51 protein-coding genes and 4 tRNA genes (1 of these 55 only partly in view) are annotated in these 52557 nt (G+C 67.9%); 30 read left to right on the top strand and 25 right to left on the bottom strand.

The window, feature by feature from the left end:
• Positions 1–31: 31 nt before the first annotated feature.
• A tRNA-Val gene (locus RU01_RS01450) sits at positions 32–103 on the bottom strand.
• Between the two features lie 210 nt (positions 104–313).
• Here RU01_RS01450 and RU01_RS01445 point away from each other — a divergent pair.
• The 3 genes from RU01_RS01445 to RU01_RS01435 all read left to right on the top strand — a co-directional run bounded on the left by RU01_RS01445 (position 314) and on the right by RU01_RS01435 (position 595).
• Positions 314–386, top strand: a tRNA-Gly gene (locus RU01_RS01445).
• 42 nt (positions 387–428) lie between these two features.
• Positions 429–499: transfer RNA gene (locus RU01_RS01440), tRNA-Cys, on the top strand.
• A 21-nt stretch (positions 500–520) separates the two neighbouring features.
• A tRNA-Val gene (locus RU01_RS01435) sits at positions 521–595 on the top strand.
• 43 nt (positions 596–638) lie between these two features.
• On the opposite strand, the gene RU01_RS01430 is transcribed toward RU01_RS01435, so the two are convergent.
• Positions 639–881: a hypothetical protein gene (locus RU01_RS01430; protein ID WP_042572683.1), complete on the bottom strand. Its 243-nt coding sequence runs from the start codon at positions 879–881 to the stop codon at positions 639–641.
• A 185-nt stretch (positions 882–1066) separates the two neighbouring features.
• Here RU01_RS01430 and RU01_RS01425 point away from each other — a divergent pair, with 185 nt between their 5' ends.
• Together RU01_RS01425 and RU01_RS01420 are read left to right on the top strand one after the other, a co-directional pair.
• Positions 1067–1345, top strand: coding sequence for a hypothetical protein (locus RU01_RS01425; RefSeq protein ID WP_156148734.1), 279 nt, complete (start codon positions 1067–1069; stop codon positions 1343–1345).
• Between the two features lie 2 nt (positions 1346–1347).
• Positions 1348–1881 (top strand): GNAT family N-acetyltransferase, encoded by a 534-nt coding sequence (locus RU01_RS01420; RefSeq protein WP_052493064.1) that lies wholly within the window; start codon positions 1348–1350, stop codon positions 1879–1881.
• Here RU01_RS01420 and zapE read toward each other — a convergent pair whose 3' ends face one another.
• Entirely contained in the window at positions 1882–2892 is a 1011-nt protein-coding gene (gene zapE, locus RU01_RS01415; RefSeq protein WP_042572680.1) for a cell division protein ZapE, read from the bottom strand. It abuts the gene before it with no gap.
• 34 nt (positions 2893–2926) lie between these two features.
• On the opposite strand from zapE, the gene RU01_RS01410 reads away from it, so the two are divergent.
• The 4 genes from RU01_RS01410 to msrB are packed head-to-tail and all read left to right on the top strand — an operon-like array spanning position 2927 to position 7029.
• Positions 2927–3676, top strand: coding sequence for a pyrimidine reductase family protein (locus RU01_RS01410; protein ID WP_082042792.1), 750 nt, complete (start codon positions 2927–2929; stop codon positions 3674–3676).
• 44 nt (positions 3677–3720) lie between these two features.
• Positions 3721–5298 carry an alpha/beta hydrolase gene (locus RU01_RS01405; RefSeq protein ID WP_042572742.1) on the top strand — a complete coding sequence of 526 codons (1578 nt, stop codon included), beginning with the start codon at positions 3721–3723 and terminating at the stop codon, positions 5296–5298.
• 21 nt (positions 5299–5319) lie between these two features.
• Positions 5320–6597 (top strand): glycosyltransferase family 87 protein, encoded by a 1278-nt coding sequence (locus RU01_RS01400; RefSeq protein WP_042572678.1) that lies wholly within the window; start codon positions 5320–5322, stop codon positions 6595–6597.
• Between the two features lie 9 nt (positions 6598–6606).
• Entirely contained in the window at positions 6607–7029 is a 423-nt protein-coding gene (gene msrB / locus RU01_RS01395; protein ID WP_042572677.1) for a peptide-methionine (R)-S-oxide reductase MsrB, read from the top strand.
• A gap of 4 nt (positions 7030–7033) precedes the next feature.
• Here msrB and RU01_RS01390 read toward each other — a convergent pair whose 3' ends face one another.
• Complete coding sequence (locus tag RU01_RS01390) at positions 7034–7516, bottom strand: SRPBCC family protein (protein WP_042572676.1); 483 nt, start codon at positions 7514–7516, stop codon at positions 7034–7036.
• Positions 7517–7627: 111 nt separating this feature from the next.
• Between RU01_RS01390 and RU01_RS01385 the strand changes: the two genes are divergently transcribed.
• On the top strand, positions 7628–8086 hold the full coding sequence (locus RU01_RS01385) for a MaoC family dehydratase (protein WP_042572675.1): 459 nt from the start codon (positions 7628–7630) through the stop codon (positions 8084–8086).
• Here the strand turns inward: RU01_RS01385 and RU01_RS01380 are convergent.
• Genes RU01_RS01380 through hemE form a run of 5 tightly spaced genes read right to left on the bottom strand, consistent with a single transcriptional unit; the run spans position 8077 to position 14280 of the window.
• Complete coding sequence (locus RU01_RS01380; RefSeq protein WP_042572674.1) at positions 8077–10395, bottom strand: molybdopterin-dependent oxidoreductase; 2319 nt, start codon at positions 10393–10395, stop codon at positions 8077–8079. The two genes, RU01_RS01385 and RU01_RS01380, sit on opposite strands and share 10 nt — an antisense overlap.
• Positions 10396–10401: 6 nt before the next feature.
• Positions 10402–11097: an HAD family hydrolase gene (locus tag RU01_RS01375; protein ID WP_042572673.1), complete on the bottom strand. Its 696-nt coding sequence runs from the start codon at positions 11095–11097 to the stop codon at positions 10402–10404.
• Positions 11094–11789, bottom strand: coding sequence for a hydrogen peroxide-dependent heme synthase (gene hemQ / locus RU01_RS01370; RefSeq protein WP_042572672.1), 696 nt, complete (start codon positions 11787–11789; stop codon positions 11094–11096). Before hemQ ends, RU01_RS01375 begins: the two co-directional genes overlap by 4 nt.
• A gap of 41 nt (positions 11790–11830) precedes the next feature.
• Entirely contained in the window at positions 11831–13195 is a 1365-nt protein-coding gene (locus tag RU01_RS01365) for a protoporphyrinogen oxidase (protein WP_042572671.1), read from the bottom strand.
• A complete protein-coding gene (hemE, locus tag RU01_RS01360; RefSeq protein WP_042572670.1) occupies positions 13192–14280 on the bottom strand; it encodes a uroporphyrinogen decarboxylase in 1089 nt (362 codons plus the stop codon). Before hemE ends, RU01_RS01365 begins: the two co-directional genes overlap by 4 nt.
• 86 nt (positions 14281–14366) lie before the next feature.
• On the opposite strand from hemE, the gene RU01_RS01355 reads away from it, so the two are divergent.
• From RU01_RS01355 to RU01_RS01335, 5 genes are all read left to right on the top strand, one after another.
• Positions 14367–14975, top strand: a complete 609-nt coding sequence (locus RU01_RS01355) for a DUF3000 domain-containing protein (RefSeq protein WP_042572669.1) — start codon at positions 14367–14369, stop codon at positions 14973–14975.
• Between the two features lie 10 nt (positions 14976–14985).
• Positions 14986–16320 (top strand): HRDC domain-containing protein, encoded by a 1335-nt coding sequence (locus RU01_RS01350; RefSeq protein WP_042572668.1) that lies wholly within the window; start codon positions 14986–14988, stop codon positions 16318–16320.
• 65 nt (positions 16321–16385) lie between these two features.
• The gene (locus RU01_RS01345; protein ID WP_042572667.1) at positions 16386–17612 is read left to right on the top strand and encodes a thiolase family protein; all 1227 of its coding nucleotides are present in this window, start codon (positions 16386–16388) and stop codon (positions 17610–17612) included.
• A 5-nt stretch (positions 17613–17617) separates the two neighbouring features.
• Positions 17618–19717 (top strand): 3-hydroxyacyl-CoA dehydrogenase NAD-binding domain-containing protein, encoded by a 2100-nt coding sequence (locus tag RU01_RS01340; RefSeq protein WP_042572666.1) that lies wholly within the window; start codon positions 17618–17620, stop codon positions 19715–19717.
• A gap of 92 nt (positions 19718–19809) precedes the next feature.
• Positions 19810–20820: an iron-siderophore ABC transporter substrate-binding protein gene (locus RU01_RS01335; RefSeq protein WP_042572665.1), complete on the top strand. Its 1011-nt coding sequence runs from the start codon at positions 19810–19812 to the stop codon at positions 20818–20820.
• A gap of 2 nt (positions 20821–20822) precedes the next feature.
• On the opposite strand, the gene dxs is transcribed toward RU01_RS01335, so the two are convergent.
• Positions 20823–22712 carry a 1-deoxy-D-xylulose-5-phosphate synthase gene (gene dxs, locus RU01_RS01330; RefSeq protein WP_042572664.1) on the bottom strand — a complete coding sequence of 630 codons (1890 nt, stop codon included), beginning with the start codon at positions 22710–22712 and terminating at the stop codon, positions 20823–20825.
• 147 nt (positions 22713–22859) lie between these two features.
• Here dxs and glsA point away from each other — a divergent pair, with 147 nt between their 5' ends.
• Entirely contained in the window at positions 22860–24704 is a 1845-nt protein-coding gene (gene glsA / locus RU01_RS01325; protein ID WP_042572741.1) for a glutaminase A, read from the top strand.
• A 4-nt stretch (positions 24705–24708) separates the two neighbouring features.
• Here glsA and RU01_RS01320 read toward each other — a convergent pair whose 3' ends face one another.
• Both RU01_RS01320 and RU01_RS01315 read right to left on the bottom strand, forming a co-directional pair.
• Positions 24709–25506, bottom strand: a complete 798-nt coding sequence (locus RU01_RS01320) for an anti-sigma factor (protein ID WP_052493059.1) — start codon at positions 25504–25506, stop codon at positions 24709–24711.
• Complete coding sequence (locus tag RU01_RS01315; RefSeq protein ID WP_327212907.1) at positions 25499–26224, bottom strand: sigma-70 family RNA polymerase sigma factor; 726 nt, start codon at positions 26222–26224, stop codon at positions 25499–25501. The genes RU01_RS01320 and RU01_RS01315 overlap by 8 nt, the downstream gene beginning before the upstream one ends.
• A gap of 261 nt (positions 26225–26485) precedes the next feature.
• Between RU01_RS01315 and RU01_RS01310 the strand changes: the two genes are divergently transcribed.
• Together RU01_RS01310 and RU01_RS01305 are read left to right on the top strand one after the other, a co-directional pair.
• Entirely contained in the window at positions 26486–27448 is a 963-nt protein-coding gene (locus tag RU01_RS01310) for a daunorubicin resistance protein DrrA family ABC transporter ATP-binding protein (protein ID WP_042572663.1), read from the top strand.
• Between the two features lies 1 nt (position 27449).
• Entirely contained in the window at positions 27450–28292 is an 843-nt protein-coding gene (locus RU01_RS01305) for an ABC transporter permease (RefSeq protein ID WP_042572662.1), read from the top strand.
• A gap of 1 nt (position 28293) precedes the next feature.
• Here the strand turns inward: RU01_RS01305 and RU01_RS01300 are convergent, their stop codons facing one another.
• Together RU01_RS01300 and RU01_RS01295 are read right to left on the bottom strand one after the other, a co-directional pair.
• Positions 28294–29550 carry a class I SAM-dependent RNA methyltransferase gene (locus RU01_RS01300; protein ID WP_042572661.1) on the bottom strand — a complete coding sequence of 419 codons (1257 nt, stop codon included), beginning with the start codon at positions 29548–29550 and terminating at the stop codon, positions 28294–28296.
• Positions 29547–31559 (bottom strand): APC family permease, encoded by a 2013-nt coding sequence (locus tag RU01_RS01295; RefSeq protein ID WP_042572660.1) that lies wholly within the window; start codon positions 31557–31559, stop codon positions 29547–29549. The genes RU01_RS01300 and RU01_RS01295 overlap by 4 nt, the downstream gene beginning before the upstream one ends.
• 105 nt (positions 31560–31664) lie before the next feature.
• Here RU01_RS01295 and RU01_RS01290 point away from each other — a divergent pair, with 105 nt between their 5' ends.
• Together RU01_RS01290 and RU01_RS01285 are read left to right on the top strand one after the other, a co-directional pair.
• Entirely contained in the window at positions 31665–32327 is a 663-nt protein-coding gene (locus RU01_RS01290) for a potassium channel family protein (protein WP_042572738.1), read from the top strand.
• A gap of 88 nt (positions 32328–32415) precedes the next feature.
• Complete coding sequence (locus tag RU01_RS01285; RefSeq protein ID WP_042572659.1) at positions 32416–33081, top strand: potassium channel family protein; 666 nt, start codon at positions 32416–32418, stop codon at positions 33079–33081.
• A 12-nt stretch (positions 33082–33093) separates the two neighbouring features.
• Here RU01_RS01285 and RU01_RS01280 read toward each other — a convergent pair whose 3' ends face one another.
• The gene (locus tag RU01_RS01280) at positions 33094–33804 is read right to left on the bottom strand and encodes a DUF3159 domain-containing protein (RefSeq protein WP_082042791.1); all 711 of its coding nucleotides are present in this window, start codon (positions 33802–33804) and stop codon (positions 33094–33096) included.
• A gap of 40 nt (positions 33805–33844) precedes the next feature.
• Positions 33845–34222: an OB-fold nucleic acid binding domain-containing protein gene (locus tag RU01_RS01275; protein WP_042572658.1), complete on the bottom strand. Its 378-nt coding sequence runs from the start codon at positions 34220–34222 to the stop codon at positions 33845–33847.
• A 138-nt stretch (positions 34223–34360) separates the two neighbouring features.
• On the opposite strand from RU01_RS01275, the gene RU01_RS01270 reads away from it, so the two are divergent.
• Positions 34361–35065 (top strand): alpha/beta fold hydrolase, encoded by a 705-nt coding sequence (locus RU01_RS01270; protein WP_042572657.1) that lies wholly within the window; start codon positions 34361–34363, stop codon positions 35063–35065.
• A 6-nt stretch (positions 35066–35071) separates the two neighbouring features.
• On the opposite strand, the gene RU01_RS01265 is transcribed toward RU01_RS01270, so the two are convergent.
• A complete protein-coding gene (locus tag RU01_RS01265) occupies positions 35072–35896 on the bottom strand; it encodes a DUF3710 domain-containing protein (protein ID WP_042572656.1) in 825 nt (274 codons plus the stop codon).
• A gap of 2 nt (positions 35897–35898) precedes the next feature.
• Entirely contained in the window at positions 35899–36354 is a 456-nt protein-coding gene (dut, locus tag RU01_RS01260; RefSeq protein WP_042572736.1) for a dUTP diphosphatase, read from the bottom strand.
• A gap of 159 nt (positions 36355–36513) precedes the next feature.
• On the opposite strand from dut, the gene RU01_RS01255 reads away from it, so the two are divergent.
• Positions 36514–37020 (top strand): DUF3093 domain-containing protein, encoded by a 507-nt coding sequence (locus RU01_RS01255; RefSeq protein WP_042572655.1) that lies wholly within the window; start codon positions 36514–36516, stop codon positions 37018–37020.
• Between the two features lie 9 nt (positions 37021–37029).
• Here RU01_RS01255 and RU01_RS01250 read toward each other — a convergent pair whose 3' ends face one another.
• Positions 37030–37332, bottom strand: coding sequence for a DUF4193 domain-containing protein (locus RU01_RS01250; protein ID WP_042572654.1), 303 nt, complete (start codon positions 37330–37332; stop codon positions 37030–37032).
• Positions 37333–37945: 613 nt separating this feature from the next.
• Here RU01_RS01250 and cei point away from each other — a divergent pair.
• Complete coding sequence (gene cei, locus RU01_RS01245) at positions 37946–38626, top strand: envelope integrity protein Cei (RefSeq protein WP_042572653.1); 681 nt, start codon at positions 37946–37948, stop codon at positions 38624–38626.
• A gap of 3 nt (positions 38627–38629) precedes the next feature.
• On the opposite strand, the gene RU01_RS01240 is transcribed toward cei, so the two are convergent.
• Positions 38630–39559, bottom strand: a complete 930-nt coding sequence (locus tag RU01_RS01240; RefSeq protein WP_082042798.1) for an inositol monophosphatase family protein — start codon at positions 39557–39559, stop codon at positions 38630–38632.
• 145 nt (positions 39560–39704) lie between these two features.
• On the opposite strand from RU01_RS01240, the gene ppgK reads away from it, so the two are divergent.
• Both ppgK and RU01_RS01230 read left to right on the top strand, forming a co-directional pair.
• A complete protein-coding gene (gene ppgK, locus RU01_RS01235) occupies positions 39705–40517 on the top strand; it encodes a polyphosphate--glucose phosphotransferase (protein WP_042572652.1) in 813 nt (270 codons plus the stop codon).
• A 266-nt stretch (positions 40518–40783) separates the two neighbouring features.
• Entirely contained in the window at positions 40784–42124 is a 1341-nt protein-coding gene (locus RU01_RS01230; protein ID WP_156148740.1) for an RNA polymerase sigma factor, read from the top strand.
• Positions 42125–42146: 22 nt separating this feature from the next.
• Here RU01_RS01230 and RU01_RS01225 read toward each other — a convergent pair whose 3' ends face one another.
• Together RU01_RS01225 and RU01_RS01220 are read right to left on the bottom strand one after the other, a co-directional pair.
• Positions 42147–42494 (bottom strand): DUF952 domain-containing protein, encoded by a 348-nt coding sequence (locus RU01_RS01225; RefSeq protein WP_042572650.1) that lies wholly within the window; start codon positions 42492–42494, stop codon positions 42147–42149.
• Positions 42491–43426 (bottom strand): EamA family transporter, encoded by a 936-nt coding sequence (locus RU01_RS01220; RefSeq protein ID WP_042572734.1) that lies wholly within the window; start codon positions 43424–43426, stop codon positions 42491–42493. Before RU01_RS01220 ends, RU01_RS01225 begins: the two co-directional genes overlap by 4 nt.
• A gap of 254 nt (positions 43427–43680) precedes the next feature.
• Between RU01_RS01220 and RU01_RS01215 the strand changes: the two genes are divergently transcribed.
• The gene (locus tag RU01_RS01215; RefSeq protein ID WP_042572649.1) at positions 43681–43881 is read left to right on the top strand and encodes a DUF7455 domain-containing protein; all 201 of its coding nucleotides are present in this window, start codon (positions 43681–43683) and stop codon (positions 43879–43881) included.
• Positions 43882–43985: 104 nt separating this feature from the next.
• Here RU01_RS01215 and RU01_RS01210 read toward each other — a convergent pair whose 3' ends face one another.
• Positions 43986–45746, bottom strand: coding sequence for a DEAD/DEAH box helicase (locus RU01_RS01210; protein ID WP_042572648.1), 1761 nt, complete (start codon positions 45744–45746; stop codon positions 43986–43988).
• 207 nt (positions 45747–45953) lie between these two features.
• Between RU01_RS01210 and RU01_RS01205 the strand changes: the two genes are divergently transcribed.
• The gene (locus RU01_RS01205) at positions 45954–47144 is read left to right on the top strand and encodes a YihY/virulence factor BrkB family protein (protein WP_442970424.1); all 1191 of its coding nucleotides are present in this window, start codon (positions 45954–45956) and stop codon (positions 47142–47144) included.
• On the opposite strand, the gene RU01_RS01200 is transcribed toward RU01_RS01205, so the two are convergent.
• Complete coding sequence (locus RU01_RS01200) at positions 47117–47353, bottom strand: DUF3039 domain-containing protein (protein WP_027505173.1); 237 nt, start codon at positions 47351–47353, stop codon at positions 47117–47119. The two genes, RU01_RS01205 and RU01_RS01200, sit on opposite strands and share 28 nt — an antisense overlap.
• 93 nt (positions 47354–47446) lie before the next feature.
• Between RU01_RS01200 and RU01_RS01195 the strand changes: the two genes are divergently transcribed.
• The 3 genes from RU01_RS01195 to RU01_RS01185 all read left to right on the top strand — a co-directional run bounded on the left by RU01_RS01195 (position 47447) and on the right by RU01_RS01185 (position 50568).
• Complete coding sequence (locus RU01_RS01195) at positions 47447–47869, top strand: DUF3099 domain-containing protein (protein ID WP_082042788.1); 423 nt, start codon at positions 47447–47449, stop codon at positions 47867–47869.
• A gap of 34 nt (positions 47870–47903) precedes the next feature.
• On the top strand, positions 47904–49451 hold the full coding sequence (locus RU01_RS01190; protein ID WP_042572647.1) for a N5-glutamine methyltransferase family protein: 1548 nt from the start codon (positions 47904–47906) through the stop codon (positions 49449–49451).
• A 148-nt stretch (positions 49452–49599) separates the two neighbouring features.
• Positions 49600–50568 (top strand): sigma-70 family RNA polymerase sigma factor, encoded by a 969-nt coding sequence (locus tag RU01_RS01185; protein ID WP_042572646.1) that lies wholly within the window; start codon positions 49600–49602, stop codon positions 50566–50568.
• Positions 50569–50617: 49 nt separating this feature from the next.
• On the opposite strand, the gene RU01_RS01180 is transcribed toward RU01_RS01185, so the two are convergent.
• Positions 50618–52557 carry the 3' portion of a bifunctional acetate--CoA ligase family protein/GNAT family N-acetyltransferase gene (locus tag RU01_RS01180; RefSeq protein ID WP_042572731.1) on the bottom strand. Its footprint extends 730 nt past the window's final position, so the window shows 1940 of its 2670 coding nt (coding positions 731–2670); the start codon falls outside the window, past its right edge; its stop codon occupies positions 50618–50620.

The raw sequence follows: 52557 nt of genomic DNA, 5'->3' as shown, positions 1-52557 counted from the left end.
CCCCGCCGTGTGGCGGGGGCCTTCCGATGTGTGGTCCCGGCTGGGTTCGAACCAGCGACCTTCCCGGTGTGAACGGGACGCTCTTCCACTGAGCCACGGGACCGTACGGCCTGCGTGAGCGCCGAACGAGGAGAAACGGTAACACGTCGGTGGAAGTGCTCCCAACACGGACCGCAGCCGGCTCGGTGACCGACGGGCGTGACTGGTGTGACGCCAGGGAAACACGGTGTGAACAGCGGATTTGTGACTTCCGGGCGACGTGGGCTAATGTTTCGAACCGCACCACGGAGGCGGAAACGCAGCCGGGGAGTGTGCGGACGTGGCGCAGCTGGTAGCGCACAACCTTGCCAAGGTTGGGGTCGCGGGTTCGAATCCCGTCGTCCGCTCGAGGGTATCGGAATCCCGGTTCACAGGGCTTTCGTCACCACGGTGGAGTGGCCGAGTGGTGAGGCAACGGCCTGCAAAGCCGTGCACACGGGTTCGATTCCCGTCTCCACCTCGTTACCCGTCACCGGGTCCCGCGCGATTAGCTCAGCGGGAGAGCGCTTCCCTGACACGGAAGAGGTCACTGGTTCAATCCCAGTATCGCGCACCACATCGAAAAGCCCCTTTCTTCGGAAGGGGGCTTTTTCGTGCGTTCAGCCCACCCGATATTGCTCGAACAGCTCGTCCACGTGTCGGGTGGCTGCCTGATCGTCGACGTACTCGACGCCGTCCCGTTCGGTCACGTGAACGTGGTCGTGCGCGTACTGGATCCACTCGAAATCGGCCACCAGCTGATCGCTGCCGTAGGCGCCGGCCTCGTCCACGGCCGTCTGGATGGCCGCCTTCACGCGGTCGACACGTCCGGTGAAGTACTGCGCCGTCATCTGCTCGGTCATGTCTGTCCTTCCCTCGGGTCGTGTCCCATCCTGCGCGCCCGGACGGCTCCGGTGTTGCGAACGACACGTCTCGGCGGTGACGGAGGCCGAAGACACAACGGTGCGGACGGTGGCGATCCGCCGAACCGGGTCGGCTCCCCCGTCGTTGGTGATTGACTGTTCCCATGCCTAGTTGGGGATGGTTCGTGGTCGCACTCGTGATCATCGACCTGGCCGTCGTCATCACGTGGTTCGCCCTGCGTCACCGCACTCGTTCCGCTCGACTGGACGTGGCTGCCGACCGCCATCCGGTCGACCCCGACACTCGTACGGCGGCCGCCGCGCTGGTGCAGGCGAGGAAGCCCGCACAGGCGATGGCACTGCTGCAGAAGAGCACCGGGATGCCGCTGCGGCAGGCCAAGGATTATGTCGACGCGATCGGCGTCGAGGATCGGGCCCACGCGCTCCACAACGAATCGGCGTGACGATGCCACCCGTCGCGTCGGCGGCGACCGCAGCGGACCTGACAGACCTCGCAGCGTTGGCGGCGCGCACCTTCCCCCTGGCGTGTCCGCCCGGCACGCTCCCCGAGGACATCGATCACTTCGTCGCGACGGTGTTGTCCGAGGCAGCGTTCGGTACGTACCTCGAGGATCCGGACCGCATCGTCACCGTCGTACGCGGAGACGACGGTCCGGTCGGGTACACGATGCTGGTCTCCGCGGCTCCTACGGACCCGGACGTGGTGTCGTCGCTGACGGTCACACCGTCGGTCGAGGTGAGCAAGCTGTACGTCGACTCGGCCGAACACGGGTCGGGAATCGCGGCAGCACTGATGGACTCGGCCGTGCAGGTGACCCGGGACCTCGGTCGGCGAGCCTTGTGGCTCGGTGTCAACCAGCAGAATCTCCGAGCCCTGAAGTTCTACCGCCGCAACGGGTTCGAGCAGGTCGGCGAGAAGAGATTCGCTCTCGGCGCGGTGCTGCACGAGGATTTCGTCATGCAGCGTGTGCTCGACTGATCAGACGGACGCGAACCTCGACAGGGCGAGGAGTCGGGACGTCGCGCGCAGGTACTTCTTGCGGTAGCCGCCCTGCAGCATCTCCTCGGTGAACAGCTCGTCGAGCTTCGCTCCGGACACGGTGACCGGCGTTCCGGCGTCGTACAGACGGTCGGCGAGGACGACGAGTCGCAGGGCCACCGACTGGTCGGGCGCGGCGTGCACGTTCTCGATGAACACCCCCGTGACACCCTCGATGAGCTTGCCGTAACGGGACGGATGCAGCGTGCTGAGGTGCTTCACCAGCTCGTCGAAGTCGTCGAGCGTGGAGCCCTCGACTGCCGCCGCGGCGGCCTCGATCCGGTCGGCCGCCATCGGATCGGGGGCCGGCGGCAGATCGCGGTGACGGTAGTCGGGACCGTCGACCCGGATGGACTCGAAGATCGAGCCGAGCTTCTTGATCTCCCGGAGGAAGTCCTGGGCGGCGAACCGACCCTCGCCCAGCTGGCCGGGAAGCGTGTTGGAGGTCGCGACGATGGACACGCCCTTCGCCGCCAGCTCGGTGAGCAGACGGGAGACCAGCATGGTGTCGCCCGGATCGTCGAGTTCGAACTCGTCGATGCACAGGACGCTGTGGCCCGACAGTTCGTCCAGCGCCTTGGTGAAGCCGAGGGCGCCGACGACGTGAGTCAGCTCGACGAAGGTTCCGAACGCCTTGGGCTCCGGCGACGCGTGGAAGATCGACGCGAGAAGGTGCGTCTTACCGACGCCGAAGCCGCCGTCGAGGTACAGACCGGCGCCCGAAGCAGGCGTCTTCTTGCCGAACAGGCCGCGCTTGCCACCCGAGCGGATCTTCGCGACCTTGCCGGCGAACTCCTCAGCCTTGGCGACGGCTTCCGCCTGCGTGGGCTCGTTCGGGTCCGGGATGTAGGACGCAAAACTGACGTCGTCGAACATGGCCGGCGGCACCATCTGTGCGATCAACTGATCGGCAGGCACCACGGGATTGCGATCGACGAGACGTTCCGGCATGGAAAGAGGTTAACGACGTGGTGTGATGGCTTTTGTGCAGCGTATCGATAATGGGACCTACCTCACAGTGAACAGTGACGATCTGGTGGAGCTCTACGCCTACCCGACGGATCCGGGCACGCCCTGGATCAGGGTGAACTTCGTGGTCAGCATCGACGGAGCGGTGTCCCAGGACGGCGTGTCCGGCGGTCTGGGTACCGACGCGGACAAGACGGTCTTCGCGGCGCTCCGCGGATTGGCCGACGCGGTACTGGTGGGCTCCGGCACCGTCTCCGCGGAGAACTACGGCGGGGTGGTCGTGAGCGACGAGGTGCGCGCAGCGCGTGTGGCACGTGGCCAGCAACCGGTCCCGCCCGTGGTGGTGGTGACGGGCTCGGCCAACGTCGATCCGACGGCGGCAGTCGTCACCGATGCCGAGGTGCCCCCGATCGTGCTGACCACGTCCGACGCACCCGAGGATCGCGTCCGCGCACTGACCGACGCCGGGGTGACGGTGGTGCGGGGCGGCGAGACACTGTCCGGACACGCGGTGAAGTCCATGCTCGACGAGCTGGGCCTGTACCGGGTGTTGTGCGAGGGCGGGCCGGGGCTGTTCGGCTCACTTCTCGAGGCCGACGTGGTCGACGAGCTCTGCATCACGACGTCGCCCACCATGGCGGCGGGATCGGCAGGACGAGTGTCCACATCGGACAGTGCTGTCGACCGGCCCATGCTTCCCGCGCACATCCTCGTCGACGACGACGGCACGATGCTGGTCCGATGGGTGAGTAACCGCACGTCGTGACCGCGAACGATCAGAATGTCCGCCGGGGATGGCACTCTGGCGTCATGCAGCTGTCGAGTGTCGGGGGGCGACTGGCCGTCGTGGTGATGGTCGGTGTCGTCGCCGCAGCATGTGGCGCCGGCCCCTCGACGCGGCCGGACGTCGCCGTCGAAGGCGGGTCGACCGGTGGCGCCGTGCCGTCCTCGGACTCGGCCCCCGCCGATGCCGAACCGTTGCCGCTCGAGGCACCGATCACGGACCTGAACTGGTCGGACTGCACAGCGAGGACGACTGGGTCCTACGGTGTCGTGGCGGCGGCGGGAGTCGTCGTGGACTGCGCGACGTTCGCAGCGCCCATCGACCGGAACGTCGCGTCCGACGGCACGTTCGAGCTGTCCGCGGTCCGTGTGCGCCTGTCGTCGACACCGGCCGACGCGGTCCCGCTGGTCTACACCTCGGGTACCGATCGACCGTCGGCGGCAGACATCGCGGCCATAGCGGCGCAGCCCGACTCGTCGCTGCTGGCCACGCACCCGATCGTCGGTGTCGACCGCCGCGGGATCGGCAACTCCGCGCCGTTCGACTGCTACTCGGGGTTGTCCTCGACGCGGGACGCGTTGTTCGATCTGGGCCAGTTCTCCCCCGGCACCGATCCCGCCGACCGCGTGGCGACGCTCGCCCGCGACGCAACCATCGCGTGTACTGACTTCCTTCTTCCGGAGGCGCTGATCTTCGCGACTACCAACAGTGCCGACGACCTCGAGGCGCTCCGCGAAGCGTGGGGCGTACGGGCGCTGTCGCTGCTCGGGTCGGGCAACGGTGCGCTGGTCGCACTGGCCTACACGGCCGCCTACGGCGATCATGTCGCCAGACTGGTGCTCGACTCCCCCACCAGCGTGGTCACCGACGCCGTCAGTTCCGCCGAGCAGACGGTGCGCGGCGAGGAGGCTGCACTGACCGCGTTCTCGACACGCTGCGCCGCGATCGGGTGTTCGCTCGGTGCGGATCCCCGCGCGTCGGTGGTCGAACTTTTCCGGCGCGCCGATGCGGGCGAACTCGCCCCGCTGTCGGGAGCGACTGTCCGCGAGGCCGTCGTCCACCTGCTGTCGTATCCGTCGTCCGGGGACTCCGCGGCGCTCATCCGGACGGCGTCCGACACTGTCGCGGGCGCTCTCGCCGGCAACATCGCCGCTCTGGACGACACCGTGAACCTGGTGCGCTCGTTCACCGAGACCGACGGCCACTTCGTCAGCGTCTGCACCGACGGGCAGCAGTGGCCGGCGCCCGATCGCGTCCGTGAGCTCCAGTCGTCCTGGGCCGGGCAGTATCCCGCGTTCGGTGCGACCGCAGCACTGGACCTGCTCACCTGCTCGGCATGGCCGGCCACGACTCCCCCGCCCGTTCCGTCGACGATCGGTGTGCCGGTCCTCGTTCTCAGCGGAACCGCGGACGCGATCACCGGAACCGAACCGCTGCCGGCCGTCACCGGAGCGCTGGGGGCCGCCGGTGCGGCGACGACGACGGTGACGTGGGACGGCATCGGTCACCCCGTCACGGTGGGCTCTGGGTGCGGGCGTTCTGCTGTCGGTTCGTACCTCGCCTCGGGCGACTTGCCGGGAGGCGGGAATGCGTGTCCGGCCTAGCGGCCGGGGTACCGTCTCCGGGTGTCGTTCCGTCATCTCGAGCCGCGAACCGGTGAGACCACCGCCCAGGTGATCCGCTTCGCGTTGTGGCCCCTCGCCATCCTGACGGTCCTCAATCGCGTGATCGTCAAAGCCGTCAACGGCAACATCACCGACGACTTCCGTCCGGTCTACAACGCGGCGTTCGCCTTCCTGAACCGTCGCGAGGTCTACACCGCGAACTTCGACTCGGTGGACCCGCACTACCTCTATCCACCGAGCGGAACGCTGGTCATCGCACCTCTCGCGATTCTGGATCCGGAGCGCTCCCGGTGGATGTTCATCGGCGTCAACGCCCTTGCGGTCGTCGTCGCGCTGTACCTGCTGCTGCGGATGTTCGAGCTGAGCCTGTCGTCCGTCGCCGCGCCTGTCGTCTTGTTGGCGGCGTTCTCGACCGAGACCGTCACCAACACCCTCATCTTCACCAACGTCAACGGGTTGATCCTGCTCGGCGAAGTGCTGTTCATGATGCTGCTGCTCCGGCGTCGCTACTACCTCTCGGGTGCCGCCATCGGGCTCACGATCGCCGTCAAACCCACTCTCGCACCGCTACTGCTCCTGCCGCTCGTGCGCAAGGAGTGGCGCGTGTTCGTCACGGCCCTCGGCATTCCGCTGGTCCTGACACTGCTGGCACTGCCGCTGTCCGTCGACGCGGGCGCCTTCATCACGCACACGCTGCCGTACCTGCTCGAGTCGCGGGACTACTTCAACAGCGCGATCGTCGGGAACGGCCTCTACTACGGCTTGCCGACGGTTCTCGTCCTCGCGCTCCGCGCCGTCTTCGCCGCGATGGTGCTGGTGTCGCTGTGGCTGCTGTGGAAGTACTACCGGCACGACGAGCTGTTCTTCGTCGTCACCGCCAGCGGGGTCTTGCTGGTCGCGTCGTTCCTGCTGACCTCCCTCGGCCAGATGTACTACTCGATGATGCTGTTCCCGCTGATCATGTCGGTGGTGCTGCGCAACTCGGTCATGCGGAACTGGCCCGCGTGGTTGGCCGTGTACGGATTCCTCAGCTACGACAGTTGGTTGGTGGGCAGATTCCCGGAGTTCGGGCGCGCCATCGAGTACCTGCGCTCCACCTGGGGATGGTCGTTGCTGATCATCGTCGTCTTCGCCGTGCTGCTCGGCCGCTACCTGACCGCGCGTCGGGAAGGCCGACTCGATCAGGGCATCGATCCGGCGTTCCTGCTCGACCAGCCGCGGACCACCGCAGCGACGCCGTCACCTGCGGCGACAGCAGAGTCCGCGCCCACGCATTAGCGTGGGGGCATGAGTTCTGCACCGGAGAAGAAGCCCACCTACGAGCTGTCCGACGACGAGTGGCGCACGAAGCTGAGCGCCGCCGAGTACGCCGTGTTGCGCAAGGCCGGAACCGAGCGTCCGTACGTCGGCGAATACACCGACACCACCACCGAGGGTGTCTACAAGTGCCGAGCATGCGACGCCGAGCTGTTCCGCAGCACCGAGAAGTTCGAGTCGCACTGCGGCTGGCCGTCGTTCTTCGACCCCAAGGACACCGACGCCGTCATCCTGAAGGTCGACCGCTCGATGGGTATGAAGCGCACGGAGGTGCTGTGCAGCAACTGTCACAGTCACCTGGGCCACGTCTTCGAGGGCGAGGGCTACCCGACGCCGACCGATCAGCGGTACTGCATCAACTCCATCTCGTTGACTCTGGCACCGTCCGAGTAGGTCGTCAGAGCGACAGGTAGTACGCGCTCTGGGACGGGTAGTAGTCGTCGAACGACGGCAACTGCCCGTCCTGTCGCGCTGCCACCAACATGTCGAGGTAGTACTCCCACCCCGGCCCGATGTCGCCGATTCCCTCGTCCGACTCGAGGTGGTGGACGAACGTCAGCGTCGTCACGTCGTCGGTCTGCGCCAGGGTGATCTCGAAGTGCCACCCGCCGGACTCGACGGCCACGTGGTGCGGCGCCCGGCACCCGACGATCGTCATGTCGGACACCGGCGAGTTCTCCTCGAAGCCCATCGTCACGCGGATCGTGCCACCCTCGCGGCCCTCACCCTCCCAGCTGCCGTACCAGCGAGCGGTCCGGTCGCTCTCGGTGACGCTGGCCCACACGTCGTCGATCGGTGCGCGGAACGTGCGCCGGAGCTCGAGGTCGACACCCGTGTCGGTGCGGTGGATCCTGCCGGTGGGTTCCGGATGTCGCGTCATCGGCGCATCGTACTGCGCCGCCGTTGCTCACAGAACGGGTCCGCAGGGCCGAATGTGCCGCCTCGGTACCGGTTCTGTGCAGAACGGCTCGCCGCCGCTAGTGTCGGCTCCATGCGCACCTTCACCTCTGCAGACGACATCACCTCCGCCATCGGCGAGACGATCGGCACCAGCGACTGGTTGGAGATCACCCAGGAGCGTGTGAACCAGTTCGCCGATGCCACCGGCGATCACCAGTGGATCCACGTCGACCCGGAGCGCGCTGCGAAGGAGAGCCCGTTCGGTGGCCCCATCGCACACGGCTACCTGACCTTGTCGTTGCTGCCGGCGCTGTCGTGGCAGACCTACACGGTGGAGAACTCCACGATGGGCGTCAACTACGGCAGCAACAAGGTGCGCTTCGTCAATCCCGTCGCCGTCGGGTCACGCGTGCGCCTGGTCGCCGTGCTGGCGGCGGCGGACTCGCTCCCGAACAACGCCGTCCAGATGACCGTCGACTCGACCATCGAGATCGAGGGTGTCGACAAGCCTGCGCTGGTCGCCCAGGTGATCAGTCGCGTCTATTTCTGAGGACGCGGCACGAACGTCGGCTGATCGTGCGCGCGGACGGGCGGTAGTTCGCCCGTCCACTTCTCGATCTCCACGAGCACGTGCTGGCCGGTGGAACCTTGTGCGAGGGAGGATGTTCCGCGATCCGCCGTCAACACGTTCGGATTTCCGTGCACGCACATCGACTGCGGGTCCGACGGGTCCAGCGGGTCGTACCAGGCACCGGTGGAGAGTTGGACGACGCGTATCCGCATCGCGTCGTCGACGATCAGTCCGGCCAGGCACGACCCTCGATCGGTGAACACCCGGACCACATCGCCGTCGACGAGTCCCCGCCGATCGGCATCCACGGGATGCATGCGGAGGGGTTCCCTGCCCTGGATCTTGGACGCGATGCTGACCGCGCCGTGGTCGAGTTGACTGTGCAGTCGCGTCCTCGGCTGGTTCGCGATCAGGTGCAACGGGAACTGCGCCGCGCGTGAGCCACCGAGCCACTCGTCGGGTTCGTACCAGGCGGGATGTCCGACGCAATCGTCGTATCCGAAGGCGTCGATGTCGGCGGAGAAGATCTCGATTCTCCCGCTGGGCGTCCGCAGCGGCGCGCGCTCGGGGTCGTCGCGGAAGTCCGACAGCAGAGTCAAGTTCTCCTCGGTGTCCATCCGGAAGGAGCCGTCGGACCAGAAGCAGTCGAATGTCGGCGGCTCGACTCGGCCGGCGTCGCGGACGAAACGCCGCCACGGCTCGTACAGGTGCCGAAGCCAGTCCGCGGACGTCCGACCCTCGGTGAACTCGTACTCGACTCCCAGTTCGCGGGCCAGCAGCGTGAAGGTGTCGTAGTCGTCCTTGCTGTCGGCGAAGGCGGGCACCGCCGCCTGCATCGCCACCAACAGCGGATCGTTGCGCGTGCAGCTGAGGTCGTCGCGCTCGAGAGTGGTGGTCGACGGAACGACGAAGTCCGCGTGACGCGCCATCGGTGTCCAGTACGGCTCGTGCACGATGATCGTGTCGGGTCGGCCGAGCGCGCGGCGGAAACGACCGATGTCCTGGTGATGGTGGAACGGGTTCCCGCCCGCCCAGTGCACCAGTCGGATGTCCGGGTACGTCCCCGTCGTACCGTCGAACTCGAACGATCCTCCCGGGTTCTCCAACATGTCCGAGATCGCCGCGACGGGGATGGATGACGCCACCGCATTGAGGCCCTGCGGAAGCGTCGGCAACGGGTAGGGCACCGGGCCGAGTCCGGGTTCGTTCATCGACCCGTAGCCGTGGCCGAATCCTCCTCCGGGGACTCCGATCCCGCCGAGCATGGCCGCGAGGGTGATGCCCATCCACGGAGCCTGCTCACCGTGCCGGATCCGCTGCAGCGACCACGTGACCGAGACGAGGGTCGTGCTCCGGGCCATCCGCCGGGCGAGGTCGACGATGTCCGACGCGGGCACGCCGGTGATGCTCTCGGCCCACTGCGCCGTCTTCGCGACGCCGTCCGACCGCCCCAGGAGATAGTCCTCGAAACGGTCGTACCCGGTGGTGTAGCGCTGCAGGAAGGCCGTGTCGTGCAAGCTTTCCGACGCCAGGACATGTGCGAGCCCCAGCATCAGCGCGACGTCGGACCCGGGGACGGGCGCGATCCACTCGGCCGCACCGTCGGTGTCGTCGCGGATCGGGGAGATGCTGACGATGCGTCCGCCGCGCGCCCGCAACCGCTGCAGTCCGTCCCGTGCCGGATGGTTGCTGGTGCCTCCGTGATTGACGGAGGTGTTCTTCAACGGCACACCGCCGAAGGCCACCAGCAGATCCGTGTGGTCGGCGATGACGTCCCAGGACGTGGAGCGGGAGAACATCTTCCAGTGCGTTCCCATGACCCGCGGCATGATCGCGCCGGTCGCCCCCAGCGAGTAACTGCCCACCGACCGCGTGTAGCCGCCCAGGGTGTTGAGGAATCGGTGGACCTGGCTCTGGGCGTGATGGAACCGACCAGCGCTGCCCCATCCGTACGAGCCGCCGAAGACGGCCTCGTTGCCGTGCTCACCGATGACGCGCCGCAACTCGCCGGCCAGCAGGGGAACGAACTCGTCCCAGTCGAGTTCGACGAAGGAGTCGTTGCCACGGTCCGTGGACGGACCCGGTCCGTTCTGGAGCCACCCACGCCGCACCGAGGGGCGGCGCACACGTGCTCGGTGAGTCACCGATCCGGGGACGTTGCCCAGGATCGGTGACGGATCGGCGTCGCCCACCGGCGGATGCACCGCGACGACATCGCGGCCGTCCGTGTCGGCCGTGAACATGCCGAAGTGGGCCATCTGCTGAACGCCGGTGCGGCCGAATCCCATCGGACGTCAGTCGATCCGGAGGCCGTGCTCGGTCACCACATCGACCAGCGCGGACGGGCGCTGGTCCGTGGGAAGCGGATCGACGAGGCCGAAGGACATGCCGAGCGCCCTCGCTCCGCCGTCCGCCTCCTCGCTGTCACCGACCATGAGGCACGACTGCGCCGGGACACCGAGCGCGTCGACGGCTGCGCGGAAGATGGCGGGGTCCGGCTTGACGGCGCCCACCTCGAAGGACAGCGAGTAATACGTGATCAGGTGACCGACGCCGAGGTGGTCGAACGCGGGGCGCAGGTCGAAGGCGATGTTGCTGACGACGGCGATCGGGATGTTCTGATCGGCCAGTCCGCGGACGACCCGCGCGGTGTCGGGGTAGGCGGTCCACGAGTCCGGGTCGATCACCTTGTCGTACAACGACTCCGCGTGATCCTTCCGCCGTACGCCCGACGCCTCGAGCACGGCGAGGTAGGCAGCGCGGTGCATGGCCGGGTCCAGATCGCGCGCTTCCCAGGCACGGTGGCCGTCGTCGTCGAGTGTGACCACCGACCCGACGGGTTGAGTCATGCGCCGCATCAGTTCCGCCTGGAAGTGCCCGTCGACCTTCTCGTCGTCGCCGACGCGGAGATCGGTGAACCAACTCTCGTCCTCCTCGAGCCGGAAGAGCGTGCCGGAGAAGTCGAAGAGAACGGCGGCGGGTGTGCTCACGGAAGCGACTCGACGAGGGCCTCGACGCTCACCCGAGGACCGCTGAAGAACGGAACTTCTTCGCGCACATGCCGTCTCGCCTCGGTCGCACGGAGGTCGCGCATGAGGTCGACGATGCGGTCGAGGCTCGGCGCCTCGAACGCCAGGATCCACTCGTAGTCGCCGAGCGCGAACGACGGAACAGTGTTGGCGCGGACATCCTTGTACCCGCGGGCGGCCTTGCCGTGATCGGCCAGCATCGTCCGTCGTTCCTCGTCGGGAAGCAGGTACCAGTCCAGCGACCGGACGAACGGGTAGACGCAGATGTACGCGCCCGGCTCCTCGTTCGCGATGAACGCGGGAACGTGCGACTTGTTGAACTCGGCAGGCCGATGCAGGGCCGCGTTGCTCCAGAAGGCGTCACAGGCGCGCCCCAGTGCCGTCGAGCGGCGGAACCGTGAGTACGCCGCCTGAAGATCCTCGATCCGCTCGGCGTGCCACCAGATCATGAAGTCGGCGTCGGCGCGCAGACCCGCGACGTCGTAGATGCCGCGCACCACGACATCGGTGTTCTCGAGACCGTCGAAGAACGCCTGTGCCTCGGCGAGCACGGCCGCTCGGTCCTCACCGAGTGCGCCGGGTCGGGCCGTGAACACCGAGTGCATGGAGTACCGGAGGGTGGAGTTGAGTGCTGCGAAATCGAGACGTGCCATGAGTCCATCGTGCCACCCGACGCGCCGACGTCACGAACGGGTCAGAGCGCTGCGGCCAACCGCAGTGCCGCGGCGGACGCCGTCGCCACGCAGGCGGGGACCCCGACGCCGTGCAGGTAGGCGCCCGCGAGTTCGAGCCGAGAGATGGCGGCTGCCGCCGCGTCGATGCGGGCGATCCGGGCGACGTGGCCGGGCCGGTACTGCGGCAGGCCCCCGTGCCAGCGCTGCACGAACGCCGTCGTCGGCACGTCCGTGATTCCGAGTACGTCCTGCAGGTCTCGACGTGCGGCGTCGATCAGGACGTCGTCGGGTCGGTCGACTATCGCGGAGTCCCCGAACCGCCCGAAGGACACGCGCACCAGTTCGCCTCCACGCTCGGCAAGGTGCGGCCATTTCCTGCTCGACAGCGTGAACGCCTTCGCGCGCAACGGGACACCGGTGGAGTCGAGTTCTCCGGTGGCCACCAGCACTCCCGAGTTCTCGGGCAGGTCGCACGCGTCGTACCCCAGTGCGACGACGGCCGACGACGCGAGCGGTAGTGCGCCGAGTTCCGTTCCCAGCGCCCGATCGACACCGACGAGCAGTCCCGACGCGACCGGCGCGGGCACCGCCAGGAGGACACCGTCCACGGCGCCGACTCCGGGAATCACCCACTGCCCGCCGGAATCGCGCGTGAGGTCCGCGACGTCGGCATGCACCTGGTCTGCGCGCGACGACGCCAGCAACGCCTCCAGCAGCACGCCGTATCCGCGGCGTAGGCCACCGAAGACGGGCCCGGGCGCAGGAGTCGGCCGAGCACGCTCGACAGCCTCGCCGAGACTGCTCGCGCCGCCGTCGAGGGCTGCCGCAAGCGTCGGCAGCGCCGCCCGCACGCTCGTGGTGTCGGACAGGCCCGAGTACACACCGCCGAGCAGCGGGTCGACGCTGCGGGCGGTGACCAGCGGACCGAACCGTTCGGAGACGAGGGCGCCGACGGCGGCGTCGTCACCCGGTGTCCAGGCCAGGGGCCGCGATCGCTCGTCATCGATACGTCGGCAGGTCTCGTCGTCGACGATCGACCGCACGGATTCGGAGGTGGCCGGGATCCCCATCAGCGTTCCCACGGGCAGGCTGTGCAGCGCTCCCCCGGTGCGCAGCAGCGGCCTCGCGGTGGACGACGGTCGGACCAGTTCGTCCGACAGGCCCAGCTCCGCCAAGAGTTCGGGCACCTCGGGTCGCCGAGCGATGAACGCTTCCGCGCCCACGTCGACCGGGCCGGAACCCATGTCGACGGTGCGCAACTTACCGCCGATCCGCTCGGCGCTGTCGACGATCACGATGCGGGCGTTCTCCCCCAGCAGCCGACGCAGACGATGGGCCGCGACCAGGCCGCTGATCCCGGCTCCGACGATCGCGACCGAGGTCACAGCTGGTGCACCATCTCCACCACCGATGTGACGACGCCGGGATCGGTGGCCGGCAGGACGCCGTGTCCGAGGTTGAAGACGTGTCCGGTCGCGCCGAGGTCGAGGGCCGCGTCGGCTTCGCCCACGATGCGAACCACATGGCGACGCAGTGCGTCCGGGCCGGCGAACAGGACGGCGGGGTCGAGGTTGCCCTGCAGTGCCTTGCCGGGGCCGACCCGTCGTGCTGCCACGTCGAGGGGGATCCGCCAGTCGACACCGACCACGTCGGCGCCTGCCTCACCCATCGCGCCGAGCAGCTCACCCGTGCCGACACCGAAGTGGATCGTGGGGATGCCTGCCGACGACACCGCGTCGAACACGCGCGTCGAGTGCGGGAGGACGAACTCGCGGTACTCGGCCAGCGACAGCGCGCCGGCCCAGGAATCGAAGAGTTGCACGGCGTCGACGCCGGCGCCGATCTGCGCCTGCAGGAAGCCGATGGTGGTGTCGGCGAGGGCGGACAGCAACGCGTGCCACGTGTGCGGATCGGAGTGCATGAGCGCCTTGGTGCGCTCGTGGTTACGACTGGGGCCGCCCTCGACGAGGTAGGACGCCAACGTGAACGGCGCTCCGGCGAACCCGATCAGCGGTACGTCGCCGAGCTCGGTGAGGAGCAAGGACACCGCCTTCGCGACGGGTTCGACCTGCTCCGGCAGCAACGGCGGCAATGCCTCGACGTCGGCGACCGTCCGCACCGGGTTCGCGATCACCGGTCCCGTACCGGCCACGATCTCGAGATCGATGCCCGCCGCCTTCAGCGGTACGACGATGTCGGAGAACAGGATGGCGGCGTCCACGCCGTGGCGGCGCACCGGTTGCATCGTGATCTCGGTGACCATCTCCGGGTCGAAGCACGAGCCGAGCATCGTGGTGCCCTCGCGCAACTTCCGGTACTCGGGCAGCGACCTGCCCGCCTGCCGCATGAACCAGACGGGCCGACGCGTCGGCACCCGCCCGGTCGCCGCCGCGAGAAACGGTGCGTCGGGCAGCGAGCGACGCGGGGTCGTATCGCTACCGGTGAGGGCGTCGTCAGGCGTCGTGTTCATCGCCGACCATGCTGCCACGCCGCCGCCCGTCCCCCTACGGCGCGCCTCTGACCACGGCGTCGGCAACCGGGCTAACGTCCGCTCTCGTGACCACGTCCGAGACCGCCTCGCAGCCTGCGCCCTTCCGCGCCGCCATCGACGCGATGCACCGGGCGACGGTCCACCCCAGCATCGAGGTCGGCCCCATCCGACCGCCGCAGCGTCTCGCACCGTTCAGTTACGCCCTCGGGGCGGAAGTTCGGCACTCGGAGACCGAGTCGGTTCCGGAGCAGAGCGACGGCGACGCGTTCGGTCGATTGATCCTGCTCTACGACCCCGACGGTGACGAGGCGTGGAACGGCACGATGCGTCTGGTGGCGTACATCCAGGCCGACGTCGACGCCTCCCTGGCATCCGATCCGCTGCTGCCAGAGGTCGCGTGGAGCTGGTTGGTCGACGCCTTCGAGTCGCGGTCGGAACCGCTCACAGCTCTCGGTGGCACCGTCACGTCCACCAGTTCCGTCCGCTACGGCGACATCGCCGGGCCGCCGCGCGCCCACCAACTCGAGCTTCGGGCGTCCTGGACTGCGCTGAGCGAGGAGCTGTCGGTGCACGTCGAGGCCTTCGGCGAAGTGCTGGCGTACGCGGCGGGCCTGCCGCCGGCCGGCATCACCGCTTTGGGTACACGCGGCGACTCCGGCTCGTCCGGCGCCTAGAGTTCGGGGAATGTCCGACCCGACCGCTCCCGACTCGATCTCGCCCGACGCGGCGTCACCGGACGTGACCGATCCCGCCGAGCCCGAACCTGCCGAACCACTCCTCGCTCCACGGGACGGGGTGCCGCCGCTGACCGACACCGCCGAGGCCGTGCGTGCGGCGGCCGACCTCCTGGCGTCGGGAACAGGTCCGCTGGCCGTCGACGCCGAACGCGCGTCGGGGTTCCGGTACTCGGCACGGGCGTACCTCCTGCAATTCCGTCGGCGTGGCGCGGGCACCGTGCTGCTGGACCCGATCCCCGTCGTGCAGAGCGGCGGCGTCGAGGCACTCACCGTCTTCGCCGACGCGATCAACGGCTTGGAATGGGTCCTGCACTCGGCCGATCAAGACTTGCCCGGACTCGCCGAGCTGGGCATGACTCCGGCGAAGCTGTACGACACCGAACTGGCCGGTCGACTGGCGGGCTTCGAGCGTGTCGGGCTGGCTGCAATCGTCGAGCGCACCCTCGGGCTGTCCCTGCAGAAGGGCCACGGCGCTGCCGACTGGTCCACCAGGCCGCTTCCCGACACGTGGCTCAACTACGCGGCGCTGGACGTCGAAGTTCTGGTGGAGCTGCGCGACGTGATGGCCGAGGAACTGGCCGCACAGGGCAAGACCGAATGGGCCGCAGAGGAATTCGAGTACATCCGCACCGCCCCGCCGGCGACGCCGAAGCCCGATCGTTGGCGTCGCACGTCCGGTATCCACACCATCAAGAACCCCCGCACGCTCGCCGCGGTCCGCGCTCTGTGGATGGCGCGGGACGACCTGGCACGTCGCCGCGACATCGCCCCGAGCCGCGTTCTCCCCGACTCCGCCATCGTCGCCGCGGCCCAGAAGAACCCCGGGTCCGTCGCCGAACTGTGCTCCCTGCCCGTGTTCGGCGGTCCGCGTCAGCGTCGTCAAGCCAAGGTGTGGCTCGAGGCCCTCGACCGTGCGCGCGCACTGTCCGACGACGCGCTTCCTCCCGTCACGCAGCCGTTCGTCGGGCCGCCGCCCGTCAGCCGGTGGGCACGCCGCGATCCGGACGCCGCGGCGCGGTTGTCCTCGGTGCGGGAGGCGATGGCCGCACTGTCGGCGGAGGTATCGGTGCCGGTGGAGAACCTCCTGACACCCGACGTCGTGCGTCGCCTGTGCTGGGAGTGGCCGACCCTCGTGTCGGGCACACAGGAGCCGGACGACGCGGTGATCGAGTCGTTCCTGCTGTCCCACGGGGCGCGCCCCTGGCAGCGCGCCCTCACGGTCCCCGTTCTGGCCGCAGGCCTCGCGCACATCCCCGCAGAGGCCGAAGTTACCGACGAGTAGGACCGGGTTAGAGTGGGCGCGCGAGCCGGAGGCCCGGCTCGTTCCAGCGCCTGCCGGAAGGAACCATGTCTTCTCCGAAATCCGCACCCGCTCGCTCCGCGTCCAGTCGCGGTGTCGCGTTCGTCGACGGCGTCCGCACACCGTTCGGCAAGGCCGGCCCCAAGGGCATCTACGCGGATACCCGTGCGGACGACCTCGTCGTCAAAGCGATCCGCGAACTCCTGCGCCGTAACCCCGAGCTTCCCCCCGAGCGCGTCGACGAGGTCGGCATCGCCGCCACCACGCAGACCGGAGACCAGGGTCTGACCATCGGCCGCACCTCCGCGCTGCTCGCCGGACTCCCCCGCAGCGTCCCCGGCTTCGCCGTCGACCGCATGTGCGCCGGCGCCATGACCGCCGTCACCACCACCGCGTCGGGAATCGGCTTCGGTCAGTACGACGTCGTCATCGCCGGTGGCGTCGAGCACATGGGCCGCCACCCGATGGGCGAGGGTGTCGACCCGAACCCACGCTTCCTCGCGGACAAGCTCGTCGACCCGAGTGCACTGGTCATGGGCAACACCGCCGAGAACCTGCACGACCGTTACCCGTCGATCACCAAGGACCGCACGGATGCCTACGCCGTCGCGAGCCAGGAGAAGTACGACGCGGCCAAGAAGTCCGGCCTGATCGCCGAGACACTGGTCCCCGTCGCCACGAAGTCCGCAGCGGGCTGGGGTCTGGCCACCGAGGACGAGCCGCCTCGCCCCGGCACCACGCTCGAGGACCTGGCGAAGCTCAAGACGCCGTTCCGCCCCGCCGGACGCGTCACCGCCGGAAATGCCGCCGGCCTGAACGACGGTGCGACCGCCGCGATCCTCGCCGGTGAGGACACCGCCGCCGAGCTCGGCCTGAAGGTCGGCATGCGCATGGTGGGCTTCTCTTTCGCCGGCGTCGATCCCGCCGTGATGGGAATCGGTCCCGTCCCCGCCACCGAGAAGTTGCTGTCCCGCACCGGATTGTCAATCGAGGACATCGGCCTCTTCGAGATCAACGAAGCCTTCGCGATCCAGGTTCTGGCGTTCGCCGAGCACTTCGGCATCGCCGACGACGACGCCCGGATCAACCAGTGGGGCGGCGCCATCGCCTGCGGGCACCCGCTCGCGTCCTCCGGTGTCCGGCTCATGACTCAGCTCAGCCGGCAGTTCGCCACCCGTCCCGATGTCCGCTACGGCCTGACCACCATGTGCATCGGCCTCGGCATGGGCGGCAGCGTCATCTGGGAAAACCCCGCCTACGACGGAAGTAAGTGATTGCCATGACTTCTGCCTTCTCCGATGAAGTGGTGACCCACGCGTTCACCAAGATCGTCACCGTGCCCGGCCTCGACGGCCCGGTCGCCATCGTCACCCTCGACAACGGTTTCGACCACACCAAGCCGTCCACCTTCGGACCTGCCGGACTCACCGAGCTCGATGCCGCCCTGGATGCGGCCTATGCCGCAGATCCGGTGGCCGTCGCGGTGACCGGCAAGCCCTTCATCTTCGCCGTCGGCGCAGACCTGAACGGCGTGCCGAACATCTCCGACCGGTCGGTCGCCCTGGAGATCGGCACGTTGGGACACAAGGTGTTCCGACGTCTTCGCGAGTCGACGGTTCCGACGTTCGCGTTCGTGAACGGCGCCGCTCTGGGTGGTGGACTGGAGATCGCGCTGCACTGCCACTACCGCACCGTCGCGGACAACGCTGCGGCACTGGGGCTCCCGGAGACATTCCTGGGTCTGGTTCCCGGCTGGGGCGGAACTCAGTTGCTGCCCAACCTGATCGGGCCGGCCAATGCCGTCACCGTGGTGATCGAGAACGCGCTCAACCAGAACCGGATGCTCAAGCCCGCGGACGCACTGAAGCTGGGCATCGCGGACGAGGTCTTCGGCGGAGCCGACTTCCTCGAGCAGTCCCTGCTGTGGGCCGCGAAGGTCGTCTCCGGGGACGTCACCCCGACCCGCCCCGAGATCGACCGCGGCCAGGGCTGGGACGACGCGATCGCCCGGGCCAAGGCCATCGTCTCCGGCAAGACCGGCGACCACGCACCGGGCCCGGTGCGCGCCGTGCAGCTTCTGGAGCTGGCGAAGTCGACCGACATCACCGACTCCGCGTCGCTCGACACGGCGTTCGCTGCCGAGGACGAGGCGCTGGCCGACCTCCTCATGGCCGACGAGTTGCGCGCCGGTCTCTACGCCTTCGATCTGGTGCAGAAGCGTGCCAAGCGGCCCGCCGGAGCGCCCGACAAGTCGCTGGCTCGAAAGGTCACCGGCGTCGGCATCGTGGGCGCCGGCCTCATGGCCAGCCAGCTCGCGCTGCTGTTCGTGCGTCAGCTGAAGGTGCCGGTGATCCTCACCGACATCGATCAGGAGCGGATCGACAAGGGCGTCGGTTACGTCCACGCCGAGATCGACAAGCTGCAGGGTAAGAAGCGGCTGTCCCCCGACGCCGCGAACCGCCTCAAGGCACTGGTGTCCGGATCGCTCGACAAGGCCGCGTTCGCGAGGACCGACTGGGTCATCGAGGCGGTCTTCGAGAATCTCGACGTCAAGAAGAAGGTCTTCGCCGAGCTCGAAGAGTTCGTCTCCCCCGAGACGATCCTCGCGACCAACACGTCGTCGCTGTCGATCACCCGCATGGCGGCGGAGCTCAAGCACCCCGAGCGGGTCGTCGGATTCCACTTCTTCAACCCCGTCGCCGTTCTTCCGCTACTGGAGATCGTCCGCGGTGAGAAGACGGACGACGCAACTCTCGCAACAGCATTCGCAACGGCGAAGTCCTTGAAGAAGTCAGCCGTGCTGATCGCCGACAAGCCCGGCTTCGTCTTCAACCGCCTCCTCACCCGCGCCCTCGGCGAGGTCATGAACGCGATCGACGAGGGCACTCCCTTCGACGTCGCCGACAACGCCATCAGCGAGCTCGGCATGCCGATGAGTCCGCTCACGCTGCTCTCGCTCGTCGGCCCCGCCGTCGCACTGCACACCGGTGAGACCATGGCCGAGTACTACCCGGAGCGGTTCCACGACTCCCCCGGCCTGCAGGCGATGGTCGCGAACAAGAAGTCCGCGGTGTGGACCTACGGCGCCGACGGAGCCAAGACCGTCGACCCCGAAATCGCCGATCTGTGGCCGCAGGGCGACTCACCGTCGACGTCCGAGCAGGTGCTCGATCGCACCCGCCGCGCCTTCGCGGAGGAGATCGACATCATGCTGCAGGAGGGCGTCGTCGCAGCCGCCCAGGACATCGACCTCTGCCTGATCCTCGGCGGCGGCTTCGGGTTCTGGAACGGCGGCATCGTGCCGTACCTGGACCGCACCGGAACCTCCGAAGCCGTCACCGGTCACCGGTTCCTCGACAAGGGTGTCGCCAGCCTGTAGTCGTACCCGGCGCCATACCGCCCGTGCGCCCTCCACGTATCCCCGGATACGTGGAGGGCGCACGGGCGTTTGCGTAGGTTAGGCTACCCAATGTGAAACGTTCTCGACTTCTCCCCGCCATCGCGGCCACTGCCGCGCTCGCCCTCGTCGCCGGATGCTCGTCCGACACCGATTCCGACGCGCCCGCAGCCGCGTCCGGGGGCGCGTTCCCCGTCACCGTCGACCACGCCTTCGGCTCGACCGTCGTCGAGGCTCAGCCCCAGCGCATCGTCACGATGGGATGGAACGCGCAGGACATCCTCGGCGCTCTGGACGTCACGCCCGTCGGGCAGCCGAAGTACACCTACGGCGCCGACGAGAACGGTGTGATGCCGTGGGCGCAGCAGTACTACGACGCCGACGCGACGACGTTGTACGACGATCCCGCAGCCGGAGATCCCGACGTGGAGACCATCGCGACACTGACGCCCGATCTGGTGCTAGCCCCCTACGAGGGCTTCCCGAAGTCCTACTACGACACGCTGTCCGCCGTCGCACCCGTCGTGGCCTACCCCGGCGAAGCGTGGCAGACGACGTGGCAGGAGCAGACCACGATGATCGGCGAGGCCGTCGGGAAGCCCACGGAGGCGCAGGCTCTCATCGACGGAATGGGTGAACGACTCGCAGCGGAGGCCGACGCCCATCCCGAGTTCGCCGGGAAGACCGTCGCGGTGGTCAACCTCGACACGGACTCGGGGCAGGCGAACGTCTACATGCCGTCGGATCCTCGGGTGCAGGTGCTCACCGAGATGGGCTTCGTCAACGCTCCGGGTGTCGTCGCGTTGGACGAGTCCGACGGAGCGGACGCCTTCTTCTCGACCATCTCGTTCGAGAACGTGAAGAGCATCGACGCGGACGTCATCGTCGCGTTCACGCCCGAGGGCTTCGACTTCTCCTCGGTTCCCGCGCTGACGACGCTGCCGGCGGTGTCGCGCGGTTCGGCGATCTCCCTGACCGACACGCAGGTGGTCGCCGGACTGAGCAACGTCAACCCCGTCAGCACACCGTGGGTTCTCGACCGCATCCTGCCGCGACTGAAGGACGCGGCCGACAGAGCAGCCTGAGCTCAGATGTCGCCGGGCTGGTGGCCGATCCACCCGCACACCCGCCCGGCGATGTCCGCCGGAGTCAGGCCGATGTCGGCGTGGATCCGGTCACGCGAGCTGTGATCCAGAAACTGTTGCGGCACACCGAGATCCCGGCACGGAACGTCGACGCCACCGGCTCTGAGCGCCGCCGAGACGGACGCGCCGATACCGCCGTGCAGGCCGCTGTCCTCGAGCGTGACGACCAACCGGAAGTCCGCCGCGAGCTTGACCAGCGAGTCCGGCACGGGCAGAACCCATCGGGGATCCACCACTGTCGCCTGCACACCGCTCGCGGCCAGCTCCGCCACCGTGTCCAGAGCCAGGGACGCGAACGGACCGACAGCGACGAGCAACACGTCCGCCTGCCCCTCCGGCTCGTGCAGGACGTCGACGCGATCGTCGAGTCGACGAACTGCCTGGATGTCGGCGGGGATCGCACCCTTGGGGAACCGCAGCGCTGTCGGCCCGTCGGACACGGCCAGAGCCTCGCCCAGCTCCTCGCGCAGCGTGGCGCCGTCGCGCGGAGCTGCGACCCGCATGTTCGGCACGATGCCGAGCAGCGACATGTCCCACATTCCGTTGTGGCTCGCTCCGTCGGACCCCGTGACGCCCGCTCGGTCGAGAACCAGCGTGACGGGGAGTTTCAGCAGCGCGACGTCCATCAACAACTGGTCGAAGGCGCGGTTGAGGAACGTCGAGTAGATCGCGACGACGGGATGCAGTCCGCCCAGGGCGAGCCCGGCCGCGGACGTCAGCGCGTGCTGCTCGGCGATACCCACGTCGAAGAACCGATCGGGGAACTGTTCGCCGAACGCAGCGAGACCTGTCGGGCCCGCCATGGCCGCGGTGATCGCGACGACGTCCGTCCGTTCGGTGCCCAGCGCGATCAGCTCACGCGAGAACTCCGACGTCCAGTCCGGCGCCGAGATGCTGGTCGCCAGACCGGTCAGCGGGTCGATGACACCCGTGGAATGCATCTGATCGGCGACGTCGTTCTCGGCGAACGAGTAGCCCATGCCCTTGCGGGTGACCGCATGCACGATCACCGGACCGCCGAATGCCTTGGCTCGACGCAAGGCCGATTCCAGAGCCGCCTGGTCGTGGCCGTCCACCGGTCCCAGGTACTTGATCCCGAGGTCGGTGAACATGACCTGCGGGCTGATGGCGTCCTTGAGGCCGGCCTTCATCCCGTGCAACATCGCGTAGGCGGCCGAGCCGACCACGGGGAGGTTCTTCACCATGTGCCGACCTGTGTCCAGCGCGCGCTCGTAGTTCGGCTGCAGGCGCAGAGTCGCGAGGTGATCGGCGAGGCCGCCGATGGTCGGAGAGTAGGAGCGGCCGTTGTCGTTCACGACGATCACGACGGAGCGGTCCTTGCCGGCGGCGATGTTGTTGAGCGCTTCCCAACACATACCGCCGGTGAGAGCACCGTCTCCGACGACGGCGACGACATGGCGATCGCCTCGGCCGGTCAGCTGGAAGGCCTTGGCCAGGCCGTCGGCGTAGGACAGGGACGCCGACGCGTGCGAGGACTCGACCCAGTCGTGCTCGCTCTCGCTACGGGACGGGTAGCCCGACAGGCCACCCTCCTTGCGCAACGAATCGAACCGATCAGCTCGACCGGTGACCATCTTGTGGACGTAGGCCTGATGACCGGTGTCGAAGATCACGGGATCACGGGGCGAATCGAAGACGCGGTGGATGGCCAGAGTCAGCTCCACCACACCGAGATTCGGCCCCAGGTGGCCACCTGTCGCGGATACTTTCTCGACCAGGAATCGGCGGATCTCGGCGGACAGCTCCGCGAGCTCCTCGGGGCCGAGAGCGCGCAGGTCGCTGGGCTCGTGCACGCGATCGAAAACACCCAACGAAATCGCTCCCTCTCCAGAAGTGCCTGACGCTCACCGGGCAGGACGCACGGTGAGCAGGCGAGTTCTCACGAGTCTACGTGGAGGCCGAACGGCGGGTTACCGTACGAGCGCCGATTCACGGCGCAACCGGGAAGAGTGGTGACGATGACCGACGTGGTGCAGCAGATCCTGGAGGAGGTCCACGCGATGTGTGTGGCGGATACCTCCGGCGCCGTCGCCGACTACATCCCCGAACTCGCGGCAGCCGACCCGGATCGTTTCGGCATCTGCCTCACGACAGCGGACGGCCACGTCTACGAGGTCGGCGACACGGACGTACCGTTCACGATCCAGTCGGTCTCGAAGCCCTTCACGTACGCGCTGGCGCTCTCCGACAGGGGCGAGGACGACGTGGCGAGTCGCATCGACGTCGAACCGTCCGGTGAGCCGTTCAACGAGATCAGCCTGGACCCGGTGACGGAACGGCCGCGGAACCCGATGATCAACGCCGGGGCGATCACGTCCGCGTCGCTCGTCGCCGGCGACACGCCGAGCCTGCAGTTCGGCCGCATCCGGGAGTCGTTCTCGCGCTACGCCGGTCGGGAGCTGACAATGAACGCGGCCGTCCACGCGTCCGAGTCACGCACCGGACACCGGAACCGAGCCATCGGTCACATGCTGCGCTCGTTCGGCATCATCACCGACGATCCGGACTCGACCGTCGATCTCTACTTCCGGCAGTGCTCGCTGGATGTGACGTGCCGCGACGTCTCGATCATGGCCGCCACGCTCGCCAACAACGGTCTCAACCCGTGCACCGAGGTGCGCGCTCTCGATCCCGTCCTCGTCGAGCGTGTGCTGAGCGTCATGACGACCTGCGGGATGTACGACGGCGCCGGGGACTGGGTGAACCGCGTCGGTCTTCCCGCCAAGAGCGGTGTCGCGGGCGCCGTGATGGCCGTCCTGCCCGGCCAGCTCGGCATCTCCGTCTTCTCCCCCCGGCTGGACGCACACGGCAACAGCGTCCGCGGCGTGATGGCCTGCCGAGAACTGTCGCGGAGGTTGGAGCTGCACTTCCTCCACGTCGGACGCGCCGCGCGCAGCGCGGTGCGAGCCGAGTACTCCGTCGGCGACACACCGTCGCGTCGGCGTCGCACCGCGGCGGAACAGGAAACTCTCGCCGCCCGCGGACGTCGGGTGCGTGTGTTCGAGCTACACGGTGACCTGCTGTTCGCAGCGGCGGAGAGCGTCGTTCGAGCCGTGTCGACGGCTGTCGACCAGGGTCGCGACGCCGGCACGGCGATCGACGGCGTGATCCTGGACATGCGCCGGGTCGACGACGTCAGTGGTGTCGCACGATCGATGCTCGATGCACTCGCGGCCGGGCTGCGACGCGAGAACTGCGCGGCCGTTCTCGTCGATCCGCGGTCGACGATGGCACACACGGTGTCGTCGCTGTCCGAGCACGACGGGACCGGCAGAGTGTTCGACGATCTCGACTCCGCCCTGCGATGGGGTGAGGACACCGTCCTCGATCGATGGTGCGGCGGCGCGCGTCAGCCGACCGAGGTGACGCTCGACGAGCATCCGATCATCGCCGGTCTGGACGAGATCCACCGCCGTGCGGTCACCTCGCGGACCACCGAGGCGCGGTACGACCGAGGTACGGTCATCGCCCGCATCGGAGACCCACCCCTGGGCCTGGCGATGGTGCTGTCGGGCCGGGTGGCGGTGGACTTCGTTCTCCCGGACGGCACCGTGAGGGCCGTGTCGACACTGTCGGCCGGCATGAGCTTCGGCGAGATGCCCCTGGTGCGCCGCTCACCGTTCGGACTGCGGATCACCGCGGCGAAGGACACCGAGGTGGCACTGCTGAGTCCGAAAGACTTCGACGCACTCACCGAGACCGACCCGCACGCCAAGTCCGCACTGCTCGAAATTCTGCTGGACCGTGCCTACGAGCAGGCGGAATCGATCGTGGCAGCGCTCCGGCGCTCGGGAATCGTCTGACGCGTCAGGCGTCGAGCGTGACCGCGGCGATGGGGGTCGTGGTCGGTGCGTCGGACCCGGACTCGGGCTCCACCGTCACCGCCCACGTCGTCATGCCGTCGAGTCCGCTCACGACATGTTCGTCGGCGGCAGTCGCGGACGACTCGGGAACGAGTCCGGCCGGACGAGGTGCGGGATCGCTGCCGATCAGCCACATCTCGAAGACCTTGCCCTCGCCCGGAGACGCCAGCCCGTCCAAGGTGACGACGGCAGCATCCTGCGAACGGGACCATCGCACCGTCGCGGTGCCGCCGCCGGCGACCTCGACCGTGCTGGACCGCACATCGTCCGATGCGAGCACCTGGGACGTCGGGGACGACGACGGTCCGGACAATTGTTGGGTCACGACGGTTCCGCCGACACCGACGACCACCACGGCCGCGGCGGCGGCAGCGAGAACGCGGAAACGCTTCCGTCGGCGATCGTCGAGCGAGACGACGGGCGCGAGCTCCGGGCTCGGATCGCCGGACGGCTCCGACCGGACACGGTCCTGAGGTGTCGACTCGAGGGCGTCCAGAATGCTCGACCGCAAAGTCGAGGGAGGTTCGGCGGCGGACGTCGCCGCGGAGAGCGCCATCGTCTCGTCGACGGAGGCGACGATGCTCTCGAACCAGGCACGGGTCGCGTCGTCGGACCGCGCGAGGCGACTCTCGATCTCCGCACGCTCCGACAGGCTGACAGCGTCCAAGGCATAGGCGTAGGCGTCGTCCACCACGGATGTTTCGTCGTCGTCGCGACGATGGCGACCGATCTCGTCACTCACCGGTGTCCACCCCCAGACAATTCTTCAACTTGATCAGTCCATCTCTGATACGGGACTTCACCGTCGGGACGGCGACGCCGAGACGCTCGGCCACTTCCCGATAGGTCAATCCGCTGTAGTACGCCATGCGGACGGATTCGCGCTGCGTCTCCGTCAAGGTGTCCAGGCACCGGACCACGGACTCCGACTCGAGCGTCTGGGTCACCGACTCCAGAACCTGGTCGTGTGCGGGGCTGTGCGTGGAGGATCCGTAGAGCGCTTCACGGTCCGTTCCGGACTGTTCCGACCGGACCCGGTCGACGGCGCGGCGGTGGGCCAGCGTCATCATCCACGCGAGCGGCGAGCCCTGGGCCGGGTCGTAACGGTCGGCCGTCTTCCAGATCTGCAGGAACACTTCCTGAGCAGTCTCTTCGCTGAAACCGGGATCCCTGAGGACTCGCAGAACCATGCCGAACACACGCGCCGAAGTCGCGTCGTACAGGTCCGCGAACGCGCGTCGATCACCGTCGGCGACGCGCGCGAGCAGTCCCCGGAGCACGTCCGCCTCGGCGAGTCGTCGTCGCTTGAGATCCGGATCGGGCACCGGACACGACGGATCGGAGACGGACTCGCGACGGTGTCGCGCGTCGGACGAGCCGGCGTCGTCTGCGGTCGTTCCCTCGGCACTCACAGTGCGCAGGCCGTCCGCGAAGAGTTTCTGGTCGAGTTCATCGACCATGAGACTAGTGCTCATCGATCGCACATCCTCACTACCTCGATGATCTCGCTCGCCATGTCGCCGCCTCGTACGTCGAAAACGAGCGTCGCGACCTTCCACAACGTGATTCGTCACCGGTGCCGACACGGATCGGTAGACCCGTACGCGGCAGAAAACCCGTTGCGTCGACACGAACCCTGCGTCACGATTCGCGGCGAAGTCGATACCTCCGATTTCCGGACATACCGATGAATTCGGGCTGCCGGGAGAGTCAGGACACTCATGACGACGACACGAGAGACCGCTATCGAGGCGGACGGGTTGATCAAGAAGTTCGGGGACACCGTCGCGGTCGACGGCGTCGACCTCTCGGTACCGCGCGGCGGTGTCTACGGCGTGCTCGGGCCCAACGGGGCCGGGAAGACGACGACGATGCGCATGCTCGCCACCTTGACCGGCATCGACGGTGGTCGGGCACGTGTGCTGGGCCACGACGTCGCCACCGAACCGGACGCCGTGCGCTCGAAAGTGGCGTTGACAGGCCAGTTCGCGTCCCTCGACGAGGACCTGACGGGAGGCGAGAATCTGGTCCTGCTCGGTCGGTTGTTCGGATTCACCCGTCCGGCGGCGCGTGACCGCGCCGAGCTCCTGCTCCACGTCTTCGATCTCGTGGAGGCCGAAAAGAAACAGGTCAAGACGTACTCGGGCGGGATGCGTCGTCGTCTCGACATCGCGGCGAGCCTCCTGGTCACACCCGAACTGATGTTCCTCGACGAGCCGACCACGGGGCTCGACCCTCGCAGCCGTAACCAGGTGTGGGAGATCGTGAGGTCACTCGTCGCGGGTGGCACCACGGTGTTGCTGACCACGCAGTACCTCGATGAGGCCGATCAACTGGCCGATCGGGTCGCGGTCATCGACCGGGGCAAGGTCATCGCCGAGGGCACCACGGCGCAGCTCAAGGCGTCGGTCGGCACGGGGTCCCTGCACGTCCGCGTCGCCGACGCGGTGCAGCGCGACGATGCCGCGCGGATTCTGCGGTCGACGCTGGGGACGGACGTCACGCAGGAGTCGGATCCGTCGACTCTGACGGCCCTCGTCGACGACACCGCACTGGTCGCCCGCGCCCTAAGTGCGCTGACCGAGGCCGGGGTCGACGTGTCCACCTACGCCCTCGGGCAGCCGAGCCTCGACGAAGTGTTCCTGGCTCTGACCGGTCGCACCACCGAACTGGAGGCATCCTGACATGACGACCACGAACGATCCGACCACCGCACGCGTGTCGGCGCCGACCATCGCGGACCTGCTGCGCGATTCGGGTCCGCGACCGCCCCGGCCGTCCTCGACGTCGGCAGCTCTGTCCTTCGGCTGGCGGGCACTGCTGAAGATCAAGCACGTGCCGGAGCAACTGTTCGACGTCACGATGTTCCCGATCATGTTCACGCTGATGTTCACGTTCCTGTTCGGCGGCGCGCTCGCCGGCTCCACCAGCGCCTACATCCAGTTCCTACTACCCGGAATCCTGGTCCAGACGGTGGTGATGATCACCATGTACACCGGTATGACCTTGAACAAGGACATCGAGAAGGGCGTCTTCGACAGATTCCGGTCGCTGCCGGTTTGGCGTCCGGCGCCGCTGGTCGGGGCTCTGCTCGGGGACGTGGTTCGCTACACCCTGGCCTCGACGATCGTTCTCGCGCTCGGCCTGGCACTGGGATTCCGTCCCGCCGGCGGTGTCGTCGGCATGGCGGCGTCGGTGGGGCTCCTGCTGGTGTTCTCGTTCTGCGTCTCGTGGGTCTGGACGATGTTCGCCCTGATGCTGCGCAGCGAGACGGCTGTCATGAGCGTGTCGATGTTGGTGCTGTTCCCGCTGACGTTCGCCAGCAACATCTTCGTCGACCCCACCACCATGCCGGGCTGGCTGCAAGCCTTCGTGTCGGTCAACCCGGTCTCGCACCTGGTGACGACGCTGCGAGGGTTCGCCGACGGGGTGATCGACACCGATGCCCTCATGTGGACGGGGATCTGGTCGCTCGGCCTGCTCGCCGTCTTCGGACCCGTCACGATGCGTCTCTACAACGCGAAGTGAGTCAGCGGACGAACAGTCCTATGCACTCGACGTGGCTGGTCATCGGGAACGCGTCGAATGCCGCGAGGTTCTCGAGGCGGTAGCCGTGCGAGAGATACAGGCCGGCATCCCGTGCGAAGGAGGCCGGGTCGCAGCCGATGTGCACGATGCGACGCGGCTGCGCCCCGGCGACGGCGGCGACGACCTGCTTGCCGGCGCCAGATCGTGGCGGGTCCAGGACGACGACGGACGGACCGGCGGGGAGAGTCGACACCGCGCGCTCCACCGGCGCCGCCTGCATGGCCACCCAGGGAAGGTCGGGCACCGCGGCGCGGCCGTCCACGACGGCCTTGTGCGAGAACTCGACGGCCGCGACAGCACCCGTCGAACCCACCTGCTCACCGAGAGCCGACGCGAACGTCCCGGCTCCCGCGTAGAGGTCCCACGCCGTGTCGCCGCTCTCGGCCCCCGACCACGCGCGGACGACCTCGCCGTAGCGGGTGGCCGCGGCCGTGTGGGCCTGCCAGAACCCCGAGGAATCGACGGTCCACTGCCTGGTTCCGACGCGCTCGACCGCGCGGCCGGTGCCCTCCTTCACGCGGTGCGCTCGGTCCCCGGACGACGCGGCTCGACGTGACGACGCTCCGCGGCGGCCCGTGTCGGCACGCACCCGACGCGCCGGCGCCGGCGCGATCTCGACGACGTGCCGCACCCCGTCGGCGTCGATCGCCACGGCGAGATCCGCATCGGGTGTCCACGTCCGGTCGGCGAGACCGTCGTACATGCCCGGAACGGCCTGCGGGCAGGCGAGGTCGGTGACGATCTGCGAACTACGGAGACGATGGAATCCCGCTCGGCCGTCGTCGTCGACTCCGAGACGTATACGTGTCCGCCATCCGGTCTGCTCCCCCAGCGACTCGACCTCGACGGTGCGCGTGATGCCGGCGACGCGGTCCAGTTGCTCCGCCACGACGGACGCCTTGATGTCCCGGACGGCCTCGGCCGTACCGAACGAGAAGTCGCAGCATCCCGAACCGCCGGGGCCGGCGATCGGACACAGCGGGTCGATCCGGTCCTGCGACGCCTCGATGATCTCGACGGCGTCCGCCCGGCAGAACGACTTGCCCTGGTCCTCGGTGACCTGCGCACGGACCAGCTCACCGGGCAGGCTGTGACGGACGAACATCACCCGTCCGTCGTGGCGTGCGACGCAGAAACCTCCGTGACCCGGCTTGCCGACGCGAACCTCGATCACCCGGCCCACCCACGAATCGATCACGTGTCCGACCGCCGTCGATCGGCCGTGGACTCGTACCCGCGTCGTGACGATCCCGGGGCGTTCTCGAGCGTCTCGCGCTTCGCGCGTTCCGAGGAGTTCAACTGCCACGGCACGCTGGTGACCATCACGCCCGGCTGGAACAGCAGCCGGCTCTTCAGGCGCAGGGCGCTCTGGTTGTGCAGCACCTGCTCCCACCAGTGCCCCACCACGTACTCGGGGATGAACACGGTCACCACGTCACGCGGCGAATCCCGCTTGACCCGGCGCACGTAGTCCAGCACCGGCTTGGTGATCTCGCGGTACGGCGACTCGACCACCTTGAGGGGAACGCTGAGGTCGCTCTTCTCCCACTCACGGACCAGTTCGCGTGTGTCCGTCTCGTCGACGTTGACGGTCACGGCCTCGAGGGTGTCCGGCCGCGTCGCACGGGCGTAGGACAACGCGCGCAGCGTCGGGCTGTGCAGCTTGGACACCAGCACGATGGAGTGGGTGCGGCTCGGGAGGACGCCGTCCCATTCGAAGTCGGCGAGCTCCGTGGCCACCGAGTCGTAATGCTTGCGGATCAGCTTCATCAACCCGAAGATGCCCACCATCGCGACGATGGCGATCCAGGCCCCGGCCAGGAACTTGGTCAGCAGGACGATGATCAGCACCGCACCGGTCATGCCGAGGCCGATGCTGTTGACCACGCGTGAGCGCTGCATCGATCGGCGCTGCACGGGGTCGGTCTCGGACCGCAGCAATCGCGTCCAGTGCCGCACCATGCCGGTCTGGCTGAGGGTGAACGAGACGAACACTCCGACGATGTAGAGCTGGATCAGCTTGGTCACCTCGGCGCCGAACATCACCACGAAGAAGATCGCCGCGGCCGAGAGGAACAGGATGCCGTTGCTGAAGGCCAGGCGGTCGCCGCGCGTGTGGAACTGGCGAGGGAGGAACCTGTCCTGCGCCAGGATCGATCCGAGCACCGGGAAACCGTTGAAGGCCGTGTTGGCAGCCAACACGAGGATCAGGGCAGTGACGATCGTGATGAAGTAGAAGCCCGGAGTGAAGTGTCGGAACACCGCTTCCGCGAGCTGCGCGATCAGCGTCTTCTGCTGGTAGTTCTCCGGCGCACCGATCAGCTGCGTCGCCGGCTCCGCCGCGTACTTCACGCCGATCTTCTCCGCGAGCACGATGATGCCCAGCAGCAGCGTCACACCGATCGAACCGAGCAACAACAGCGTTGTGGCGGCGTTGCGTGACTTGGGCTTCCGGAAGGCCGGGACACCGTTCGAGATGGCCTCGACACCCGTGAGCGCCGCACATCCGGAGGAGAAGGCGCGGGCGAGGAGGAACGCGAACGCGATGCCGTAGAGGTGACTGTCGTCGGCCTTCAGCTCGAAGTCGGACGACTCCGCGGACACGTCGTCGCCGAGAACGAAGACCTGGACCAGACCCCAGATCAGCATGACGAACATGCCGACCATGAACGCGTAGGTCGGAATCGCGAACGCCGTTCCCGACTCGCGGACACCCCGCAGGTTGATAGACGTGATCAGCACGATGGCCGCCACGGCGAAGAGCACCTTGTGCTCCGCGACGAACGGGAGCGCCGACCCGATGTTGGATGCTGCTGCCGAGATGGACACCGCGACGGTCAGCACGTAGTCCACCATCAAGGCGCTGCCGACGGTCAGACCGGCCGTCGGGCCGAGATTGGTGGTCGCCACCTCGTAGTCGCCACCGCCGGACGGGTAGGCGTGCACGTTCTGGCGATAGCTGGCCACGACGACCGCCATCACGACGGCGACCGCGAGCCCTACCCAGATGGAGAACGAGTACGCCGAGATTCCGGCGACGGAGAGAACCAGGAAGATCTCTTCGGGCGCATAGGCGACGGACGACATGGCATCGGACGCGAACACCGGGAGAGCGATTCTTTTGGGCAGGAGCGTATGTCCGAGCGTGTCGCTACGGAACGGCCTACCCAGCAGCAGCCTCTTGGTGGCCGTCGAAAGCTTGGACACATCGCAAAGAGTAAGCCGTACCGGGCTCGACCGGAGGGCAGGGTGACCGATAGCGTTGCCCGCAGTTACCGACACCGTGTTCGAGAACCCCGAATGGAGCGTCTGTTGTACGTAGTCGTCATGGGGTGTGGTCGGGTCGGGTCGTCGCTCGCCGGCGCCCTCACCCGCATCGGCCACGAGGTGGCGGTCATCGACCGCGACCCCACGTCGTTCCACCGTCTCGGCCCCGATTTCACGGGCCGTCAGGTGGTGGGCATGGGATTCGACAGGGACGTGCTCATCGAGGCGGGGATCGAGAAAGCCGACGCGCTGGCCGCAGTGTCCTCGGGTGACAACTCCAACATCATCTCCGCACGCGTCGCCCGGGAGACGTTCGGCGTCGAACGCGTCGTCGCCCGGATCTACGACGCGAAGCGCGCAGCGGTGTACGAGCGCCTGGGAATACCGACCGTGGCGACCGTCCCGTGGACGACGGACCGCTTCCTGCACACGCTGATCCACGACAACGAGCTGACCAAGTGGCGCGACCCGTCCGGCAGCGTCGCCGTCGCCCGGCTCGACATCGGCGAAGGATGGGTGGGCAAAGGCGTCACCGCACTCGAATCAGCCACCAAGGCCCGCGTCGCGTTCATCATCCGCTTCGGGACAGGTCTGCTTCCCGATCGTAAGACTGTCCTCCAAGCGGACGACGAGGTCTGGATCGCCGCCGTCGACGGCATGGTCGCCGAAGCCGTTGCGCTCGCGAGCAACCCGCCGCCGGAGGACTGAGCACAGTGCCGAGCATGTCCCCGGCCGCCCGAAATCGGTGCGGCCACCACCCGTTCAGTAGCCGTCACATCATGCGAAGGACTGTGCAGTGAGAGTCGCCATCGCCGGAGCGGGAGCCGTGGGTCGGTCTATCGCCCGCGAGCTCCTCAGGTCCGAGCACCATGTCCTGCTCATCGAGCGCAAAGCCGATCACGTCGACCCCTCGTCCGTCACGGCGGCCGAGTGGGTTCACGCCGATGCCTGTGAGCTGGCCACCCTCGAAGCCGCCGGAGTCGAGTCCTACGACGTGGTCATCGCCGCGACCGGTGACGACAAGGCGAACCTGGTGCTCAGCCTCTTGGCCAAGACGGAGTTCGGCGTCGACAGAGTGGTCGCGCGCGTCAACGATCCCCGCAACGAGTGGCTCTTCGACGCGTCGTGGGGCGTCGACGTGGCGGTGTCGACTCCCCGGATGTTGGCGTCGCTGGTCGAGGAAGCCGTGTCCGTCGGAGATCTGGTGCGCCTGATGACCCTGCGTCAGGGCAAGGCCAACCTCGTCGAGATCACCCTACCGGCCAACACTCCCCTGGCCGGGAAGCCGGTCCGCAAGATCACGCTCCCGAGGGACGTCGCGCTGGTCACCATTCTCCGAGGTGGACGAGTGATCGTTCCGGAGAAGGACGATCCGATCGAGGGCGGAGACGAACTGCTGTTCGTCACCACCGTCGACGTCGAGAACGAACTGCGAGAAGCGCTCGGCCTGCTCCAGCGGTAACCCGGAGCGGCGTCAGGCCTTGTCCGGCGTGGCCGTCTCCGTGGTGGCCTCGGCGACGACGGCGTCGGCACGTCGGACGGCCCAGAACGTGATGGCGAACGCGACGGCGGCCAACGGCCATCCCATGGCGATGCGCGCCACGGCGAGCCAGCCGGTCTGGTCGGAGTCGTAGAGCTGGGACTGGACGACGTACCGAGCGACGAAGACCAGCACCCACGCGGCCGTCGCGACGTCGTAGACACGCACGGCGGCCGTGTGGTCGCGCCATGCCTTCCCGGTCCCGTTGAGGAAACCCCAGACGATCCCCACGAGCGGACGTCGCACGAGGATCGAGACGAGGAATACTCCGCCGTACGCAAGGGACGTGTAGATGCCGAAGAGAAAGTATCCCTTCGCATCTCCGGTGCGGTATGCGATGAACGCGCAGATCGCGACTCCGAAGAAGCCCGAGATGGCGGGTTGGATGGGGTCCCGCTTGATCAACCGCCACACGAGGATGGCGACGGCGAGTCCCAGCGCGGACCAGATGGCCGCGGTCAGACCTGCGAGCGAGTTGACCGGTACGAAAACCAGCACCGGCAGCGTCGAGAAAACGAGTCCGCTCACGCCGCCCAGCTGGGACAGCACCGTCTCGGGCGCCTCGGCCTCGGTGGTGACAGGGTCGGATGCCACGTGGCCGGAATGCGCGTCCTCGGATACGGGATCTTTCGGCGACTCGCTCATGGGAGTCCAGGGTGCCAGACGGCGACGCCGTCCAGCGACACTAGTCCTCGGTGCGCAGCTCGTAGTAGGGGTTGTAGATGACCTTGCGGCCTTCTCGCTCCCCCACCCGTCCACGGACGAGAAGCTGTGTGCCGGACTCGATTCCGGCGATCTTGCGTCGGCCGATCCAGATGAGGGACATCGTGTCCGTCCCGTCGAAGAATTCGGCCTCGACGATGGCGTTGGCGGCCTTGCTGCATGTCTCGACGCTGCGAAGACGGCCAACCATGGTGACCTCGTCGCCGCGCGTGCAATCGCAGGCGCGTTGTGCGCCCGACGCCTTCGACGCCGACTCCATCTCCTCGGCATCGAGTTGTTCGATGTCCTCGGTCAACTTCCGAGCCATACGGCGGAAGTATCCTGCGGCAGCGGGTGCCATGAGTGCTCCTGGAGCGGTTGCGCGGACCGTCCGCGGCTGGGGTTTTCGGTTCTGTCAGCGCCACTGTAGACCTTTTGCGACACCCCGGACACACGCGGCCACGCCAGTCGACGAACGTCACAGGAAGATGCGGAAACCATGGAACCAACACTGGTCGTGATGCTGCCGGGAACGGGCTCCGACGCCCGATTCGTCGAGGACTTCTTCACCGACGCGGTGACGTCACGGGGGTGGACGCTGCGCGCCGTGGACCCGGACCCGAGGAACGTCGTCGCCGGGTACCGGGACGCGCTCGACGCCGCAGCGCACGAGCGACGCGGGCCGATCGTCGTCGGCGGTGTGTCCCTGGGCGCCGCCGTCGCCGTGCAGTGGGCCCTCGATCATCCCGATCTGGTGACGGGCGTCGTCGCGGCCATGCCGGCCTGGTCCGGGCCGGCCGACGGATCACTCGCCGCCGTCAGCGCGTCGACCACGGCGCGGGCGTTGCGCGAACGAGGCCTCGAGGCGACGCTCGCGGACATGGCCGCGTCGGCACCCGCCTGGTTGTCGCGGACCTTGACTCGCTCGTGGCGGGCTCAGTGGCCGGAGCTCCCCGTCGCGATGGACGACGCCGCCGCGTACGTCGCTCCGACCGCGTCGGCTCTCGGCACATTGGCCGTCCCTGTGGGCGTGGTCGCCGCGGTGGACGACCCGATCCACCCTCTTCAGGTGGCCGAGCACTGGCACGGCGCGTTCCCGCGAGCGCGGCTCGAGACGTTCGCGTTGGCCCTGCTGGCGTCGGAACCGGGCGAACTGGGCCGCAGGGGGCTCCGCGCGCTCGATCGAGCGCGCGAGCAGGCCTGACCGGGGTCAGTCCAGCTGCTGCATCGCCGAGCCACCGGGTCCGCGACGGCGCCGGACGTCGTCCTCGGGATCTGCAACGGGTGCCGGAGACTGCTGGGCGGGTGTGGGCTGGGCGGGTGCGGGTGCGGACTGGGCTGCCTGTGCCTGCGCCGCCGCCATCTGCTGCTGCTGGGCTGCGGCGAGCTGCTGCGCGAGAGCCTCGGGCAACGTGATCGGCAGAGGAGTGCGGACCGGGTGCGGGTCCGTCCCGCGATCGACGATCGTGCCGGCGATCACCGCGCGCGCCTCCTGGACCAGTGGCGATGATGCGTCGACGCTGCCGGCCGGGCCCGTCGCGACTCCGCGGATCATCCAGCGGTACCCGTCCACGCCGATGAACCGGAGGTCGCCTCCCGCGGTCGAGCCGACGACCTCGCGGCCCCACGGGCCGGTTTCGATGGAGACGTTCGCATTGTCCCTGCGCAGGGTGTCGGCCAGTTCCGTCGCCACGTCGCGCCACTGTCCGGGTGACTTCGGAGCTGCGAAGGCTGCCACCGTGATGCGACCGTTCGGTGTCACGACGTGCACGGCCTGCGGCGCGCCGGCCTGCGTCATCTCCACCTGCAGCTGACCGCCGGCGGGGAGGGGCAACAGGACTGAACCCAGGTCGAGCCGACTCGCGGCAGCCTTCGCACGGTCGTCGTCGAGGTCCTCCAGCGACCACGGCCCCGATCCGTCACCGGCCGAGCCGTCGACCTCGTCGAGCTCGTCGACCTCGTCGATGTCCGCGACCTCGGCAACGGTCGTCTCGTCGGCCGGGAGGTCGGCATCCTTCTTCTTGCGTCCGAACATGCTCAGTTCTCCTTCTCGGCCGCGAGGACGGCATGTCCTCCGCTGGAGCCGTATCCGCCGGCACCACGCGCGGTGGTGTCCAACTCGGTGACTTCGACGAACGTGGGCAGCTCCACTCGCTGCACGAGCAACTGTGCGATGCGATCGCCGCGCTGCAGTTCGATGGGCGTCCGCAGATCGTGATTGATCAGGCAGACCTTGATCTCTCCCCGGTACCCCGCGTCGACCGTTCCGGGAGTGTTCACCACGGACAGACCTGCACGGGCCGCCAGCCCCGATCGCGGGTGGATGAGCCCCACGGTGCCGATCGGGAGCGCCACCGCGATGCCGGTTCCGACCATCGCGCGCTCACCGGGAGCGATCACCACGGCTTCGGTCGCACACAGATCCACACCGGCATCACCGTCGTGCGCCCTGGTGGGAAGCGGGATTCCGGGATCGAGCCGCTTCACCGACACCGTCGTGACGCGGTCGCTGTCGTACGGCGACGCGGCGCCTGTCGGGGACGTCTCGAACTCGGGCTCACTCACGTCGGTCGAGATTACTCGGTGCCTGTGGCGGATCCGCCGGACTCCGGGGTTTAGCGGGCAGTCTCGCCGGACCACTACTCTGGAGGTGTGTCCGACGTAGCCCCCGAACGAAGTGCCCGGTCCACGGGCGAGACCGTCATCTACAGCGAACGACTGCGAGTCCCCGTCTGGTACTGGGTCGCTGCCATCGGTGTCGCGGTGATTCTCTCCGCCGAGGTGCACATGGGATCGCCGGGCGTGATGGCGTGGCTGCCCTACGTCGTCCTGGTTCCGTTCGCCGTCTGGGTGGTGTCGTACCTGGGTCGCATGCGCGTGATGGTCGTCGACCGCGACGGCGAGCGACTCCTGCTCGCGGGCAAGGCCACTCTTCCCCTGTCGGTGATCGACCGGGTCGCCGAGGTTCCGGGAACCGCCAAGAGCGCGGCCCTGGGGCGCCAGCTCGATCCCGCGGCATTCGTCCAACACAGGTCGTGGGTCAAGCCCATGGTGCTCGTAGTCCTCGACGATCCGAGCGATCCCACCCCGTACTGGCTGGTCAGCACCCGTGATCCGAGTGCGGTGGCTGCGGCGTTGTCTCCGCAGCCACCCTCGTAGAGCCGGTTCTCAGGCCGCGCAGTCGCGGCACATGAGAACGCCGCCGTTGTCGGTCGCCAAGCGCGAGCGGTGGTGCACCAGGAAGCAGCTCGAGCACGTGAACTCGTCGGCCTGCTTCGGTACCACTCGAACGGACAGTTCCTCGCCCGAGAGATCGGCGCCCGGAAGTTCGAAGGACTCCGCGGTGTCCGTCTCGTCGATGTCGACGACGGCGGACTGTGCTTCGTTGCGTCGTGCCTTCAGTTCTTCGAGCGAGTCCTCCGAGACGTCGTCGGACTCGGTGCGGCGCGGTGCGTCGTAATCGGTAGCCATTGTGTTTCCCCTTACCTTCCTACTGAGACCGGGTTCCCCGTATCTCTTTCGATCGCCTCAATGGGGATGTGCAAGACGTCGACCGCTTCTTGTTCGACGAACTCGTCCTCGTGTCGGACTCACACCCTCGGATTCGATGTGGGTCGTTCGCTGTCCTCGACTCGTGTTCGTCACAGAACATCGATCCGGTCGTAGTTCTTCCCGGTTTTCACCGATGTAACTCCGGTGTCCCTCACCTGTCCGCTCACCTATTCGCAGCCGTCGCCCTTCCGGATGACGGCCATGATGTGCGGTGGCCGGGCGTGCCGTGTGAACGTCCACTGCGGTCGAGGAGCCCGACCGAGCCGTGTGTTCGATCCTCCGGGCCGCCAGACAATAGCCGACCGTGACCCCCGATGGAAAACACCCTGCTCCCACCGCGTGTCACAGCCTCCGAACGGTGCTGCAGACCTGCACTTGTCCCACTGTCATCCGCCCCAACGCACGCAGTGTCCCGTCCGTTCCCGGACGCCGTGCGTCGCGCGTCACAGGCGGGTGGCTCCCACTACAGTGATCGGGACACGCGGTCGGGACATCCCGCCGGCGCCATGCATCAGCAGAAGGGCACGCTTCCGTGGTCTCACTCATCACTCACGGCTCGTCGACGGACGACAAGGGTCGGCCGTTCGCCCACCGTCGTCCCGCCCCGATCCTCATCGTGCTTCTCGTCCTGGCGCTCGCCGGCGCCGCGGTGTGGATCCGCGTGTTGACCGCCACCGAGACCAGCACGGACGCCGTGGCGTGCAATGCCCCGCAGGCACCCTCGGATCCGGCCGCACCCGCCCCCGCGGAACCCGGCACCAAGGTCGACGCCGCGGTGGTCACCGACACCCAGCCGGCGCCGCTGGCGAACACCCGCGTCCGCGTGTTCAACGCGAACGGTCAGGGCGGACAGGCTGCCGAGATCGCGGCGGACCTCAGCGATTTCGGATTCGCGAGCGCTCCGGACGTCCAGGTCGGTAACGACCCGGTCTACGTCGACCAGAACATGCAGTGCATCGCCCAGATCCGCTTCGGGCCGGCCGGTATCGCGGCCGCCGGAACGGTAGCCCTGGTCGCGCCGTGCGCGGAATTCGTCCAGGACACGCGCGAGGACGACACGGTCGACCTCGCACTCGGTACGAACTTCCGTGCGCTGCAACCGAACACGGACGGCGAGGAGGTCGTCCGGTCACTCGCCGACGTGGCTCCGGGTGCACCTGCGCCCACCCTCGACATCGACCTGCTGGCCGCCGCGCACACCGTCGACTGCTGAGGGTCAGCCCTTCGGAATCGCCTCTCGCCCACCGAGTCGCACCAGCAGTTCGACGAATTTCTCGGACACACCCGCGGCGACGGCGATGGTCACCTCGCCGTCGTCGCTCCTCGAATGCGGGGACGGAGTGATCACACGCGCCCCGGCCTCGGCCGCGATGAGCGCTCCCGCTGCCCAGTCCCACGGGCTCAGGCCGTGCTCGAAATGGGCGTCGACGCGGCCGGCAGCGACCATGCACAGGTCGAGCGCCGCCGAGCCGATGCGGCGGACGTCCCGGACCTCGGGAAGCAGGTCCGCGATGATCGCCCCCTGACGACGTCGACGCGCCGAGTCGTAGCCGAAACCTGTCGCTACCAACGCCAACGAGACGTCGTCGATGTCGTTGGCCTGCAATCTTTTCCACTCGCCGCCGTCCTCGGATTCCCACGCGCCGGATCCGGTGGAGGCCGCATAGGTCCGACGTGCGACGACGTCCTCGACCGCGCCGGCGACGGACGTGCCGTCGATCTGGGCCGCCACGGAGACCGAGTAGGCCGGGATGCCGTAGAGGAAGTTGACGGTGCCGTCGATCGGATCGAGGACCCACCGCACACCGGACGGGGCGACCGAGTCTCCGCCGCCCTCCTCGCCCAGGACGGCGTCGTCCGGGCGAAGACGCGACAGCAGGTCACGGATGACGTGTTCGGTCTCGGTGTCCACCACCGTCACGGGATCGGTGGGGGTCGACTTGGACTGGACGGCGTCGGCGGCCACGTCGACCTCCTGCCCGAACAGTCCACGACCGAACACCTCGGGCCGCCGGCGACGGACGTGCGCGCCGGCCTCGCGGGCGATGTCGACGGCGATGCGTCGCAACACCTCCGGATCCAGCGATGTCGCGGAGTCGTCCCGGGGCTCGCCCGTATGCGAAGTCACCCGTCCATCCGAACACATCCGACCCTCGATCGGTACGCCACCGTCGGCTGCCGGGCGTCGCGTGACCACGGCTACGGGAAACAACTACTGTGATTCTCGCGCACCAGGATCGACCCCGACACGCCGTCCAGCCACGCTCACGCACGCCACCAGGAGTTCTGCCATGACGAACGACCAGCCAGCACCCGGTCCGGTGTCCATCGCCGACAAGACCGGCTCGCATCCCGAGGGACACGGCTTCGGCGTCGACGTGGGCGGAAGCGGCGTCAAGGGCGGCATCGTGGATCTGTCGACGGGCGAACTGGTCGGTGAGCGTTTCAAGATCGAGACTCCCCAGCCGTCCACACCGAAGGCCGTCGCCGAGACCGTCGCGACGATCGTGGAGCACTTCGACTGGAAGGGCGACGTCGGCATCACGTTGCCGTGTGTGGTCACCGGAGGCGTGGCGCGCACCGCGGCCAACGTCGACAAGGGGTGGATCGGCACCGACGCCGGCGCCCTGTTCCGTGAGCACCTCGGCGGTCGGTCGGTGACGGTTCTCAACGACGCCGACGCCGCCGGGATCGCCGAGGACAAGTTCGGTGGCGGCAAGGATTCGAAGGGCGTCGTCATCCTGCTGACCTTCGGAACCGGGATCGGATCGGCGATCCTGCAGAACGGCATCCTGCTGCCCAACACCGAACTCGGCCACATGGAGGTGCACGGCAAGGAAGCGGAGCACCGAGCGGCCTCGTCGGTCAAGGACGACAACGGTCTGTCCTACAAGGCGTGGGCCAAGGAAGTCTCCCTCGTCCTCGAACGCATCGAGGATCTGTTCTGGCCGGACCTGTTCATCGCCGGCGGCGGCATCAGCCGGAAGGCGGAGAAGTGGATCCCGTTGCTCACCAACCGGACGCCTGTCGAAGCCGCGACATTGCGTAATGCTGCCGGCATCGTCGGAGCCGCACTGGCCGCACAGTCGGGCGTGGCCCCCTGACCTGCAGCGACGACCTGGCACGTCCCGAGATGTGATCCGAGCATCACCCGTCGGGCATCGGGAACTTCGCGGCCGTCACGCGCGTTGGTGCTGCGTACTCGCGACGGTCGTTACAATGGTCCACGCCCCGGCTTCACACCGGGAAATCCACAGACCTCTCCGCCGGAAGAACACTCTGGCGTGACGCCGCACGACACCGTCACGAAAGGGCGTACGTGGCAGCCACCGATATCCGTCTCCCCGCTGATCCCCGGCCGACCTCCGGTCTGCCCGCAGAAACCGAGTCCGCGACCGGCAACGAGAGCGCGTCGACCGACGGAACCGCGGCCGGCATCGCACCTGCGAAGGCCCCCGCCAAGAAAGCCGCACCCCGCAAGGCCGCGGCGAAGAAGGCTGCGCCTCGCAAGGCAGCAGCGAAGAAGACTGCCGCCAAGAAGGCGACGGCCCCTGCCGGCGACGCACCCGACGACGCGGACGAGCCGTCCGCGGACATCGCCGACCTCGACGTGCCGGAAGGCGAACTCGCCGCCGAGTCCGATGTCGTGGAGGTCGTCGCCGTCGGTGACGAGGCCGAGGACGACACCGCGACCGACCCCACGCCCGAGGACAAGGCATCTGGCGACTTCGTCTGGGACGAGGAAGAGTCCGAAGCGCTGCGTCAGGCTCGCAAGGACGCGGAGCTCACCGCATCCGCCGACTCCGTGCGTGCCTACCTCAAGCAGATCGGCAAGGTCGCCCTCCTCAACGCCGAGGAAGAGGTCGAGCTGGCCAAGCGCATCGAGGCCGGTCTGTACGCCGTGCAGCTGATGGCCGAGTCGACGGAGAAGGGCGAGAAGCTCCCCGTCGCCCAGCGCCGTGACATGAACTGGATCTGCCGCGACGGAAACCGCGCCAAGAACCACCTCCTCGAGGCCAACCTGCGCCTCGTTGTCTCCCTGGCGAAGCGCTACACCGGCCGCGGCATGGCGTTCCTGGACCTCATCCAGGAAGGCAACCTGGGTCTGATCCGCGCAGTGGAGAAGTTCGACTACACCAAGGGCTACAAGTTCTCGACGTACGCCACCTGGTGGATCCGTCAGGCCATCACCCGCGCCATGGCCGACCAGGCCCGCACCATCCGCATCCCGGTGCACATGGTCGAGGTCATCAACAAGCTCGGTCGCATCCAGCGTGAGCTCCTCCAGGATCTGGGCCGCGAGCCCACTCCCGAGGAACTGGCCAAGGAAATGGACATCACTCCCGAGAAGGTGCTGGAGATCCAGCAGTACGCTCGCGAGCCGATCTCCCTCGACCAGACCATCGGCGACGAGGGCGACAGCCAGCTCGGTGACTTCATCGAGGATTCCGAAGCAGTCGTTGCCGTCGACGCGGTCTCCTTCACGCTGCTCCAGGATCAGCTGCAGTCCGTTCTCGAGACGCTGTCCGAGCGCGAAGCCGGCGTGGTCCGTCTCCGGTTCGGCCTCACCGACGGTCAGCCGCGGACCCTCGACGAGATCGGTCAGGTCTACGGAGTGACGCGTGAGCGCATCCGTCAGATCGAGTCGAAGACCATGTCCAAGTTGCGTCACCCCAGTCGCTCGCAGGTTCTGCGCGACTACCTGGACTGACCTCCAGTCCGACCGGACCACCTCACCCGGCGGCGACGAACGTCCCGTCGTCGCCGGGCAGGTAGGGCTGCACGTCGACCACCGCAGTGAGCGGGATCGGTCCGTAGGCGTGCGGGAACAGCATCGATTCAGGATCGCCGGGAACGCCCGGCTCCCACTCCAACCGCGCGTTCAGCCGTGCGGGTTCCACTGCCAGCAGCACGATGTCGCGGCGCCCGGAGAACAACCGGTTGGCCGGAAGATGCACCTGCTGCGGTGTCGACAGATGCACGAAACCCTGCTCCTGCAGCGACGGCGGTGCCACCACGCCCGCAGTCACGCTCTCCTGCCACTCCGCCTCTGTGCACATGTGGACGAGTATCTCGGTCATCGTGGTTCCTTCTCCGGTGTCGGGTGCGTGATCGTGTCGTGGTCGGGGACCGCTCGCCGTTCGATTCCGCTCAGCACGACGGCGACCACCACCAGTGCGATACCGAGGAGTTCCCCGGCGGACGGCACCTGCCGCAACACCACCACGCCGACCACCGTGGCCGTCGTGGGAAGCAGAGCGAGCAGGAGCGCGAAGCGTGCGCGGCCGACGGTCCGCAGCACGACCTGATCCAGCGCGTACGGGATGACACTGGACATGACTCCGACGCCGAGTCCGAGCAACCACGTCCACGGGGTGAGGAAGACGCCGGCGTCGTCGAGGATCTGTGGCGTCAGCGCCAGCGGGGCCAGCACGACCGACGCGACGGCCATTCCGACCGCCAGGGAATCCAGTCCGTCACCCGCATCGGCGACGCTCTTCCCCAGCAGGATGTATCCGGCCCACAGTCCCGCGGCGAGCAGCGCGAACCCGACGCCGGGCAGTCCGACATCGAACCGCGCCCCGGCCACCAGCGCGACGCCGGCCACGACCAGAAGCAGTGCCGCCACGTCACGGGCGCGCCGCGAGCCGAGCGCTGCCACCAGGACGGGCCCGAGGAATTCGATCGCCACCGCGGTGCCCAACGGGATTCGCGCGATCGCTTCGTAGAACGCGAGGTTCATTCCCACGGTGACGACGCCGAAGCCTCCGGCCACAGCGATGGTCCGCCGCGTCCATCGCGTCCTCCAGGGGCGACGCCAGGCCAGCAGAACCACCGCGGCGCCCGCGGCGCGCAGCCACGCGACGGCGGCAGGTGAGGTGGTGTCGAACAGGAAGACCCCGATGGCCGCGCCGAGGTACTGGCACACTGCGCCGACGACGAAGACGAACGGCACCGACCACGGAGGGAACACGCGGGTCGACCCTGCGCGCCGTGTCGTCCCCGTCTCCACCACACGAGCACCGTATCCATCGACGCCGACACGGCGCCCGGCGACCGGTCGTCGCCCGGCCGTTTCTGCCCTGAGCGAACGGACATCGACCGATACCGGCTCGACCAGTGTGTTTCGTGTAAGTGACAACACACAGTTACCTGCGTGGGAACAACGCACGAAGCCCATACGTCTGTAAGAGTGAACGAACCGCGTCGAACCGACGTGGCGGACCGACCCCAGGACCGTGAAGTCACGGTCAGTACGGAGGAGTCATGCCCGGATTGTTGACCGACACCACCCTCACCGCTGCCGACAGGTGTGATCGTTGCGGGGCGGGAGCACGGGTTCGCGCCGTCCTCCCCGGCGGTGGAGAACTGTTGTTCTGCCGCCACCACGGGAACGAGCACGAAGCTCGTCTGCTCGAAATGAACGCGACGATCGTCGCGGATGCGGATTCCGACGCCATGGCGTGATTCACGTGTGACCACGGTCCGACTCCTGAACGACACGCGAAGGGCGATCACCATCACGGTGATCGCCCTTCGTCATGCCTGCAGGGTTCTGGGCAGAGCGGTGGTCACCACGCCCGCAGGGCAGCGATCCGTTCGGTCAACTGCTCTGCCGTGGCGATGGCGGTCGGCGGTCCCCCGCAGGTGCGACGCAGTTCGCCGTGGATTATCCCGTGGGCCTTGCCGGTCCGGTGATGCTGCATGGCGACGAGGCCGTTGAGCTCCTTGCGCAGCTCGGCGAGACGCGCCGCGTCAGCACTGCGGCCCGACGGCGGAAGCGACACCGGGGGCGGAGCGGTCTCGGGTGTCGGGGTGGCCAGCTGGGAGTCCTGACGCTTGCGGAGCAACGCGCGCATCTGATCGCCGTCGAGCAGGCCGGGCAGACCCAGGTAGTCGGCTTCGTCGTCGCTTCCGGAGAACGTCGCGGTGCCGAACGACGACCCGTCGTAGATGACCTGGTCGAGCTCCGCGTCCGCGCCGAGCGAAGTGAACGCTTTCTCGTCCTCCCCCAGCTCGTCCTTCTGCTTGTTGGCGTCGGCGAGGAGATCGTCGTCGAGTCCGTCCTTCTCCCGGTGCGGCTTGCCGATGACGTGATCACGCTGGGCTTCGAGCTGACTGGCCAGGTCGAGCAGGACCGGCACCGACGGGAGGAAGACGCTCGCCGTCTCGCCCTTGCGACGGGAACGCACGAAGCGACCGACGGCCTGGGCGAAGTAGAGGGGGGTCGAGGCGCTGGTGGCGTAGACGCCGACAGCGAGGCGCGGCACGTCGACTCCTTCCGACACCATGCGCACAGCGACCATCCAGCGGGACGTTCCGGCGCCGAACTCGGCGATCCGGGCCGACGACGTCGTCTCGTCCGACAGCACCAGCGTGGGCGTCTCCCCCGTCACCGCTTCGAGGATGCCCGCGTAGGCGCGCGCCGTCGTCTGATCGGAGGCGATGACCAGTCCGCCGGCGTCGGGGATACCGCCCACCCTGAGCTGGTGCAGACGGGTGTTGGCAGCCGTCAGGACCGAGGGGATCCACTCACCCGAGGGGTCGAGGGCGGTGCGCCACGCGCGAGCGGTCTGTTCGGCGCTCAGAGGCTCACCGAGTCGCGCGGCGAACTCCTCGCCCGCGTTGTTGCGCCAACGCGCTTCTCCCGAGTAGGCGAGGAACACGACGGGGCGGACGACACCGTCGGCGAGAGCGTCCGCGTAGCCGTAGCTGTGGTCCGGACGCGAGCGCGGTAGTCCCTCGTCGTCGGGCTCGTAGTTCACGAACGGAATGGGGCTGTCGTCGCTGCGGAACGGAGTTCCGGTCAACGCCAGGCGACGTGTGGCGTCACCGTATGCCTCCCGGATGCCCTCGCCCCAACTCTTCGCGTCGCCGCCGTGGTGGATCTCGTCGAGGATCACCAATGTCTTGCGATTCTCGGTCCGCACGCGGTGGCGGGTGGGGTGCGAGGCCACCTGTGCGTACGTGACGACGATGCCGTGGAAGTCGCTCGACGTCTGACCCGTGCTGTTGGAGAACCGTGAATCGAGCGCGAGACCGACGCGCGCGGCTGCCTCGGACCACTGGTGCTTGAGGTGCTCGGTCGGTGCGACGACGGTGATCTGATCCACAGTGCGGTCGCTGAGCAGTTCGAGCGCGACCCGGAGGGCGAACGTCGTCTTTCCGGCACCGGGCGTCGCCACCGCCAGGAAGTCCTGCGGTCCGGCCGACAGGTACTTGGTCAGCGCCCGCCTCTGCCAGGCTCGCAGCGGCGGAGGGGTGACACCCGACTGCGCGGCCACCGGCAAACCTGCTGCGCCGCCGAGCTTCTCGCCTGTCTCGGCTGTCATGAACGTCCTTCGATCCGAACATCGTCCGGAGAAAGGATGTGGTCCACCCGTGGCATGGAACTCCCGTTCGGTTCGTCGTCTCGTGTGCACATCCGTCGGCCAGCGTATCGCGGACACCGGCACGGAACCCAACCCGCAGATCACCCGCGGGACGGTGCCGACACCGCGAATTCGCACGATCGTTCGCGACACACCCGGCGGTCGGGCATGCCTGCCGCAGCCCGGTGGGCCATGCTGGAGGTCATCATGGACTCCCCCGCCGACACATCCGACGCGGCAGACTCCGACCGCACGTCGGGACCTGTCGCGGGCAGACCGCTGCGCACAGCGTGGCGCGTCGTCGCGCGGACCGCGGACAAGGCGTGGGACGACTCGATCTTCGGTAAATCCGCCACGGCCGCGTTCTGGCAGACGCTCTCGCTGCCGCCCCTGGTGCTGGCGCTGTTGGGAAGTCTGACCTACATCGCCGGATGGTTCGGGCCGGACACCCTCGACATCATCGAATCGAAGATCGTCACCTTCAGTTCGACATTGTTCAGCGACAACGTGGTGGACGAGATCATCGCCCCCACCCTGACCGACATTCTCAACAGCGGTCACGGCCCGGTGGTGTCCGTGGGCTTCCTGCTCTCACTGTGGGCCGGGTCGTCCGCCATCTCCACCTTCGTGGATTCCATCGTCGAGGCACACGGGCAGCAGGACGCGCGCAACCCGATCTGGCAGCGCATCTTCGCGTTGCTGCTCTACGTGGCATTCCTGGTCGTCGCCGTGTTCGTGCTGCCCCTGGTCGCACTGGGCCCCACGATCGTCGGGCGGGTCCTGCCGCCGTCGTGGTTCGAGATCGGCTCGCGAGTGATCGACGTCGCGTACTACCCGGGCGTGGGACTGCTGCTGATCGTGGGCCTGACGACGCTGTACAAGGTGGCGCTGCACAAGTCCCTGCCGTGGCATCGCCTGCTGGGCGGGTCGTTGCTGGCCGGCGTGTTCTTCATGCTCGCGAGCGCCGTCCTGCGCAGTTACCTCGGCTGGGTCACCGGCACCGGATACACCTACGGCGCGCTCGCAGCACCGATCGCATTCCTGCTCTTCACGTTCTTCCTGGGGTTCGCCGTCGTGTTGGGCGCAGAGTTCAACGCGACCGTCCAGGAGTTCTGGCCGGCGCGCGCGACTCGACTCGAACAGGTGAAGGGATGGATCGCCGACAAGGCGACAGACCCGAGTTCCACCGCGGCCACCGCACTCGGGCGCCTTGCCACCGGCCCGATCCGCATCACTCGTGCGGATCGGACCGGAGACGACACCGGGTCGGCAGCCCCAAGGTCGACAACTTCGGGGTCGACAACGTCAGGGTCGACAACGTCGGGTGCGGGTCATTCGCCCTTGCGCAAGCCGTCGTAGACCTTCTTGCAGTCGGGGCACACCGGCGAGCCCGGCTTGGCCGACTTGGTCACCGGGAACACCTCCCCGCACAGGGCGACGACGTGGGTGCCCATCACCGCGCTCTCCGCGATGCGGTTCTTCTTCACGTAGTGGAAGAACTTCGGTGTGTCGTCGTCGGTCGTTTCGTCGGTACTGACGTCGGGACGTTCCTTGGTCTGCGTGCTCATTCATCGATTATGACGTGTGTTCCCGTCTCGGGCGTCGGACATGTCACCACCAGGATTACTGCACAGTTCGTTCAGTAGTGACAGAGTGGAGTCATGGCACAAGACGGCTCTTCTCGTCAGTCCGCTCGCGACAGTGTTCGCGACGCCGTACTGATCACCGAGGCACGAACGTCGGTCGAAGAACAGCACCGAGCGCGCGTGCGTAAATACCTGTTCATCATGTCCTTCCGCATACCCGCCCTCGTGCTGGCCGCACTGGCCTACAGCGCGTGGCAGAACCCGTGGATCGCCATGGCGATCGTCGGTGCGTCCATCCCGCTTCCGTGGATGGCCGTGCTGATCGCCAACGACCGTCCGCCGCGGACGTCCGACGAACCGAGCCGGTACGGCTGGAGCGCGACGGATTCTTCCGCGCTCGAAGCACGCAGCCACCCGGTCGTCGACGTGGAGACGATCGATGTGGACTCGTCCGAGATCTCGTCCCCGGCGATCGCCGAGCGCCGCACTCTCCACTGACGGCCCGCCCGGCTCCTGCTGAGACACTTCAGGTGTGACGAGCCTCAGCGATCCCTCCGGCCCACCCGCCTCCACGCCCGTCGACGCCGACCTGCTCCTGGAACTCGCGCCCACACTGCGGCGAGCTTTCGACCGGGTCGGCTTCACTGCGGACGGCATTCTCGACGCCCTCGGTGACGACGTGCATTCCGCGATGGGGCGTGGTGAGCCGACTCCCGTCCGCCGAATGTGCCGTCGCCTCGGCGACCTCGGCACCCTGATCCGGCTCTTCCTCATCGCCGACGACCTCCCGCGTGGCGAGGTGTCGACGGCGCTCGCTCCTCTCGACATCGATCTCGCTGCCCGCGCCGGCATCCTCGAGGTGCACGGCGACACGGTACGCAGCCTTCTCGACATCCGGCCGCTCGATCTGGGATCCGGCACGCGGTGGGTGGTGTCCGACATCGACGGAAGCACCCGCGCCGTCGACATCGGCTCCGACCACGTCCTCGGTGTCGGTCAGGCATCGCTGTCGCTGGTCCGCGGCACACCGACCAGAGTAGACGGCCCGGCACCGAGCGTTCTCGACCTGGGTACCGGATGCGGCATCCAGGCGGTGCACGCCGCGCCCTACGCGTCGACCGTCACCGCGACCGACGTCAGCGACCGCGCAGTCGCTCTGACCCGCATGACCGCCGCCCTGAACGAACTCGACATCGAGACCGTCGGCGGGTCGTGGTTCGAGCCGGTCGCCGGACGAACGTTCGACCGCATCGTGGCCAACCCTCCGTTCGTCGTCGGCTCCGGCGCGGTGACCCACTCCTACCGCGACTCCGGTCTCGACCTCGACGGCGCGAGCAGGCTCGTGGTGAGCACCGCGCCGGACCATCTGGCGCCGGGTGGTGTGGCAACCCTTCTCGCATCATGGCTGCACGTGGACGGCGAGGACTGGCGTTCCCGGGTGTCGTCGTGGCTCCCGGCCCACGGCATCGACGCGTGGATCGTCCAGCGCGACGTCGCCGACCCCGCCCTCTACGTCGGCACCTGGCTTCGCGACGGCGGACTCGACCTACGCGACCCCGCCGTCGACGTCACGGCGTCCCGATGGCTAGACCATCTTGACGACGCCGGCGTCACCGGCATCGGATTCGGCTTCGTCTACCTGCGTGCGACGGATCGCCCGACGAGCGTGCTGGCGGAGAATCTCACGCACGGCTTCGTCGACCCCCTGGGCGACGAGGCGCTGGACGTCCTCGACCGTCTCGAATGGCTCCGGACCCACGACATCATGGACGAGCGATTCGTCGTCTCCGGAACCACCGCACTGGAGGATGTGGCGACGCCCGCGGACGAGGGTGGGTGGAACACCGTCGTGCGCCGCGTCCACCGAGGCGACGGCCCCGCGTGGCACCACGAGATCGACGAGGACGGCGCAGCACTTCTGGCGGGAATGCGGGCGGACGGTCTGACGCTGGGAGATGTGACCGAGCTCCTCGCCGCGGCTCGGGGCGTGGACGCCGCGGAGCTCGCCGAACCGGTCACCCGCCTGGTGGCCGGTCTGGTCGTTCACGGCCTCGTTCTGCCCGCTGGTGGTACGTCCTGAGCGCTGGGGGTCGTTTCTCTCAGCAACTTCTCAGGGCTCGGATGCAGAAACCGCAGCTCAGGGCGTTTGGTGGCCGCGCGGTTCGGGAACTTTTCTGTCGTGTCTCAGCGTTGGAATCAGTGAGACACCACCGATCAGGAGGCACGTCATGACCAGCCCCACCACCGTTCGCCCTCGACCGAGTGACGCCGACCTCGATGCCCAGAGCCCGGCTGCAGACCTCGTTCGCGTCTACCTCAACGGGATCGGCCGCACAGCACTGCTGACTGCCGCCGAAGAGGTCGATCTGGCGAAGAAGATCGAGGTGGGCCTCTACGCGACCCATGTTCTCGCCACCGCCAAGCGCCTGACCCCCGCCAAGAAGCGTGACCTCGCGCTCGTGGTGCGAGAGGGACGGTCCGCACGTGCGCACCTCCTCGAAGCCAACCTCCGACTCGTGGTCTCGCTGGCCAAGCGCTACACCGGCCGCGGAATGCCGCTTCTCGACCTGATCCAGGAAGGCAACCTCGGACTGATCCGCGCCATGGAGAAGTTCGACTACGCCAAGGGCTTCAAGTTCTCCACCTACGCGACGTGGTGGATCCGTCAGGCCATCACGCGCGGCATGGCCGATCAGAGCCGCACCATCCGGCTCCCCGTCCACCTCGTCGAGCAGGTAAACAAGCTCGCCCGCATCAAGCGTGAGCTGCATCAGCAGCTCGGCCGTGAAGCGACCGACGACGAGTTGGCCGAAGAGTCCGGCATCCCGGTGGAGAAGATCGCAGACCTCCTCGACCACAGCCGCGACCCGGTGAGCCTGGACATGCCGGTCGGAAGCGACGAGGAAGCGCCTCTCGGCGACTTCATCGAGGACTCCGAAGCGACGTCCGCCGAGAACGCCGTCATCGCCGGCCTTCTGCACACCGACGTCCGCAGCGTCCTGGGCACACTGGACGAGCGTGAGCAGCAGGTCATCCGTCTCCGCTACGGCCTGGACGACGGTCAGCCCCGCACCCTCGACCAGATCGGCAAGATCTTCGGACTCTCGCGAGAGCGCGTCCGTCAGATCGAGCGTGAGGTCATGGGCAAGCTGCGTCAGGGCGATCGGGCCGAGCGCCTGCGTTCCTACGCCAGCTGATAGATCGATCACCGAAGGCCCCGGCAAATGCCGGGGCCTTCGTCATGTGTCACCGGAGTCTGCGCGGACCCAGATCGATGCGGCTGGGCTCGGGTCCGATCCGAATGCGCGCATCCGTCGTCTCGGCGCCGCTGGGAGACGCCAACACCGGATCACACACCAGTTCGCGCACCTCGCGTAGATCGTCGGCCAGCGTCGATACCCGAAGCATGACGTCCACCAGCGCGTTCTTGTTCACCGGAGACGCGGTGCGGTAACCCGACAGCATCGGAGCGGCTCTCGGGGCATCGACGAGTTCCGCGGCCTCGCGCTCGGACAGCGGCAGGACCCGGTACGCGCGATCTCCCAGCAGATCCGACATGATTCCGGACAAGCCGAACGACACCAGCGAGCCGAACGACGGATCGTCCTGCACGCGGATCAGGCAGCCGATCCCCTTCGTGGCCATCTTCTGCACGTGCATCACCGGCGTGCCCGATGCCTCGAACAGGTCCCGGTAGGCACGACCGACCGCCTCCGAACCGACGACGTCGAGGCGCACCCCGCTGAGATCGGGTCGGTGCCGCCACTGGTCGCCGGTGGCCTTCACGGCGACCGGACCACCCAGTTCACGCGCCGCCTCCACCGCCTCGGACTCGTCGGTCACCGTGCGGAAGTCGGCGATGTCGACCCCGTAGCACCGGAGCAACTGCGCCGCTTCGACGTCGGACAGCCAGCGTCCCGACGGACTCGTCTCCATCCAGCCGGCGACCAGCGCACGCGCGGCGTCGGCGTCGACCCCGGCGGGGCGGGTCGTCTTGTCCGCGGGCCGATCGACCCAGGCCGCGTATCTCCACGCCTTGTGCAACGCGTTGATCGCCCGAGCGGGATCCGGGTAGGACGGCACCGACCCGCGGATCGGTGTGCCGTCGTCGCCGCGGACTGCGAGGACGTCGGGAATTCCCTCCGCGGCCAGAAATGTCGTCAGGACCGGCTTCGTGGCGCCGCGCACCGCGGTGGCCAGAGCTTCCGCGAACGACTCCACACGCACGGCGACCGGCGGCACGAAGACAGCGAGCACCGCGTCGACGTCGTCGGACTGCAAGGCGGTCGTGACGGCGTCCGCGAACTCCTCGGGCGTGGCCTGCGCGCCGACGTCGACGGGCTCGGGTGCCTGCATGCCGCTGTCGCGCGCGGCGTCGACTCCGAGAACTCCCAACGCCGTGGAATTGCCGACGACGGCGACGCGGGGCCCTGCGGGCAGCGGTTGGTACCCGAGCAGGATCGCGCAGTCGAACAGTTCGGGAATCGAGTCGACCTGGATGACCCCTGCCTGCTCGAACAGCGCCCGGACGATCGAGTCGTCGATGTCGTGTCCGGTGGCCAGAGCGGGCGGTACCGCGCCTCGGCCGCTCTTCACCGCAACGATCGGCTTGGTCCTGGCCACCCGCCGTGCCAGCCGCCAGAACTTGCGCGCATTACCGAAGCTCTCGAGATAGAGCAGAACCACCTCGGTCGCTTCGTCCTGGTCCCAGTACTGCAGCAGGTCGTTGCCGGACAGATCGGCACGGTTGCCGGCGGAGACGAACGTGGACAGCCCGAGAAGTCGCTTGGACGCCTGCGCGAGAATCGCGATTCCCAGGGCACCGGACTGACAGAAGAACCCGACACGTCCCCGGCCCGGCAGGTTCGGCGCCAGAGTCGCGTTGAGCGATACGGCGGGATCCAGATTGGCGACACCGAGGGCGTTGGGGCCGACGAGGCGCATGCCGTGCGCTCGCGCCGAGTGCACGAGTCGCCGTTCGTTCGCGCGACCGTCCTCGCCCGTCTCGCCGAAGCCCGATGACACGACCACGAGGGCCTTCACGCCTTTCGCGAGGCAGTCGTCGAGAACCGCATCGATCTGGTCGGACGGCACCGCGGCGACGGCGAGGTCCACCTCGTCGGGAATGTCGCGCACGGTGGCGTAGGCGCGGACACCCCGCACGGACGTGTGTTCGGCGTTGACCG

This window comes from Rhodococcus sp. MEB064 (assembly GCF_000834565.1).
Lineage (GTDB): Bacteria > Actinomycetota > Actinomycetes > Mycobacteriales > Mycobacteriaceae > Rhodococcoides.
This window is presented reverse-complemented; position numbering and strand designations above follow the sequence as displayed.

Bases quoted from the DNA above. Each gene is read 5' to 3' on its own strand.
- RU01_RS01430 (WP_042572683.1), bottom strand. From the start codon at position 881: ATGACCGAGCAGATGACGGCGCAGTACTTCACCGGACGTGTCGACCGC.
- RU01_RS01420 (WP_052493064.1), top strand. From the start codon at position 1,348: ATGCCACCCGTCGCGTCGGCGGCGACCGCAGCGGACCTGACAGACCTC.
- zapE (WP_042572680.1), bottom strand. From the start codon at position 2,892: ATGCCGGAACGTCTCGTCGATCGCAATCCCGTGGTGCCTGCCGATCAG.
- RU01_RS01405 (WP_042572742.1), top strand. From the start codon at position 3,721: ATGCAGCTGTCGAGTGTCGGGGGGCGACTGGCCGTCGTGGTGATGGTC.
- msrB (WP_042572677.1), top strand. From the start codon at position 6,607: ATGAGTTCTGCACCGGAGAAGAAGCCCACCTACGAGCTGTCCGACGAC.
- RU01_RS01390 (WP_042572676.1), bottom strand. From the start codon at position 7,516: ATGACGCGACATCCGGAACCCACCGGCAGGATCCACCGCACCGACACG.
- RU01_RS01385 (WP_042572675.1), top strand. From the start codon at position 7,628: ATGCGCACCTTCACCTCTGCAGACGACATCACCTCCGCCATCGGCGAG.
- RU01_RS01380 (WP_042572674.1), bottom strand. From the start codon at position 10,395: ATGGGATTCGGCCGCACCGGCGTTCAGCAGATGGCCCACTTCGGCATG.
- hemQ (WP_042572672.1), bottom strand. From the start codon at position 11,789: ATGGCACGTCTCGATTTCGCAGCACTCAACTCCACCCTCCGGTACTCC.
- hemE (WP_042572670.1), bottom strand. From the start codon at position 14,280: ATGAACACGACGCCTGACGACGCCCTCACCGGTAGCGATACGACCCCG.
- RU01_RS01350 (WP_042572668.1), top strand. From the start codon at position 14,986: ATGTCCGACCCGACCGCTCCCGACTCGATCTCGCCCGACGCGGCGTCA.
- RU01_RS01345 (WP_042572667.1), top strand. From the start codon at position 16,386: ATGTCTTCTCCGAAATCCGCACCCGCTCGCTCCGCGTCCAGTCGCGGT.
- RU01_RS01340 (WP_042572666.1), top strand. From the start codon at position 17,618: ATGACTTCTGCCTTCTCCGATGAAGTGGTGACCCACGCGTTCACCAAG.
- glsA (WP_042572741.1), top strand. From the start codon at position 22,860: ATGACCGACGTGGTGCAGCAGATCCTGGAGGAGGTCCACGCGATGTGT.
- RU01_RS01315 (WP_327212907.1), bottom strand. From the start codon at position 26,224: ATGGTCGATGAACTCGACCAGAAACTCTTCGCGGACGGCCTGCGCACT.
- RU01_RS01310 (WP_042572663.1), top strand. From the start codon at position 26,486: ATGACGACGACACGAGAGACCGCTATCGAGGCGGACGGGTTGATCAAG.
- RU01_RS01305 (WP_042572662.1), top strand. From the start codon at position 27,450: ATGACGACCACGAACGATCCGACCACCGCACGCGTGTCGGCGCCGACC.
- RU01_RS01280 (WP_082042791.1), bottom strand. From the start codon at position 33,804: ATGAGCGAGTCGCCGAAAGATCCCGTATCCGAGGACGCGCATTCCGGC.
- RU01_RS01275 (WP_042572658.1), bottom strand. From the start codon at position 34,222: ATGGCACCCGCTGCCGCAGGATACTTCCGCCGTATGGCTCGGAAGTTG.
- RU01_RS01270 (WP_042572657.1), top strand. From the start codon at position 34,361: ATGGAACCAACACTGGTCGTGATGCTGCCGGGAACGGGCTCCGACGCC.
- RU01_RS01265 (WP_042572656.1), bottom strand. From the start codon at position 35,896: ATGTTCGGACGCAAGAAGAAGGATGCCGACCTCCCGGCCGACGAGACG.
- RU01_RS01250 (WP_042572654.1), bottom strand. From the start codon at position 37,332: ATGGCTACCGATTACGACGCACCGCGCCGCACCGAGTCCGACGACGTC.
- RU01_RS01240 (WP_082042798.1), bottom strand. From the start codon at position 39,559: ATGTGTTCGGATGGACGGGTGACTTCGCATACGGGCGAGCCCCGGGAC.
- ppgK (WP_042572652.1), top strand. From the start codon at position 39,705: ATGACGAACGACCAGCCAGCACCCGGTCCGGTGTCCATCGCCGACAAG.
- RU01_RS01225 (WP_042572650.1), bottom strand. From the start codon at position 42,494: ATGACCGAGATACTCGTCCACATGTGCACAGAGGCGGAGTGGCAGGAG.
- RU01_RS01215 (WP_042572649.1), top strand. From the start codon at position 43,681: ATGCCCGGATTGTTGACCGACACCACCCTCACCGCTGCCGACAGGTGT.
- RU01_RS01210 (WP_042572648.1), bottom strand. From the start codon at position 45,746: ATGACAGCCGAGACAGGCGAGAAGCTCGGCGGCGCAGCAGGTTTGCCG.
- RU01_RS01205 (WP_442970424.1), top strand. From the start codon at position 45,954: ATGCCTGCCGCAGCCCGGTGGGCCATGCTGGAGGTCATCATGGACTCC.
- RU01_RS01200 (WP_027505173.1), bottom strand. From the start codon at position 47,353: ATGAGCACGCAGACCAAGGAACGTCCCGACGTCAGTACCGACGAAACG.
- RU01_RS01195 (WP_082042788.1), top strand. From the start codon at position 47,447: ATGGCACAAGACGGCTCTTCTCGTCAGTCCGCTCGCGACAGTGTTCGC.
- RU01_RS01185 (WP_042572646.1), top strand. From the start codon at position 49,600: ATGACCAGCCCCACCACCGTTCGCCCTCGACCGAGTGACGCCGACCTC.